This is a genomic window from Sphingobium sp. AS12 (assembly GCF_019097845.1).
Lineage (GTDB): Bacteria > Pseudomonadota > Alphaproteobacteria > Sphingomonadales > Sphingomonadaceae > Sphingobium.
Window position 1 is genome coordinate 1 of sequence record NZ_JAHRGM010000019.1, and the last position, 57,671, is coordinate 57,671.

Consider the following 57,671-nt stretch of genomic DNA (forward strand, 5'->3'; position numbering starts at 1 on the left):
AGCCTCAAAACATTCCGCCGGATCGCTACCCGGTACGAAAAAACTGACGAGAGCTACCGCGCTATGATCAATCTCGCGGCCTTGAAAATCGCTATGCGCTAATGTCCACAGGCCTTAGTCCCTCGATGGCATGGAGGCGACGCTTCGTTCCGGCGGCTATAACCGCCAGATCGGGAGCCATGGCGAGGATCGTATCGGCGTCGGCAGGTTCGCCCACATGGGCGACGATCCTGCTCGCAAGCACCTGACGCTCCAGATAGTCGCGATAGCGTAACAGCATCTCCTTGCCCGGGGGCGTACCGGACGCAATGATGCCGCCGCCCAGGCCGAGGCGCGTCTCGAACAGATGCGTTTCAAATCCCGCCTCGGCCAGCATCAGCGCGGTGGTCATCCCGCCAGGGCCGGCCCCGACCACTACCGCGCGCCGTCCGATGCCCAGATCGGCTGGAATGGGCGCGTCCAGTTCGCGGCCGGTACGTGGATTTTCCGCGCAGCAGACCCGGTGCAGATTTTCTTGGGCTATGCAGAAATTGCAGGTGGTGCAGGGCCGGATCAGGTCGGGCCGTCCGGTCTCCGCCTTCGTCGGCCAATAGGGATCGGTCAGCGAAGGCCGGCCGAGCGCCACCAGATCACAATCCTCGTCGGCAATCGCACGCTCCGCCAGTTCAGGCGTGCGGATCTGGCCTACACCGATCACTGGCACGCCGGTCGCCTCGCGGAGCCGCCGTGCGTAGGGCAGGCGCCAGCCTTCCGGCGCAGACATGGGTTCCATCACTTTGTCGAAGGCTTCGGGACCGCGGCCGGTGCTGGCGTGCAGGATGTCGATGCCTGCCGCCACCAAATGACGGCATATTTCTTCATTGTCGTCGATCGTTAGCCCGCCTTTGACGAATTCATCCGCCGAAATCCTGTAGCAGAAAGGCAGATCGCCGATTTCCGCCCGCACCGCGCGGATGACGGCAAGGGGGAAAGCCATGCGCCGCTTTGCGTCGCCGCCCCATTCATCGTCACGGTGGTTGGAGATAGGGGAGAGGAATTGCGAGAGCAGATAGCCGTGCGCGCCGTGCAGTTCGATACCATCATAGCCTGCCGAGGCGGCGCGGCGGGCGGAGGCGCCGAATGCTGCGATCAGCCGCTGAATCAACGCCTGGTCCATCGCCTCGACCACCAGCTTGCTGGGGTCGCGTCGCGAATAGACACGACTTGGCCCCCGCGTGATCCCGTCCTTCAGGAATGTGGCGGGAGCGAAGCGCCCCCCATGCTGCAACTGGATGAAGGCCTTCGTCCCGCTCTGATGCAGCGCCTCCACCAGCCGCACATGCCCCTCTATATTGCGGTCCGATTCGAGCGAGAGTTGATGCGCTTCGGTACGGCCGGTGTCGGGATCGACGCTGGTGAACTCGACGATGATCAGGCCGAAGCCGCCGCGCGCCCGCTCTTGGTAAAAGGCGATCTGATCCGCCGTCACCCGTCCATCAGTGCCGCCTAGCGATGACGACATCGGTGCCATCACCACCCGGTTCTTCAGTTCGAGTGGTCCCAGCCGGAACGGCGAGAAAAGATGGGGATAGGCATTCACCGGATAGGGCATCCTTCAGCAGCGACATGCTCGATACGACATGTAAAACATATTACTCTATTGGTGGTTTCTATAGTGTGCGCAAGGGCTTGGCGTGGCCGTCGCATCAAAGCGATTTTATGCGGCGCGGCGCTGGATCATGGCTGCCTCGCTGACCCGCTCCATATCCATTCACGGTCGACCAGGCTGCGCCGAATATTCCAGTCGGCGACACCGCAGTATTCAATCATTCAGCCGGTTCGACAGTGATATTGTTCGCAGATCCGTTTGCTTCCTGTTCCTCGCGGATCATCCGGCGCAATATGCGCCTAGCCCGTATACCAGCGGCGTCGGCTTTCAGGATCAGCGGCTTATGCCCCAGGAAATCGGTACTATCCCCCATGGCTGCCTGTTCCGCCTCTACCATCGGGCCATCCTGGGTCGAGAAGATGGTACCTACTCCCTTTTCCAGCGCGGCCGTCAGCTCCGCATCGTCCTTCCGCTTGTTGCGGCCCGTCACCCAGAAATAATGGGTTGAACGGTCCGTCTCCGGTGTCAGCAGATGCGCCGAAGGCGTATGGAGGCCTGTCGTTTCGATGTCGGCGCCAACTTCGGTGATGGCGGTGTTGGCATAAAGCACCGACGGGGCATCCCAGCGCACGTCGCCGCGTCCATCGCCGCGTTCGCTGTCTGATCCCCACATCATTTTCTGGAACGCGCCGGGGATCTGATTGGGCCTTCTGAGCCGCGACCAGACGGTGTTGCGGGTCACCTCTACCTGATTGTCCCATTCGGCCCAGTGGCTGGTCGAGGCTATCTGCGGGTGCAGATAATTGACGTGGCTCAAGTCCAGCAAATTGTCGGTCACAAGTTCATGATGGCCCTTTACGTGCAGATAGCCTGCCTCGCATTTGAAGGCCGGGTCTGTGATGAAGGAGAAGTCGGGGATCAGGGCGGTGTCCGCGTGGGCCGGATCGCCCATCCAGAGCCAGGCATAACCATGACATTCTGCCACTGGGTAGGATTTGACGCAGATTGGAGCGGGGTTTTCGCCTGTGCCTCCGGGACGCTCACTGCATTGGCCGTCCGGACCGAATTTCAGGCCATGATAGCCGCACCGCAGGTCGTCCACCTCCCGTCGACCCATCGACAAAGGCACGAACCTGTGCGGACAGCGATCCTCAAGCGCAACCAATGTACCGTTCTGCTTGCGGTAAAGCGCGATCAACTCGTTACAGATGCGGCGGCTGATGACGGCGTCGCCAAATTCCTCCGCCGGTCCCGCGACATACCACACGTTCTTCAGGAACATGATGCTCTCCATCTACTTTCGCGTGCTGGCTGGTTTATCCGGCGGACAGCTTGCGTATTGACGCCAGCATATGGTGTCGCGCGCGGAGTGAGAAGTGATGCAGGCGGCTTTGTCTTGCGGCCATCCGCCACCGTGGAGCAAAATCGGACGTTACCGGATGCGAAGGGCACATAGGATGTCCAAACCGCCGTGGATCAGGCGCGCTCGAACACCGCCGTCAAGCCTTGGCCACCGCCGATGCACATCGTCTCAATACCGTAACGCGCGCCGCGTCGATCCATTTCTCGTAGCAGTGTGGCCATGATCCTACCGCCAGTGGCGCCGACCGGATGGCCGAGCGAAATGCCAGAGCCGTTGACGTTAAGCCGCGCATAGTCGTCCGCACCGAACTTCCATTCGCGCAGACAGCCGATCACCTGCGCGGCGAAAGCCTCGTTCAGCTCGATGAGGTCGATATCCGCGAGAGACAGTCCCGCCCGCTCCAACGCTTTTGCGGTCGAGGGCACGGGGCCGATCCCCATGATGTTGGGCGCTACGCCGGCCACCGCCCAGCTCTTGAGGGTGGCAAAGGGGCTGAGGCCATATTTGTCGGCGGCAGCTCGGGTGCAAACGACCGCAGCCGACCCGCCGTCATTCTGGCCGCTCGCATTGCCAGCCGTAACCGTTGCGTCGGTATCGCCCTTGCCAAGCAAGGGCTTCAGTTTTGCGAGTGCCTCGATCGTCACGTCCGGGCGGGGATGCTCATCGCGGTCGATGATGATGTCGCCCTTCTTCCGATCTCGCACGGTGACCGGGATAATCTCGTCGGCAAAGCGGCCCGCCTCATGTGCGGCAACCGCTTTGCGGTGGGAGGCGATGGCGAATTCATCCTGTTCCTCACGCGGTATTGCGTAGGCCTTGCGGACATTCTCCGCCGTCTCGATCATACCGCCGGGAATGGGGAAATTCTTGCCGCCGGCGGTGATGCGGCCCCGGGCCAGTGAGTCATGCAGCATGAAGCCGCCTCCCCTGACCCCGAAACGCGGTTCATGGCTGAAGAAGGCAGCGTTGCTCATCGATTCTGCGCCGCCGACCACCACCAGATCGGCACCGCCGCTGCCCACCGTCATTGCGCCATAGATAACCGCTTGCAGTCCCGATCCGCATCGCCGATCGATCTGAATGCCTGGCGTCTCGATCGGCAGCCCTGCGTCCAGTGCCACCACGCGACCGAGTGCCGGAGCCTCCATCGTAGGATAGCATTGCGCGAAGATCACATCTTCGACCGCGTCGAGCGGCAGCTTGGTGCGCTTCAGCAGGCCGCTCAGGGCGGCGACGCCCATCTCAACCGCCGACTTGTCCTTGAAGATGCCGCCAAAGCCCCCGACCGGGGTCCGGACCGGTTCGCAGATCACCACGTCACGCATGTGCATTCTCCAAAGCTTTTTAGCGACCCGTCCAGGTTGGGGCACGTTTTTCCACGAAGGCGCGGGGGCCTTCCTTGCTGTCTTCGGTGGCCATCACGCGCTTCATTCCGTCGCGGGAGATGCGCCGCATCTCGACATCGCTATGGTCACCCGCCATGCGGGTACAAGCGATGCTCTCCTGGACGGAAACCGGCGCGTTGGCGACGATCGCGCGGGCGAGGTCGAGTGCCTCGTCCATGACGCGATCGGATGCCACCAGCCGGTTGACCATGCCATAGTCGGCAGCCTCCGCAGCGCTGATAGGATCGCCCGTCGCCACCATCTCGATGGCGATATTACGCGGCAACACGCGCGCGATGCGATGGACGCCCCCGGCATTGGCCATCAGACCACGCTTGACTTCGGGCAGGCCAAAACGGCTGTCGATGGACGCAACGATCATGTCGCAGGCCAGCGCCATTTCCATCCCGCCGCCCAGCGCCGGACCGTCCACGGCGGCGATCCATGGCTTGGCGCGGCTCGCGTCGATCAATCCGGCAAAACCCCCGTCGCCGGGCCGCAATTCATGCACACGCCCGGCCGATACGACCTTTAGGTCCGCGCCCGCGCTGAACATGCCAGGCGCAGCAGAGGTCAGCACCACTACGCGGATGGCGGGATCGGCCTCCGTTCGCTCGATCGCCGCGACCATCGCATTGGCCAGTTCGCCATTAACGGCGTTGCGCGCCTGTGGCCGGTTGAAACGCAACACAGCAATATGCCTGTCCACGATGTCGTAGAGCAGCACGTCTTCGCTGGAATTATCGGCCATGACTATTATCCCTCAAGGCTTCAGTTGCGCCCGGCCACAAGGCCTCGGCCGATGACATGCGCCTGGATTTCGGCCGCACCCTCGAAGATGTTGAGGATACGGGCATCGCACAGCACGCGACTCGCCTCATATTCAAGCGCATAGCCATTGCCGCCGTGAATCTGGACATTGAGGTCTGCATTCGACCATGCGACGCGCGCGCCCAGCAGTTTGGCCATGCCCGCCTCAATGTCGCAGCGATCACCCTTATCCTTATGCCGTGCGGCGGCGTAGGTCAGCTCGCGCGCCATGACCAGTTCGGCCACCATCAGCGCCAACTTGTCCGACACCCGCGGAAAATCGGCGAGGGGCTTGCCGAATTGCTTGCGCTCGGTGGCATAGCGCAGCGCAAGATCGAAAGCGTTCCAGCCTACGCCCACGGCGCGCGCTGCGGTCTGTATGCGGGCGCCCTCGAAGGTGCGCATCAACTGCTTGAAGCCTTCACCCTCCGCGCCGCCCAGCAGGCCATCTGCTGCCACCGGAAAATCGTCGAAGGACAGAACATATTCCTTCATGCCGCGATAGCCCAGAACCTCGATCTCGCCACCATCGATGCCCTCATCGGGAAATGCAGTTCCGGCAGTACCGCGCGATTTGGACGCGAGCAGCATCGACAGCCCGCCATAACCCGGCTTGTCCGGATTGGTCCGACACAAAACGGTCATCAGATCCGCGCGCCCGGCATGGGTGATCCATGTCTTTGATCCCGTGATCCGCCACTCGCCCTCGGCACCCTGCCGCGCGCGGGTGCGCACGGACGCGAGGTCGGAGCCGGTATCGGGCTCGGTGAACACCGCTGTGGGAAGTACGCTGCCATCGGCCAACGCCGGTAGCCACTTCGCTTTCTGATCAGGCGTCCCGTTCTCGCCGATCAGTTCGCCCGCGATCTCCGAACGGGTTCCGAGCGATCCTGCGCAGATCCAGGCGCGCGATAATTCCTCCGACACGAGGCTCATCGCAAGCTTGCCAAGCCCCAGCCCACCAAAGGCTTCATCGATGCAGACGCCGAAGACGCCAAGCTGCGCCATCTCCTTGACCACTTCGTCGGGGATCAGCACGTCGTCCAGATGCCATTGATGGGCGTTGGGTGCAATGCGTTCGGCCGCGAAGTTGCGAAACTGCTGGCGGATCATGTCCAGAGTCTCGTCGTCGAACGATTCGTCGGGCAGTTCGCCGTCGCGCAGCCGTGCTACTAGCGCCAACCGGGTCGCGGCAGTATTCCCGCCGTCCAGGAACAGCGTCACGGAGGGGTCTGCAGCAAAAATGGCAGCCGCCTCGTCCAGTCCCAGTTCGTGCGGGCGAACCAGTTCGTTTTGGCTCATCGGCACGCCGCCCAGCAACTGTGCGCAATATTCGCCGAACCCCACGCGGAGAACCAGTTCGTCAATCGACCGCAACCGACCCGCTGCCTGCGCGCGTCCGGCCCAATCGGCGGTTGCGGCCAGCGCCTCGACCGTAGTGGTGATCCAGGCGAAGCCGTGGACCAGGCGTTGGTTGACATCAGCAAGCTTGGAATCGACATGACCTTCCGGCGCGATGACGCCGGCCGTGCGTGCCAGCGCTGCGGCGAAATAGGCATGGGCGGCGGATGCCGCGCCCAGGGCGGAATGAACCCAGTCTGTCATCTTATCGTGTCACTTTCGCAGTCATGCCGGTGGTGCCGTCACAGCGAACGGCGCAGACCTCGTCTGCCTCACCGGTCTGGAGGAATATGCTCTGGCCCAGGAACAATGGCGCCTGGGCACGAAAGCTGAAGCTTTTGATCGGACCTGTACGCATCGCAAGTCCCGCCAGTTTCGCGGCGGTCAGTGGGCCATGGATCACGAGCGAGGGATAGCCCTCCACGCCGGTCGCATAGGCACGATCATAGTGGATGCGGTGGCCATTAAAGGTGGCCGCTGAAAATCGGAACAGGTTGACCTCGGCGGGATGCCAGCGTTCGCCTTCGGGTTCGTTCGCCGCCGCCTCCGGCATCGGTACCGGACCGCCCTCGCCGCGATAAACATAGCTCTGACGCTCAGACACGCGCACGACGCCTGCTTGCTCCAACAGCCGATCGACCTCCACGAATATCAGATCGCCCGATCGGCCGCTTTTGTGCGTTACCTGCGCCACGCTGCTCGTCAGGCTTGCGGGCGCACCGAGTTCCAAGGGTGCCTTAAAAGCGATCGACGCCGCCGCGAACATGCGGCGGGGCAGGGGAATGGCTGGCAAAAAGCCGCCGCGGCGCGGATGACCGTCCTCTCCTATGTCGCCGTCGGTCGATGCAGGGAGGAAGAACGCCCAGTGCGCCAGCGGCGGCAGAACCCGCTCGACGTCGGGATCGGCACCGATCGCGAGCGCATAACGGCGCAGGCTCTCCAGCTCCAAAATCTGCTGGATATTTTCAGCACGGCCGATGGCGCTCTGCCACTCGGTGATCCCCGCCTCGCTGATGGCGTTCATCCGACCAGCCCCTCGTCATGCAGGCGGCTGATCTCGCCATCGCCCATGCCCAGCAACTCCGCCAGCACTTCGTCCGTATCCTGGCCGATGGTGGGGGCGGGCGCAGGGGCCAGCCGATCCTCACCCAGGATACGCGCGGGCGCGCCCGGCGTCGGGTATGCGTCACCGCCTGCATGACCGATGTCAGCGAAGATCGAATTGTCGCCAAACAGGCGCGGTTCCGTATTCAGCGCCTCGCTCAGCGTTCTGTAGATCGACCAGGTGACGCCCACTTTGTCGAACATTGGAGCGAGGGTGTTCAGTGACCGTGTCCCGATCGCATCTGCGACCAGCGGATTGATCCGGTCGCGGTGGGTGAAACGCAGTCCTTCGTCCTTCGCGAGCGAAACTCCCAATTCCGCCTCCAGCACTGCCACTTCCTCAGCGATGCCGAGCGAGGACAGCATTCCAGTCCACTGGCGCGGCGTGATCGCCACGATCATCACGCGCACGCCGTCCGCTGTCACGAAATCGCGACCGAAGGCACCGAACAGGTCGTTTCCTGCACGAACCCGGTCCGCGCCCGACAGCAGCACTTCCGCGACATTGCCCAGATTGCCGAGCGTCCCCGCCGCGATGTCTGAGAGCGCAAGCCTCACCTCGCGACTCTTGCCCAACATCCGACGGTCGCGCTCCGCCGCCAGCAGGGCGAAGGCGCCATAGGCCCCCGCGAGCAAATCCCAGGCGGGCAGTATATGATTGACCGGTCGCGTATCATCGGTGGGGCCAGTCATCGCCGGCACGCCGACGCTGGCGTTGATCGTATAATCGACCGCCGGGTTGCCATCCGCCCAACCCATGACGCGCAGGCAGACCAGATCCTTGCGCAGCGCCTTCAACGCATCATAGGACAGGAAGCCGTTCACCGGGAAATTGGTAACGAACAGGCCATCGCCCGCGCTCGCCAGCCGCTGCGCCAATTCGCGCCCTTCGGGTCGGCTCAGGTCGATCGCGACCGACGTCTTGCCCTTGTTCAGCCCCTCCCAATAGAGGCTCTGGCCGCTGGGGCCAATGGGCCAGCGCTTACTGTCGGGTCCACCACCGATCTGGTCGAAACGGATGACCTTGGCACCCATCTGCGCCAGATATAAACCGCAGGATGGGCCGGCGATGAACGCCGCACCCTCGACAACGGTCATGCCCTTGAGCAGATCGTACATCAGCCCACCTCGTACAGCGACAGGCCGAGTTGCGCGCGACGGCGCAGCCACAGGCTGGGACGGTAGCGGTCGGACCCCGTGATCGCCTGAAGTTGCTGCATGATCAGGTGGGTCTTGGCGATACCCAGCCATTCTCCCCATTCGATCGGACCCTTGGGATAATTCTGCGCCAGCTTCATGGCGATATCGATGTCCCGGGGCGTGCCGACGCCGATCTGTGCAAGTTCGCAGCCCAGATTGGCGACCATGGCCAACATGCGCTGCAGCACGAAACCGGGCGAATCCCCGATCACCTCGACCCACAAGCCCTTGGAGCGCAGCCAGTCCGCGACGCTTTCCGCCGTCGACCGCCCGCCGACCGCCGCCATCACCGTCAGATGGTCGGCGGCAAAGGCGGTGAAGTCGATCGCAACCGTGGTGTTGGGATCGAGTCCCAGCCGTGCGCAAGCGGTTGCGCAATCCTCGCCGATCGGGGCGATCAGCGTGACGTCATTGCCCTGTTCCCATCCGGCCCGCTCAGCGAGCGCCTCGAATTCTGGTGCCGCCTCGCCAAGGGCGGGTTTGATCTCGGGCGGGCTTGCAGTTGCTTCTGGTGAAGCGGGAAACCCGATGGCTTCGGCTGCATAGCTGAAAAACCCCTGTCCGGTCTTGCGTCCGAACCGCCCCGCTGCCGCCATCAGTGCATGCAGCGTAGTGGTTTTGAGGCGCGGGTCGTGTTGATAACCCTCATAGATATAGGTGGACGCTGCGTAGTTTACATCAATGCCGGTCAGGTCCATCAACTCGAACGGCCCCATGCGAAAACCCGCAGCGTCGCGCATGATGCGATCGATCACTACAGGCTCGGCTACGCCCTCCTGCACGATCGCCAGCCCTTCTTGCGCGTAGGCGCGGCCCTGCAGGTTGACCAGAAAACCCGGTCCATCCTTCACCGTCACCGGCACCTTGTCGATCGCCTTCGACAGCGCAGTGGCGCGTTCGGCGATCGCTGCGCTCGTACCCGGAGCGGTGATGACCTCGACCAGTTTCATCAGCGGCACCGGGTTGAAGAAGTGCAGGCCGCACACACGCTCCTTGTGCGTGCAATGGGCTGCGATCGCCGCGACCGACAACGAAGACGTGTTGGTAGCCAGGATCGCGTCGGGAGCAACGATCGCTTCCAGATCTGCGAACAATTTCTGTTTTGGCTCCAGCCTTTCGATGATCGCTTCGACCACTGCCTGCGCGGGGGCGAAGGCGGCAAGGTCGCTCGCCAGCGTCAACCGCGCCATCATCGTTTCGGTTGACCCGTCGGGTAACATGCCCTTTTCGACCAGACGGGTGATCCGTCCCTTGATATCCTTGCCCGCCTTCGCTCGCGCATCGGGTGAAAGATCGAACAGAATGACGTCCAGCCCGGACGTAAGCCCAATCTGGGCGATGCCCGCGCCCATTGGTCCGGCACCGACGACGCCCAGGATGTTCACTTCGCTCATTCTGCTCTACTCGATTGTCTCTTGGTGATTGTCGGTGCGGTCTCGCTGGCCCAAATATGCTTGCCCCGTTCGTTGGCGGCGATCATCCGGTCCCAATGTGCTTCGTCATTGCCCTGGAACTTGAAGTGGAAATGTGTGGCGGTGCGGAACTCCAGCACTTCGACGCCCTCTGGTCCGACTTCATAGCTATAGACGAAGTCGGCAGGGATCAGCACGCCATCCCCCTGTCCTAGCTTTTGCGTACCCATCGTCAGCGATCCAGCGATCACATAATAGAGGCAGTCCGCGTCATGGCTGTGTCGGGGCAGAATATAGCCGCTCTTGAACCAGGCATAGGTCAGGCTGGTGCCTGTCGCCTCGTCCTCGAACAGGACGATGACCTTCGTACCAAGTTCCTCCGTATTTCCGACCTTGGCGAGCCTGCTCAAGCCTGCCATCACGCTTTCGTCGAAACCGATCATCGGCATCTTCTCGCGGGTCAGCGGTGCGCCGTCAGCGAACCTGTATATCTTCATGCGTTTGCGGGTTGCAGTGCTGCTTTCGGTCATCGATCCTCTCCTGGTGGCTAGCCGTCCTCAGACGGCCAGTCCTGCCTCGCGCAGCAGCGCCTTGGCGATGATGGTTTGCTGGATCTGGCTCGTGCCTTCGTAGATGCGCATGAGCCGGACGTCGCGGAAGAAGCGCTCTACCTTATATTCCGCCATATAGCCGGCACCGCCATGGACCTGGACAGCGCGATCGGCGACCCGGCCCAACGCCTCGCTCGCAAAATATTTGGTCGAAGCGACGTCGCGAGACACTTTTTCGCCCGCGTCAAAGCGTGCCGCGACGTCACGCGTCATGCACCAGGCGGCGAAGGCATCAGTCTGGCTGTCGGCGATCAGCCCCTGCACTAATTGGAACGCGCCGATTGCCTGCCCGAACTGTTGCCGCTCGACTGCATATTGCACGCTTTCCTGAACCAGCCGGCTGCACATGCCCGACGACAGGGCGGAAAGATGGATACGCCCGCGATCCAGTACCTTCATCGCAGTTTTGAACCCGCGACCGGGAACCAAGCCGATGATGTTGGCGGCCGGCACCTCGACATTGTCGAAGATGACGTCGCAGGTAACGGTGCCCTTCTGGCCCATCTTCTTGTCGTTCTTGCCAAAGCTGATGCCCGGCGTGCTGGCATCGACGATGAAGGCGGTGATACCCGCTGCGCCTTTGACATCGGACTCACTGCGGGCCATCACGGTAAACATGCCCGCACGCGGGGCATTGGTGATGTATCGCTTGGTGCCGTTAATGCGGTAGATGTTTCCATCTTTAGCCGCCGTCGTGCGGATCGACGCAGCATCCGATCCCGCATTGGGTTCGGTCAGCGCGAAGCTGGCGAACATGCCGCCAGCGAGCTTGGGCAGCCATTCCGACTTCTGCTCTTCGGTGCCATCCATGACAATGCCTTGGCTACCGATGCCGACCGTAGTGCCGATGACGGACCGGTAAGCGAAAGATGTGCGGCCCAGCTCGAAGATAATCTCGGCCTCTTCCGACATTGTCAGGCCCAGCCCATCATATTTCACGGGCACAGTCAGGCCGAACAGGCCCAGGTCGCGCATCTCCGCAATGATCTCTGTAGGAACGGCGTCCTCATGCTCGACGCGATCCTCATTGGGGATCAACCGCTCATCGACGAACCGCCGAACGGTATCGCGCAAAAGGGAAAATGTCTCCTGATCCAAAACCCGCCTCCCATGTCGGGCGACTATCCGCACCTGACAATTTTTGTAATAGAGGTTTCTCTATTGCCGTTTGGCCGATCGACATGCAAGTCCCATTTGAATGGGCTGACGTTATATCGACGGCATGACGCGACAGTTCAGTCGTCAGAGCGCTTTGATTTCGACCGCGAGGATACTGCTGGACCCTTCACGATCAAAAGAGGGGTCATAGCCGGTCGTCGCTGCGCTCATGCGCGCGAGAAAGGCAGGCAAATCATCAGTCTCCACTTCATAGGCGGCAAAATAGGGCCATGGAGCCTTGTCGCCCAATGCTTTGAACCGCCGCGTGCCCACAATGCCGTCCACCGCGCGCAATTCGGGCAGATGCACGTCATCATACCAACGATTATATTGGATTTCCTGTTCTTCGCCCGGTTTGGGTCCATTGAGTGCGAGGATCATATATTTGGCCATGTTCACTTTCCTCTGCTGATCGCCGCGATATGTCGAAAATATCAGCCTCCTGCGGGTGCCATGTCGGCGTCGGACAAGAACATGCCGACCCGCGGTTCGACCGACTTGTCGACGCGATAATGGGAAAAATCGGATACGCCGGTACTCGCCAGCAATGTGTCGTCGATGAAGAACTGACCCGTGCACTCGCGCGCCGGGCGGGTGACGATGGCGTAAGCCGCATCGGCCATGATCTCAGGCGTGCGACAATGGCGCAATTGTTCGGCATTGGCCGCAGCAAATTCGATGGCCGCGGTGGCGATGCCGTAGCGGGGCCATAGTGCGTTGAAGGCAATGCCTTGCCGCCGATATTCTTCGGCCATGCCTAATACCGTCATCGACATGCCATATTTGGACATGGTGTAGGCGACATGGCCGGCAAACCATCGCGGGTCCATATTGATCGGCGGCGACATGGTCAGCACATGCGGGTTATCTGCGTTGCGCAGATAAGGAATAGCGGCTTTGGACACGAAAAAAGTGCCGCGAACATTGATATCGTGCATCAGGTCGTAGCGTTTGGGTTCGGTCTCCTCGACCGGTGTTTTGAAAATCGCCGATGCATTGTTGACCAGGATGTCGATGCCGCCAAAATGATCAGTGGCCCGCGCCATCGCCGCCTCTACAGTGTCGAGTTCAAGCACGTTCATCACCAGTGGCAGTGCTTTACCGCCTGCGGCTTCGATCTCGCTGGCCGCGCTGTAAATCGTACCGGGCAGATGCTTGTGCGGTTCCGCCGTCTTCGCCGCCAGCACTACGTTTGCGCCATCGCGCGCTGCGCGCAACCCGATCGCAAGACCGATGCCTCGGCTTCCCCCGCTGATGAACAGCGTCTTCCCAGCAAGCGTCATTTAATTTTACTCCTGCCCAATGGCATGCAGCCGAAATGGCTGAATGGCAATATTGAAATATCTCTATTCTCCAATGAACATTGCTGGTCGTTTCTCGCGGAAGGCGGCAACGCCCTCCTGGTGATCGCGCGTAAAGCCTGCCGCGCTTTGATGATCGCGTTCCATAGTGAGCGTCGCATCGAAGCCGTCATCCAGCGCGGCGCGCACTTGCCGACGGATCATTCGCAACGTCAGCGGCGGCATCGCGGCCAGTCGCCGGGCGATCGCCAAGCTTTCGTCCATCAGCGCCTCATCGTCGACGATGCGGTTGATCAGTCCGGCGGCCAATGCATCGGGGGCCAGCAATTTGTCGCCTAGCAGCGCCATTTCCAATGCCTTGGCGCGCCCGACTGACTTCGCTACCAGCCAGGTCGAAGCCATATCCGGTACCAGGCCGATACGCGCGAACGCCAGCATGAAACTGGCCGATCGGGCCGCCACGGCTATGTCACCCGCCAGGGCAAGAGATGCACCGGCACCCGCCGCCACGCCGTTGATCGCGGTTACGACGGGCAACCGGCTTTCCGCCAATGCCTGCGCCAGCGGGTTATAGTATCGCTCGGCAACTTCGCCCAGATCTCGGCCCGCTCTTTCCCCGGTCAGTGCCGCGCCAGAGCAGAAGCCGCAGCCTGCGCCCGTAATCACCAGCGCCCGCGCTCCATCTCGCGCCGCGCCATCGATCAACCGGGGCAATGCGGTCAGCATGTCGTAGGAAAGGGCATTGAGCCGTTCGGGCGCGTTCAGTGTCAGGATCGCGAGATCCCCATCGCGCGACGTTAGTATGTTTTCGGTGTTCGCCATCATTCGCTCCCATTCTCGCGCATCTTCAGGCTGGAACCCAATCCTCCGCTGCGTCTATCAACATGGTTTTGGGCTCGAGATAGGCGCGCAGGCCGATCGCGCCGCCCTCGCGACCGATACCGGACTGCTTGAAGCCGCCGAAGGCGATGTTGAAGTCCACCTTGAAGCCGTTGTGCCCAACCGTCCCGGCCCGGATTTGCCGTCCCACGCGCCATGCGTCTTGCGGATCCTGGGTAAAGACCGCGCTGTTGAGGCCGAAGGGAGAATTGTTTGCGATGGCGATCGCATGATCCTCGTCGTCGGCAGGAATGATCACCGCTACGGGTCCGAAAATCTCCTCCTGCGCTATCGTGGCGTTCGGATTGACATCGCAGAACAGGGTCGGTTCGACGAACCAGCCAGCATTGCATTGGGCTGGCCGCTTGCCCCCAGCCGCCAGGGTCGCGCCTTCTGCCTGCCCACGCTGAATATAGCCTTCAACACGGTGACGTTGGCTTTCGGTAGCGAGCGGACCCAGCTGGCTGTCCTCGGCGAACGGATCGCCGACCTTGATCGCGGCGAACGCGGCGGCCATCGCGTCGGTGAATACGGCCTGACGCCGGCGCGGCACTACGATGCGGGTCAGTGCGGCACACACCTGCCCGTTCATGTACATCAGCGGCGCTGCCAGCTGTTGCGCCGCCTGCTCGACATCATAATCTTCCAACAGCACCGCCGCGCTCTTGCCACCCAGTTCCAAAGTGCAGCGGGCAATGCGCTCACCGCAGATGGCCGCGATTTGACGACCTGCCGCGCTGGAGCCAGTGAAGCTCACCTTGTCGACATCGGGATGGCGTACCAGCAGTTCGGACACTGCGCGATCGGCGGTCACGACGTTGATGACCCCCGCCGGCAGGCCGATCTCATCGCAGATTTCCGCCAGGATCAGAGCCTCGGTCGGCGCCTCCGGCGATGCCTTGACGATCATCGTGCAGCCCGCCAACAATGCCGGCGCGACCTTGAGTGCCATCAGTGAGAGCGGCGCATTCCATGGCACGATCGCGGCGACGACGCCGACCGGCTCATGCACCAGCAGTCCGGCTCCGCCAGTAATCGTCTTATGCTGCTCAACGAATGGATAGGTTTCGGCAAGCGCCGCATAATTGGTAAAAATCATCGTTCCTGCATAGGAACCCGGCGCCGCCAGACTCGCCAATATGCCCATCTGGTTGCTCTGCGCCGCCGCCAGAGCGGGCGCCCGTTCCGTGAGCTTCTGGGCGATCAAATTCAGCCAAGCGGCGCGCTCGACATGGCTCATGCGCGGCCATGGTCCCTTATCGAACGCCTGACGCGCAGCCGCTATGGCGCGATGGATGTCCGCCGGTCCGGCTTCCGCCACCCGTGCGAAGGCGCTGCCACTGTGGGCGGCGATGACGGTGAATATGGCGTCCGTTTCGGGTCTGACCCAAGTGCCATCGATATAGAGGCTGTCGGGATGCGTCAGCGACGGGTGGAAAGCTTGATCGATCATGAGAGTTTTCTTTTCGTGAAGGAGGGAGGAATCTAATCTTTGGCATCCGGCAGCATGCGGACGTTCTGCCGGTCGGCCCGCCAGATGGCGGGGCTGATGCCTGTGATCTTGCGGAAAGCTAGGGAGAAACTGCTCGGCCCCGAAAAGCCCAGCGCATGGGCGATCTGCTTGATCGGCTTGCCGACCTCCAGCATTGCGCGAGCCCGATCGATCAGGGCAGCGCGAATATGCGCCGAAACCGTCGTGCCAGTGGTCGCGTGGAACAGGCGCAGCAGATGCCGCTCGCTGACCGAACATATCTGCGCCAATTCGGCGACGGTCGGCGGGCCCAATTCTTCAGCCTGCAGCCGGTCGTTGATCCGTTGCAATTGTTGCGCGGACAGTTTGCCGGTCTCTTCCTCGTCGCCCGGCCGGTTACCCAGATATCGGGCGAGTTCGACGATGGCACGCGTCGTCAGCGATTCAACCAACGCGGCATGACCGATGGCGGGCAACCGCATCTCCTGGGCGAGATGAGCCAGCACCGCCAGTACAGGCGAGCGATCGAGGTTGCATCCGCGTTCCAGCTGTGCAGCGCCCCAGGACGGAACGAAGCCCAAAATTTGCTCGAACCGCCAGCGCTTTATCGTACAGCCGATCGAATAGGCGGTCCCGCCCGTGCCCCAACATTCCATCGCATGTCCGGCTGGATAATAGACGCTGCGCCCGAGCCGGATTTTCCTGGCGTCGGGAATGTCCGGAAAGCGGACATCGCCGCGATAGACGATAGGCGGCAGGCTCAGGTAAAGAAGATGACTGTCCTGATGTAGTCGCGTAATGACCGGGCCAGCCCATTCGCGACTTTTTAGCTCGATAGCATAGCCATCCCCGTCGAAGCGCGCACTCTCGAAACGGATCATGTCAGTTGCAACAGCGCCCGATCGGGGCGAAACGAAGCCGATTGAAGGGCAAGATAGTAGATCAAGTCGGGCATCCTCCCTTCTCATTTTCAGATACCTCTATAGCGTAGACATGGCTAAGGCGTCCAGATGCTCAACAGGATTTTTCGCGTGCCGCCGACTTTCTGGCACCGCGTCGGTCAGGCGTAATTCCAGTAACCATGTACCTGATAATAATTGGCAGGCACCGCAGTGGCGGAAAAGGAAACAAACTGTCCGAGGCGAGTAGGTAATTGAAGTCGAGAACGGGCAGGCCTCTCTTATGTTCATCGCCAAAGTTGCGACATGGCGCGCGAAGCGGATGGGACAGGATATGAACAGGCAGGCGGACGTTATCGTCATCGGCGCAGGATTTGGCGGCATCAACGCCCTTTGGAAGCTGCGCGGGATGGGTTTTGATACGTTGGTGCTGGAGCGCGGCGGGGAAGTGGGCGGCACCTGGTATTGGAACCGTTATCCTGGCTGTCGCTGTGACGTGCCCAGCATGGAATATAGCGTCCCTTGGGATCCTGAACTGGACCAGCAATGGGACTGGACTGAACGCTATTCCGGCCAGTCCGAAATCCTCGAATATGCCAAGCATCTGGCCGACCGGCACGATCTGCGCCGCGATATCATCTTCAATCGGACGGTAACGGGTATATGCCGCGATGAGGGCAGGGGCCTTTGGCAGGTGGAGACTGACGCTGGCGAGACCTATGAAGCGCGCTATGTCGTGACGGCGGCAGGCTGTCTTTCGACGCCCAACTTACCCGACATCACAGGCATCCGGGATTTCAGGGGCGAAATGTATCACACCGGAGAGTGGCCTCACGATCATGTCACGCTAGCGGGCAAGGAGGTCGCGGTATTGGGCACGGGATCGACCGGGGTTCAGGCATCGACCGCGATCGCCGGGGAGGCCGGGCATCTGTTCGTCCTGCAGCGTACAGCGCAATATAGCCTGCCTTCGCTCAACCGCCCATTGCGTGAAGAAGAAAAGGCGGAAATGAAGGCGCGCTATCCTGAGCATCGCGCCTGGCAGCGCAACAGCTTTGCCGGGCAGCAGATGGATCCGCCAGCGGGCATGAAGGCTTTCGACGACCCAAAGAAGCGCCGGCTGGAAGTCTATGAGAGAGCCTGGCGTGCCGGGCGGCAGGATCTTATCGCCTGCTATGCTGACATTGGCGTCGATGCCGATGTCAATGCCGAGGTTGCGGAATTTGCCCGCGCAAAAATCCGCTCGATCGTCAACGATCCGGCTATCGCCGAAAAGCTGTGTCCGACCGCCAATCCTATCGGTACCCGCCGCATCATTATGGACACCGGCTATTTCGAGATATTCAATCAGGACAATGTCAGCCTGGTCGATATCAGCGAAGATCCGATCGATCGGTTCGTTGAAAATGGCGTTCAGTTGCGAAGCGGGCGCTTGATCGAACTCGACATGCTGGTGATCGCGACCGGCTACGACGCCGTGACCGGGCCACTGCTGGCGATGAACATTACCGGGACTGGCAGGGTAAGGCTTGCCGATGTCTGGCGCGATGGACCGCGCAGCTATCTCGGCTTGATGGTCAAGGATTTCCCCAACCTCTTCACGATCACCGGGCCGACCAGTCCGACGGTACATGCCAACGTCATCTTCGCGATTGACCAGCATGTCGACTGGATCGCCGACTGCCTGGACTATTTGCAGCGCAACGACATCGCGTCAATCGAGCCGACCGATGAGGCGCAGGACGAATGGCTTGCCCATGTCGCGGAAGTCGGCAGCCGGGGTCTGCGCGCCAGTGACACCAACAACTGGTACCTGGGTCAGAATATCCCCGGCAAGCCGCGCGCCTTCATGACTTATGCCGGTGGCCTCAATAATTACCGTGCGCGGTGTGACGCTGTGGCGCAGGACGGCTATCGCGGGTTCATGCTGACCCGCGCAGAGCAGGATGCGGTGGTCGAATAGGGCTTGCGCAAAACATATACCTCATTTGCTTGACGAGGTGACTGGAAGGCTCCATTGATCTGGTGGAGGACGTCCACATCCTGGTATCGGGGCGGTGTCCGTCATCGTTCGGCGGACTATGCCCGGCCGATCGTCCTGAAAACTATGGGTGAGGAAAAAATGCGCGAAGCTGCCATTGTATCCGTCATCGGGTTGTTGGTGTGATAGGGGAAATCCGCGCCATGCCAGCTGTTGCGCTGGTTGCGGACCCACATCGGCTTGCCCGCGTTATTTTCCGGCGTGTTCGCCATGCTGGCGGGCAGCTTGATGTCCAGCTTGCTGTATTGCGTCTTGTACCGGTCTGGCGGCAGCGGGTCGCTATGGACCGCCTTGTGGCTGAGATACAGGAAGAAGGGCTTGGATTTGTCGCGTCCCTTCTCCAGCCAGTTCATCGCATAATCGGTCAGTTCGTCGGTGATGTAGCCGGTGCGTTTGACGGGCGCGCCATCGACATTGAGCATCTGTCGATCGCCCGCTGCAATCCGCTCAGGCGACAGCTGTTCGGTCGGGAAATAGGTGCCCTGACCCTTGAAGCTGACCCATTTGTCGAATCCGTCGCGTGGGGCGTCGGTGTCGAATCCCATATGCCATTTGCCGAAGAAGCCGGTCTGGTAACCCGCTTGCTGCAGATATTTGGGGAAGAAGGTCAGCCCTTCCTCCGAACTGTTATTATTGTCCACCACGCCATGGTTGCGCGCGGTTTGGCCGGTCAGGATGGTGGCGCGGCTGGGCGAGCAGAGCGAGGAGGTGACCACGGCGTTGGAGAAATAGACGCCATCCTTGGCCAGCCCGTCGATATTGGGCGTCTGGAGGCCAGGCGTCAGAAAACCCATCGCGTCATAGCGCAAATCGTCCACCAGCACGAAGATCATGTTGGTGGGCTTCTGTTGTGGCGCGCCCACCGGTTTGGCCAGCGCCCCCGGTCCCAACAGGGTGCAGGCGGCAATCATGGCGGCGTTCAGCGCGCGACGGGCGTTCTTCATGGGCGGTTTCCCTTCTTGTCCCTGATGATGCAGCGAAAGCCGATATGGCTGGTCGAACTGTCCACCGCCTGCGGATGGCGCGCGGCGGGGCGATAGCGCTGGCAATAATTGGCGGCGCACAGATGCGATCCGCCCTTCAGTACCTTGCGTGGAATGGGGATGTCGGGCGTGGCCGGGTCCAGGCTTTCGCGCTTGGTGCCGCCGCGCGGATTGGCGGGGACGCAGCAGCTCCCCTTGGCCTTGCGCTCGATCCGGGGCTGGGCGAACCAGTCGGTCGTCCATTCCCAGACATTGCCGATCATGTCGAACAGACCATAATCATTGGCCGGATAGGTCCGCACTGGCGAGGTGCGCTCATAGCCGTCCGCCAATGTGTTGGCGAAAGGGAAAGCGCCCTGCCAATAATTGGCCTGGCAAATACCGCCGGGTGCCAATTCGTCACCCCAGACATAGTCCGTCCCGTCCAACCCGCCCCGCGCGGCATATTCCCATTCCGCCTCGGTCGGCAACGTCTTCCCCGCCCATCGGGCATAGGCCTCCGCATCGGCATAGGCGACATGGACGACGGGATGATCCGCCAATATGTCCAGCTCACTGTCGGGTCCATGGGGATGCCGCCAGTCGGTGCCGAAACTGAAGCGCCACCACTGGCTGGCATCGTCCAGCGGTACGGGACCATTGGTTCGCTGGAACAGGAGCGACCCGGCCTGCGCCATCGTCGGATCCATGCCGGGATAGTCTTTGGGATCGGGCGCCAATTCCGCCAGCGTGACGTGGCCGGTGGCTTCGACGAATCGCGCGAAGTCGCGATTGGTCACGGGCGTTGCGTCCATCCAGAACCCATCCACCTGCACCCGGCGCACTGGCGCTTCTTCAGGATAGAAACGGTCCGATCCCATCTGGAAAGCGCCGCCGGGCAAGTGGATCATGCCCTCAGTCACGGCGATCGGCAGCCTTGAGCGATATGCCGGCGCCGCGCGGATAGGCGGGCGGCGGGCCGTCGTCGGGCAGGTCGGGGCTTTGCGCCTCGACATCGGCCATGGAGCGGGGGAGCGAGAAGGGCAGGCGGCCCTTCGCCACTGTCCGGCCAGTAACCACATCCAGCACCGCCGCGTCGCTCGCGCCGAAGGTGACGATCAGCGCGCGGGTCATTGGCTCGATAGCGGTCAGGATGGCGGGTCGGTCCATCTCCACCGCGACGATCGTGGGGACATGGGCGGAGGCACGGGCGATCGCCTGCACATCCTTGTCCTCGGCGCGGAAATCGAGCCGCCCTTCATGCTGGCGCGCGCCAAAGAAATGATGCGGGTGCAGCGTTTCAAAGGGGGTCGCGGTGCGGACGAGAGCGACATCCGCCTGCGCGGGATCCTCCACCACCGTGAAGCCCGCCGTTCGCGCTGCCTTTGCATCGACGCCATAGAGCCATATCCGCTTGCCCGGCGCGACCGGCAGGGTCGCCTTGTCGTTGCGTAACAAGACTTGGCTTGCGCGCTGGACGGCGTCCGCTTGCTGCTGTGCTTTCTGGTTCCCGACGATCCTTGCGGCAGCGGCTTCATCGACATAGGGATTATCGAACAAGCCCAGTTCAAACTTCAGGCGCAGCACGCGGCGCACGGACTCGTCGATCCGCTTTTCGCTGATCAGTCCCTTGGCCACCGCATCCAGAATGGGCGCGGGATCGTCCGCGCCGCCAAACTGGTCGATGCCCGCCTCTATCCCCTTGGCGAAGCGGGTCGTCTTGTCTGCTGCTTCCATGCCCCAGGGGATGCCGATCGACGCAGGAGTCTGGGGATTGGCGGCGTCGGGCGCCATGCAGGCTTGCGGGCAATCGCGGGTGATCGACCAGTCCGAGACGATCAGGCCGCGATACTGCTTCTCCCCACGCAACAGGCCGGTCAGCATCTGCTTGTTGAAACCTGCGGCGACCGGCTCGATCGACTGGCCTGTTATTTTCGGCCCATGGACGATGACATAGGTGGGCATGACCCCGGCGCTGCGAACAGCCAGGCTATCGTCAAAGGCGCGGACATGCTGGGCGAAGGATGCGTCGCTGAGCTTGGCGTTGCGGCCATAATAGTTGTGGCCGTCGAAACCCTCCGGCTCCGCGCCATAGCCGACCCAATGTTTGACCACCGTGGCGACGCCATCGGGCCGCACGCCGGAGCGGCCATGCTGAAAGCCTTCGACATAGGCGCCCGCAAGGCGTGATACCGCTGCGGGATCGGAACCGAAGGTCGCCGAAAAGCGCGGCCAGCGCGGTTCGGTGGCGAGGTCGGCCTGCGGCGACAGCGCCATATGGATGCCGACCGCGCGATACTCCTGCCGCGCAATGTCGCCGAAGCGGCGGACCGTATCGGCATCCCCCAATGCGGCGAAACCCAGCGTGTCGGGCCACAGAGAAAAGCCGCCACCAGTCGTGCTGGCACCCAAGGTCGCCTGAAAATGATGGCGCGGGTCGGTACTGATGGTCGCCGGAATACCAAGCCGACCGGCCTCCGCGCGCTTTTGCACCGCATTATTCTGTGCCGCGAGGTCGAGGGGCGCGACGACCAGCCGGGTGATGAAGCTGCTGATATGGCGATCATGCAGCAGTTTAGTGGTTGCGTCAGCATCATAGACAATGCCCACAAAGCCGATCGAGGAACCCGGCGTGGGCAGGGTGGCGTGCAGTAGCGTCCCGGCCTTTTCCGCCAGCGTCATCTGTCCCAGCAGATCCTCGACTCGCGCGTCGATCGGGGCGCGCACATCCTCATAACGATCAAGCCGGCCATTATGGTTGAGATCGCGCCAGCCCGTCGGCAATGCCGCCACACCGCGCACTGCCAGCATGCAAAGCGACGCCGCCAAGATCCAGCGCGCTCTTACCATGTCAATTGTTCCTTCCCGCAAAAGGCATCGACCGGGCTGACCCCGATAAAGGGCGCATCGCCCGTCAGCCTTTCCACCAATGCAGTCTGGACATCGGGCAGCGAGGCATAGGCATTGATATAGGTCGAGAAATTGGGTGCGTCATAAAGATAATAGGGTTGGCCGAACGACACCAGCAGCGTGGGGATTTCGCGGTTGAACTGGATCATGCCATTGCGCGGGCTGCCATGCAGCCTGGCGAAATCCAGGAAGATATGGCTGAGCGCCGGGGTCGCTTCCTGCCCGATCAGATAGAGGATGAGGTCGGCGTCGTCGGGCGTCGGAATCGCGTCGGAATCGAAGCTGCGGACGATGAAACCCCGGCGCTCGAGGCCCGCGCGCAGCGGCGTGAAGTCGCGTTCGGGCGCGCCAGAAAAAAAGCTGGAGCCTTCGTCGGCGATTATGACGACCCGTTTATGCCGATCGGGGGCAATGGGCAGCAGGGCATCGCGATCCTTGATCAGCGTGACGCTGCTCGCCGCAGCGCGCGCTGCCTGATCCAGATGATCGGACTGGCGTAGCGTTTCGCGCACCTGCTCCAACGGGGCGATCCGCTCGTCCAGTGTCATGCGGTGCAGGCCCAGCTTCGCCTTGAGCGACAGGAAGCGGGTGACGGCCTCATGCAGCCGCTGTTCGGAGAGGCGCCCCTCGCGCAGGCCTTGCAACATCAGCGCCATGTCCTCCGACGGATTGCGGCTGAACAGGAAAACATCGCAGCCATTTTCGATGACTGCGGGCACCGCTTCCGCCCGCGCCATCCAACTGGTGAGGCCGCCCATAATGGTGGCGTCGGACACGATCAGACCCTGGAAACCCAGTTCGCCGCGCAGCAGTTCCAGGTTCAGCAGGCGGGAAACAGAGGCTGGCTCGAATGCCCGCGCGCCAGCGTCAGGCAGTTCTTCACGGATATATGCGGGGAGGGCGATGTGAGCTGACATGATCGTCATCACGCCGTCATCGACCAATGTGCCGAAGATATTGCCAAAGGTCGCGCGCCACTCGGCCATGTCCATGTCGTTGACGCTGATGATCAGATGCTGGTCGCGATCGTCCAGCCCATCGCCCGGCCAATGCTTGACGCAGGCCGCGACACCCTGCGCCTGCAACGCGCGGACATAGGCGCGCGCCTGTGCCAGGATGCGCTCCGGGTCGGAGCCATAGGACCGGGTGCCGACCACGGCGTTGCGGAAGGCGCGGTTGATGTCGACCACGGGCGTGAACGACCAGTTATAACCCAATGCCCGGCTTTCGCGCCCGACGATGGCGGCCAGATCAGTGCTGAGGGCGAGATCGTCACACGCCGCGATGCCCATCTGGTTGGGGATGGCGGTTGTGAAGGGATAGCTGATCATACCCCCTTCGATGTCGCCCGACAGGATCAGCGGCACGTCCGACCGCTCGATCGCGTGGCGTGCAGCGCCCCAGGCGGCGTCGAGATTGCGGGTCGGGAAGCGATGGATGCCGCCCGGCGCATGGGCCAGCAGCCCGTCATTTTCCGCCGCACTGTCATGGCGCGCCGACAGGACGAACAGTTGTGCGATCTGTGCCTCGACACTCATCGCGTCGCGGGTCTGCTCAACCCAGTGCTGATCCTTCCGCGACAGGGCGAGGGGCGAGGCGCGCAACGGCGCGTCGAAAGGGGGCATGGCGATGGTCGCGCTCATTTCTGGTCGGTAGAGGCGTCGTCGTAACGCGCGCGTCTGACAAAAATCTCAAGCGGCTCGGCAAACGGCTTACTGTATTGGCGCGCTTCGCGCCACCGGAGCGCCTTCGTCTCCGCCAGTTTGGCCGGATAGCGGGCAGCCCCGTCGATTGCAGGGGCGAAACTCGTTCCGGCTGCATGGAGCAGCGTCGGGGCAAGATCGACCACGTCGACAAATTGCGTGCGGGGCTTGGCAGGCTGGACGGGTTTAGGGGCAGCGAAGGCGTTTGAAATGCCCATGCTCATCAGCATTGATGCGGCCAACGGCCAACGCGCCTTCATCCGACCTTCTCCCGGTTCAATATGGCAGGCGCGGCGACCGAAGCCGCCGCGCCCTTTGGTCAGAATTTCACGCCGAGCGTGGCACCGAAATAGCGGTCCGCATCCTTGTTGAAGGTGCCGACCAGATCATAATTACCCCCCAGGAAGGAGGTGTGGCCGATGCTGGTCAGATAATTTTCGTCGAACAGATTTTTGACGAACAGGGTCAGACTGTAGCGACCGTCAAGCTGCTTCACGCCGATGCTGGCATCGACAAGGGTATAAGCGGGCTGTTCCAGCAGCGGGTCCTGCTCGACCGAGAAGTTCATGGCGCTCTGGAAGTTGACGCCAATCTGGGCAAAGCCTGCAAAGTCGGTGCCGGGAATGTCCGCCTCGTAACGCGGCGCAACGGTGATCTTCCATTTGGGGCTGACGGGCAGGGTTGCGCCGCGAAGATTCTGGGTCGGGGTGACGCCCGCTGCCGTGCGATAGCAGATGTTGGTCGGCATCCCCGACATGATCGGCGCCGCCGCATTGAACTGCTGCGGGCAGTTGAGCCCATCAATGTCGATGGTGGCGTCAGAGTAGGTGACGGCGCCGGTCAGGCTGAAATTGTCGTCGGGACGCACGGTCGCTTCGACCTCGAAACCCTTGGTCTGCGACTTGCCCGCATTGGTGGACACGAACTGGACCACGCCTGCGGCGATATCGGACCGGTTGGCCTGCACCTGAAGGTTGGAATAGTCGGCCAGGAACAGCGCAGTGCTGACGCTCAGGACGCCGTCGGCGGTACGGCCCTTGAAGCCGATTTCATAGGCGTTGACATGTTCTGGCTCCAGCACGGTCTGGTTCGCCAGATCGGTGCCGATTTCCATGTCATAACCTAGCCCCTTATAACCGCGCGTATAGCTGGCATAGACTTGGGCATTGCGGCTGAATTCATATTGCAGGCCAGCCTTGCCGGTGACCGCCGTATCGCTGGCCGTAATCGATCCGCTCACCGGCGCATTGCCCGGCAGCACCGCGTCACCCGCTACGAGCGGCGAAATGCGGCTGCCGCTATTGGTGCCCTTTTCATATTGCAGGCGCAGCCCGCCGATCGCCTTCAGCCCGCCGACGATACGATAATCGACCTGGCCAAAAACGGCGACGCTGTCCTGCTTCAGGCGGACATTGCTGGCCGAGGACTGATAGATGGTGTTGGCAGGCGCGCAGGGCTGACCAAAGGTGCCTGCGGTGCAACGCACGCGTCGACGGTCGAATGGCCGCTTGATGTCGGAATGCATGTAGAACACGCCAGCGACATAGTTGAGGTCGCCGCCGCCATTATTGGCAATCCGCAACTCCTGGCTAAAGGCGCTCAGATCGACCTGGCCGTGGTTCTGGCTCCACATCGCATAGGGTGCAGCCGCGCCGACGAAGAGGGGAACCGTGCTGTTGATACGCTCGATCGGCTGGTTCACGTCCAGATTGTAGGATTGATAGGCAGAGATGGAGGTGACCGTCGCGGCACCCAGATCCCAGTCGGCCTGGAGCGAATAGGTCTGCTGGTCGCTGTTGGAATAGGTGACCGTTTCGTCATTGAGCGTGCGGTTGTTGCGCGTGGCGTTGATCGGGCCAACCAGCGTCTGCAAATTGGGGTTGGTGATCGCGATCCAGGTCGATGCGCAGCAATCGGCGGTCGTCTTGCGATATTCGCCGGTGAACAGCAGGTTCAGGTTTTCGGTCGCGTCCCATTCCAGCTTGCCACGCACGCCCCAGGATTTGGAGCCATTGTCCCAGCTGTCGGTGGCGATATTGCGGGCAATGCCGCGCACGTCGTTATAGAAGCCAGTGACGCGGGCGCGCATCGTGTCGCTGATCGGACCGGACACGGTGCCACGGGCGCGATATTCGCCATGTTCAGCGATGGTGACTTCGCCACGGCCTTCCAATTCGCGCGATGGGCGCGCGGTCGTGACGCTGATGACGCCTGCGGTCGCGTTCTTGCCGAACAATGTGCCCTGCGGGCCGCGTAGCACTTCGACCCGCTCAATGTCGGCAAGGTCCGTGAAACCCTGGGTCTGGCGGACGGCAACAACGCCATCGACGACGGTCGATACCGAGGATTCAACTCCCTGGCCGAACAGCGCGGTGCCGATGCCGCGAATACGGAAACTGCTGTTGGTGGGGGTCGCGCCCTGCTGGAACGTCAGCGACGGCACGGCCTGCACCAGCGAATTGCTGTCGTTGATCTGACGATTGGCGAGCGCGTCAGCGCTCACGGCGGTTACCGCCAGCGGCACATCCTGCAGACGCTCGGCGCGCTTCTGCGCCGTGACGACGATGTCGGTGCCATCCTGCGGTTCCTGGGGCGTGGCGTCCTGCGCCATCACGGCTGCAGGCGTGATCGCGACGCTCAGGCTGAAAAGCGACACCGCAGTGCGGCGCATCATCATGGCTTTGGAAAAACGCATATATCCTCCCCTATCCGGTGCCTGTGTCGGCGCGCGGTCTGGCAATAGTGATTTCCACCTGCGGTTGTCCGCTAGGTTGTAGCGCTAAATCTTCCGAACCGACGAACGAGTCAATATGAATATTTTAGCGCTACATTTTTCGCTCGAACTGCGGATATTTTGCAACAGCAAGACCGTCCACCATTTGCAACTGTCAGGGATATAGCGTTAAACAGCGCATAAGGGCGCGTCCGCGTCCGTTCAAGGAGTCTCCAGCCATGGCCCGTTCGGGGCGTCGTACCAGCCAGGCTATCACTATTCAGACCGTCGCTGAGCGCGCCGGCGTGTCCGCCATGACCGTGTCCAATGTTCTCAACAACAGCCCGCGCGTGCGTCAGGCGACGCGCGACGCGGTGATGACGGCGGTGCGAGACCTCAATTATGTCCCCAATATGGCGGCGCGTGCGCTGGCCAGCGCAAGCGCGATCCGGATCGGACTGCTCTATCGCAATATCGAAAATGCGTTTCTGAGTTCGATTCTGGTGGGCGCGCTGGATGCGACCAGTCGGCTGGGTGCCCAATTGCTGCTGCGACCACTGGAAAGCGGCGATCCCAAGGAAATCGCACAGCAGATGCAAGGGTTGGTGGAAACGGGCGCGCACGCAATTTTGATCGTACCGCCCTATTGCGAGGTCGCCAATCACCATGGCCTGACCCGCGACTTTCCCGTGCCGGTCGTGGCGATGTCGCCCGGTGACATATTGCCGGGGGACCATATCGTGCGGATCGACGATTTTGGCGCGGCGCGGGACATGACGGCCTATCTGATCGGACTGGGGCACCGTGATATCGGTTTCATCCGGGGGGGGGCGGGTCACATGATCCACCGGACCCGGTGCGAAGGCTATCAGTCGGCGCTGCGGGACGCGGGGTTGCCGATCCGTCAGGACCTGATCGTGACCGGTGACATGAGCTTTGAGTCAGGTCTGGTGGCGGGAGAAACGCTGCTGGACCTGCCGGACCGACCGACCGCCATCTTCGCCAGCAATGACGACATGGCTGCAGCGATCATATCGCTGGCGCACCGGCGCGGACTGGACGTGCCGCGTGACCTGTCGGTGGCAGGTTTTGACGACACGCCGATCGCGGTCAAAATCTGGCCATCGCTGACCACGGTCAAACATCCGGGCAAGAACATATCTGCCGAAGCAGCTATTCTGGCCGTCTCGCTCGCCAGAGGAGATAGGGAAAGCATAGCCGCGCCGACGGAAAAATATCTGGAGCACCGACTGGTCGTGCGCGAATCTACGGCAATGCTGGGGCAAGCCGATCAGAAACGATAGCCGACCGTGCCCATGACATTGCGGGGCGCGCCCATGAAACAGTCCCCGCGGGCAAGGCACGAGGCATAATATCTGTTGTTCAGCAAATTGGTGGCGTTGAGCGCGAAGCGCCAGTTCCGCCAGTTGATCTCCGCCAGACCATCGACCGTGGTACGCGCCGGGGTGACGATCGACCAGAGCGCGTTGGTCGATATGCTCTTGCCGCTATGGACCACGCCCGCGCCCAGACGCAGCTGGGCACCATCCGCGACGCCAAAGTTCTTGGTCGACCAGAGCGATGCGGTGTGACGCGGCATATAATCCAGGCTGCTGTTCACTTCTGAACGCAGTTTGCTGTAGCCATAATTAGCGAGCAGCTCAAAATTGCCGGGCAGACTATGGCTGGCCTCGATCTCAAAGCCCTTGGTGGTCAGTTCGCCCGACTGGGTCGTGGCACCATTGGCCAGATAGAGGACGCGGTTGCGTTCCTTGATGCGAAAGGCGGTGATGGTGACGAGGCTATTGGGGATGGGTTGCCACTTCACCCCCGCTTCAAACTGGGTGCCGGTCTGGGGCTTATACGGATCGCCGATGACCCCGCCGGGACCGGTGAGCGTGCCTGCGATCGGCATGAAGCTTTCGGTATAGCTGAAGAAGGGCGACAGGCCTGCGCCGATTTCCCCGATGATACCAGCGCGGAAGGTGGTGGCATTATCCTTTTGACCGGAGGAGCCGGTCACCCGATCGCGGCGGGCGCCCAGCACTACCGAAACACGGTCGAAGAAGCGGATCTGGTCCTGCAGATAGACGCCGAGCTGCTTTTGCGATTCATAGATGAAGGGACCGGTCGGATCATAGGTTTGCAGCGCATCCTGATCTATATCGTAGAGGTCGATCGTTTCGATCCCGAAGTCGGTGCGCTTGCCCACCTTGTTCCAGCTATAATCCAGGCCGACGAGCAGCTTATGCTCGATACTTGCTCCGGTGTTGAAGCTGAACTGCAGATTATTGTCGGTCGAAAAGACGTTCATCCGCGCGTCGCTTGCGTCGGCGTAGAGGCCGATGGTGCGGCCGTCGGCGGCAAAGGGGTTGGTCGGATTGCTGTAGCTGTCCGCGTAGTGGGTCTTATATTCCAAGTCGCTGTCGATATAGCGTGCCTTGACACTGAGCCGGACATGGTCAGAGAAATTATGCGTGATAGAGCCGCCGCCCTGAAGCGAACGGCCATTATAGCGGTCCCATCCCGGCTTGCCGACGAACGCATATTGGTCGAGCTTGCCCGCCGGATAGGCCGTGTTCGGCAGGAAGGTACCGACGATCGGCAGGAATTGGGAGGTCGATCCGGTGTCATCCTCCTGATAGAGGCCGGTCAGGACGATATCGGTGTCGGGGGTCGGCTGCCACCGGATCGATGGCGCAAACATCACGCGATCGTCAGGGACATGGTCGACATAGGTGTCGGCGTCGCGGACGCGGGCAACGGCGCGGATGGCGAGATTGTCAGCCAAGGCGATGTTGACGTCACCCAACGCTTCCTTCCGATCGAAGCTGCCATAGACCAGACTGGCTTCGCCCCGCGTATCGAACCCCGGCGTCTTGGACACCAGATTGACCAGGCCGCCTATCGACCCCTGGCCAAACAGCACAGAGGCCGGGCCGCGCACGATTTCGACACGGTCGAAATTATAGGGATCTGATGTGATGCTGGCATAATAGGAGAAGATGTCCCGCATCCCATCGCGGAACTGCAGCGCGTCAATGCCACGCACATTGAAACCATCGACGCGGGTATCGCGGCCATAGGGATTGGCCAGGACGCCTGCGGCATATTTGACCGTGTCGCTGATGTTGATTGCACCCTGCGCCAGATATTGGTCCGACGTGATGACCTTGATCGGCTGGGGCAACTGGATCAGCGGCGTTTCGGTTTTTGTGCCGGCATTGGCTGCGGTGACGATGATCTGGCTTTCGCTATCGGCAACATCAGGAGCCTGCTCCGCTGCTTGAACGGCCGTGCCGCAAAGGGCGATAAGAGCAGCGCCGCAAAGTGCGAAGGAGCGGGTGGCAGACATAGGTTCAATTTCCTGTTGCAATTGATTCTCAACAGGTGCGCGAATATCGTTATTAATAGTTATTCGCAACAGTCAATTGAGGTGGCGCTCTCCGCCGCATATTGGCTGGAGGGTGTCGGACAGGCGCTTCACCGGTCATCGATGGCTATGGACCCAAGCACGCTCGCGACCGTTATACTCGCTCCACATCGGGAGACAGAATATGAAGCGTGCATCCATCCTGGCAGCGGTCGCTGGTTTGAGTCTGGCGCTGGCCGCATGTGGCGGCAAGGGCGACGACAAGCTGGGCGAACAGGCGCAGGAAGCGGCGGAGAACAAAGCCGACAAGATGGACGCCATGGCCGACAATATGAGCGGTACCGCTGAGGATCTGATGCAGGCCAAGGCGGACGCGACGCGCGAAGCGGGCGATGCCCGCGAGGAGGCGATCGATGAGTCTGACATTAATGCCGCCGCACTAACGCCTGCCGAGCGGGCGAAAGTCATCAACGGCAATTGATGACGCGCCCAGTATCAAGGCGGCGGCATGGGGGTTCGCCTGGCCGATGCGGCGCGCAAGTGGCAGGAGCAGGAACGGGACAGTCAGTGCGTCCGCGCTATTATGGGTGGCGGAAAAATGAGGCGAATTCCGAACCCTAGCGCATCAGTCTGGCGGTGCGCAGTGCGTCCTCGATGATCTCCTGAACGCTGCTTTTGTTCGCGGCGGTCGGCGGGGATTGGATGGCTGACAGGGGTTCAAGTTTCGCCCCTTTCCGCATCGGCAGATTGGGCGTTTCCGTTTTCAATATGTCAGCGGGTTTGGGTTGCGGCGTGGCCTTTCGTCCGGCCAAAAGACCCCAGGATGCCGCGATCCGACGGGTCGAGGAAATGCCCGCTTCCAGCATATGGGGCATCGGCGTTCCGCACGCATCATCTCCGGTGGTGGCGAGGGGGGTACCATGGCCCATGTCCGCAATGCGGTAATCCTCCACCACGGTGCGACCCGTGGCGTCATTCCAGATGCGGTGACGATGAGCGGCGATATTTTGGGTCGCGCTGGGCTGACCGTCCAGGGCATGAACTGACAACCATTGGGCGAGGATCGCGTCGGCATTGCCGCTGTTGACGGTAGGGTCAGCCGCTCCGTGCCAGACCGAAACACGCGGCCAGGGACCGGCGTGATCAGATGCGTTCCGCACGCGATCGCCCAATTGATCGCCACTGGATTGACCGGGCGCGCGCATCGCCTCCAGCGCCTGCGGAACATTGGATGCAGCGCCAAAGGGCAGCCCGGCAATGATCGCGCCGCCAGCGAATAATTCAGGATAGCTTGCCAGCAATATCGACGTCATCGCGCCCCCGGCGGACAGGCCGGTCACGAACATGCGCGACCTGTCTATGCCGTGCGTGTCGATCATGGCCTCGATCATCTGGCGGATGGAAAGCGCCTCGCCACGATCGCGCTTATTATCGGCGGGTGAAAACCAGTTGAAGCAGAGGTTGGGATTGTTGGCGCGCTGCTGTTCGGGGAACAGAAGTATGAAGCCATGCTCATCGGCCAGTTGTGACCATCCGGCGCCACGATCATAGCCGTCCGCTGTCTGGGTGCAGCCATGCAGGATGACGACCAGCGCGGGCTTCCTGGCGATCTGCGGAGGAATGTGACATTTCGCCTTCAACGCGCCTGGATTGCTACCGAACGGCCCGACATCCTGCAGCCTGCACGGTTCGCTCCGGTCCATGGGCGCAGTCATGCTTGTTCGCATGGCCATCAATCGGGCGATATTGGTGGATAATTTTCTCATGAAATGACCTCCGGCCTTGAAGAGCGGCCAAGTCGGCCATGAAATTCGGCGGCGGATTATGCTGCACTGCACAATATGGCTATGGACCCCGATGCGACAAGGTGAGAGTTCAAAATTTATCGGTATACCGTTCGATGAGTCGGGGAGTGGTCGGGACCGGGTGGCACGCGCGGCCTTATCTTGATGCTTGTCCAGGAAAAAAAACGGCGGGGTTGCCCCGCCGCTTCTGCATCAATGCTGCATCGAATGTTTGATGTCGCGCATCTCGTCATGACCGGCCTTGACCGACATGTAGCTTGTTTCAATCAGATCGCGCACGGTCGGGCTGAGCTTTCTATCTTCCAGCGCATCCTCGAACTTGGCCTTGATATGATCTTCGCCGGCTTCGACTTCGTTGATGATCGCCTTGTCATCATTGCCCGTGACGACGGACTTGAGATTGAGGAACATACGGTGCGCCCCTGCGAGCAGCGTGCCGTCATCTTCCGGATTGCCGCCCAGCGCGGTAACCTGCTGCTGCAAACGGGTGGCAATGGCCCGCCTTTCACTGGCGCGGCTGGTGAAGAGGGCGGTGAAGCGGCTATTCTCGCTGTCCTTGGCGGCTTCGGTATAGCCGTCGGCGCTGTCGATGGTCGTAGCGATCAGGCCGTTGAGGGTCGAAATATCGTGGCTGTTATCGGACATAGGAATTTCCTCTTATAGGGGGAGGCAGTCTCCGCGGCGGTGGGCGACTGCGTGGTCCATCAACGACCGTCCTTCGTGAAAGTCGCATCGATTGCGCCCCGCTTAACCTCCATCAGTATGATTTTTCGTCGATCGATTGCACCTCATCGGTGTGGACGTCGAACCGGACGAGATTTGTCGGGCCAAATGCCGTGGTCAGCGCGACATCGGTGGCGTCACGTCCGCGCGCCATCAGGATGCGGCCGATCCGGGGCTGGTTGTGGCGCGCGTCGCGCGTGTACCATTGTCCGTCGATATAGACGTCGAACCAGGCGCTGAAGTCCATCGGCGCATCGACCGGGGGAACACCGATGTCGCCCAGATAGCCGGTGCAATAGCGGGCCGGAATATTCATGCAGCGGCAAAGGGTAACGGCCAGATGGGCAAAATCGCGACAGACACCGCGCTTTTCCTGGAAGGCGTTCCAGGCGGTCATGTCCGACCGAGCATGGTGATAGCCAAATTCGATATGGTTATGGGCGAAATCGACAATGGCGTCGACCCGCGCCTTTGCAGTCGTATAATGTGCGAAATTGCCCCAGGCGAACGCCATCAGTCGGTCCGTCTCGCAATAGCGACTGCCGAGCAGGAACGGCATTACGGTATCGGGCAATTCCTCGACCGGGGTATGCGGTCCATCAGGAGCGGGCAGGTCCACCAGACCGCTATCTTCGATCACGAAATCACATGAAAGGGTGACGCCGCCTGCGGGAATGGTGAGGCGGGTCGCAACATTCCCGAAGCCGTCCTCGAAATGATAGAGCGGCACGTCCGGATCGGCGAGCAGCCGCTGGGGCGTACGCAGGTCGAGATGCCGGGAGGGATGCAGGCTTAACATCGCCATCATCGCGGTCTTGTTCTGGGTTTCAAATCTGATTTCATATCCGCAGCGGATCAGCATGGAGGGGACTTTCCTGAAGCGCCGACAGGGCGGCCGTTGATGGCATTAGGTGGGCAGGGCGACGCAGGCCGCGGATCAGCGCAGATCGGGATACTGGCAAAATGTCTCTGGCAAGCGCATCAGGATGCCATGTTCACGCAGGAAACCCCAATGCCGATCGCGGTAGCAGATGACAGAATGGATCGTCAGCATGGGCATGGGGGAGGATCCTGATGGCGGGAGGCGCGGCAAATGAGCTATTGGGTCTGAACGATCCGGCACCGTTCGGGCTGTTCAACGCAGCAGGCGCTTCCCCGTTCCTGCTGATCGGCGATCATGCCGGGGCTGCGATACCGGGGGCGCTTGGCGACCTGGGCCTGGCGGCTGCTGACCGCCGCCGCCACATTGCCATCGACATTGGTGTCCATGGTCTTGGTCATGCGCTGGCCGAACGGCTCGACGCACCCTTTGTGCATCAGCATTATTCGCGCCTCGTCATCGATTGCAACCGCGATCCCATGCGCGACGACGCGATCCCGGTGGTTTCCGACGACAGCCGGATAATCGGTAATGAAGGACTGGACAGTTGTGCGCGCGCATCGCGGGTGGCGGCAATCCATGCGCCCTATCACAGGGCAATCGCGGACATGATCGACGCGCGACGGGCGGCCGGGCGCGACACGATCCTGCTATCCCTGCATAGCTTCACGCCCGTCATGGGCGGGATTGCCCGGCCGTGGGAGGTGGGCGTCCTCCACTGGCGCGGCCGGACCGATTTTGCCCGCGCCATGCTGGCGGCATTACGCGACAAGGCTGCGTTCACTGTGGGCGACAATGTTCCCTACGCCATGGACGCGACCGATTATACGGTCCCGTTGCATGCTTTCTCCCGCGACCTTGCCTATGCGGAGATTGAGGTGCGGCAGGATTTGATCGGCACTGCCGAAGGGCAATGGATATGGGCCGGCCATTTACGGCACGCCGCAGAAGCCGCGTTGCAGCGCATCAGTTGATGGCGAATCCGCATCATGATATGGCTTGTGCTAGCGCTGGCAACGATTTAGGCAGAGGGCCATGCCAGACCCAGATATCATGGCGCTGCAAGTCGATCGGGACGATGATGTAGCTGTTGCGTTGATGCCGCTTGCGCCGGGGCAGATGGTTGCCATCGGCGATCGCGAAGTGGCGATTGTCGATGCGATCGCGCCGGGCCACAAATTTGCGGTCCATGACATATCTGCCGGAAGCGCTGTCCGCCGTTATCGCGCGCCGATAGGCGTAGCGACGCAAATGATCGGCGTTGGTGCGCATGTGCATAGTCACAATGTGCAAACGGCGCTGCGTGGCGAACTGGCCTATGACTATGTGGCTAAATCTGCGGATGCTGTCGAAAGGCCGGGCGGTGGACAGCCTGGCTTTATGGGTTATGCGCGGCAGGACGGCAGCGTCGGCATCCGCAACGAAATCTGGATATTGCCCTCGGTCGGCTGCGTCGGGCGTCTTGGCGAAAGATTGGCGCGCTGGGGTGAGGCATTGGTGGGCGCGCATGTCGACGGCGTCCATGCGTTCAACCATCCCTTTGGCTGTTCGCAACTTGGCCATGATCTGGAAGGCACGACCGCGATCCTCGCTTCGCTGGCGCAAAACCCCAATGCAGGCGGGGTGCTGATTGTCGGGCTGGGCTGCGAGTCCAATCAGCTTGACCTGATATTGGCCCAGATTCCGCCGGAAAGGCGGGCGCGGGTGCGTACTGTGCGGGCGCAGAGTGAGCAGGACGAGTTTGCCGCTGGCAAGGCGGCGTTGGAGGCGCTCGCCGATCTGATGGCGCAGGATGTGCGCCAGCCGGTGTCGCTGTCAGGGCTGCGACTGGGGGTCAAATGTGGTGGTTCGGACGCCATGAGCGGGTTGACCGCCAATCCGCTGATTGGCCGCATTGCCGATGCGGTTACCCAGGCGGGCGGAATGGCGGTTCTGACCGAAATCCCCGAAATGTTCGGCGCAGAACAATTGCTGCTGGCGCGGGCGGAGAATAAGGCCGTTTTCGATCGGCTTACGCAGGTCGTTAACCGGTTCAAACGCTATTTTCTGGATCATGGTGAGCCGGTTTCGGAAAATCCCAGCCCTGGCAATATCGCGGGTGGCATCACCACGCTGGAGGAGAAATCGCTCGGCGCCGTGCAGAAGGGCGGGCTGGCGAGTGTCGTGGATGTCATCGATTATGGCCATATCGCGACCCGGCACGGGCTGACGATATTGGAGGCGCCGGGCAACGACGCGGTATCGACGACAGCATTGGCGGCAGCGGGGGTGACCCTGACGCTCTTTTCCACAGGCCGTGGTACGCCACTCGGCAGTCCGGTGCCGACGATGAAGATTGCTTCCAACTCCGCGCTGGCGGTGGCCAAGCCGGGCTGGATCGACTTTGACGCAGGCATGGTGCTGACGGACGGCATGGATGCAGCCGCTGAGGCATTGCTGGATCGCATCGTCGCGGTCGCCAGCGGTGAGCCAGCGTGCAACGAACGCAATGACGAACGCTCTATCGGTATCTGGAAACGCGGCGTCACCTTGTAACGGGCTGCAATGCGTCCCTATACAAACCGCCATTTGAGCGGCATGGCAGCAATTATGGAATCAGCTGATCAGACGTTGGAGGAGCTTGGCTGGCGGCCGTTTTTCAGCGCGCAAATCCCGCAGACTGACGACAGCGGGGCCGAGCCGTTTCGCGTGATGGCGGTGCATCGCGGTAAGATTGCGGTGGCCGGGGCGGGCGGTCCGCTTGATATTCAGCCCGGCTTTGGTGATGGCATGGCGGCGGAGGATCATCCCACCGTGGGCGACTGGGTGCTGGTCGATCCTGCGACGCTGCAGATCACCCAGATCCTCCAGCGCGCCAACCTGTTCAAGCGGCGTGCGCCGGGCGGTGACCAGAAAACGCAGCTGATCGCGGCCAATGTAGACACGCTGTTCATCGTCGCGTCCTGCAATCAGGATTTCAGCATCCCCCGGCTTGAGCGCTATTTGATCCTGGCGCGCGAGGTCGGCGTGCATCCCGTGATCATCCTGACCAAGACCGATCTGACCGATACGCCGGAAACTTTCGCCGCGGCGGCGCGTGATTTGCAACCGGGATTGCAGGTGGAAACCATCAATGGCAAGGATCCCGCCAGTGCGGCAAGCCTGTCAGACTGGTGTGGCAAGGGACAAACCGTCGCGCTGGTTGGATCGTCGGGCGTCGGCAAGTCCACGCTGGTCAACACTTTACGCGGCTCCGATAGCATAGCCACACAGGATATCCGCAAGGCCGACGGCACGGGGCGGCACACGACGACGGTGCGTGAGATGCATCGGCTGCACCAGGGCGGCTGGTTGCTCGACACGCCGGGGATGCGGGAATTGCAGCTGACCGATGTGGCGTCGGGTCTGGCTGTCGTATTTGCCGACATAGTCGAGGCAGCGGAGCGGTGTCGCTTTTCCGACTGCGCCCACAGGGGTGAACCGGGTTGCGCCGTCCAGGCGGCGATCGCCGACGGAACGCTGACGCTCGCCCGTCTTGATCGCTGGCGCGCGCTGGTTGCGGAAGAGATCTATAATAGCGCCAGTCCGGCCGAGCGCCGCGCGCTGGACCGGATCGCGGCGGCGGCAGCCAACAAGCGAAAATAGGATGTAAGCGGTACCTCGCACGGCGCCAACGACTTTCAATTATGATAATGACTTGCAATATGCGGTGGCCGCGATATGGGATTCACGCTGTTCCATTGAGGTCCCTGCCATGTCACCCACGTCGCGCCGCTGGATACGCATAGCCTTTGCCGGGCCGGGGGCGGTGATCGTTGCTCTCGTCATGATGGCGGGCATGGCGCTCTGGCTGCCGGGCGGCGCGGCGGGCATCGACAATCTGATATTGCCGCTGGTGCTGGTGCCATTGGTCTGGGCCGGGCTATTCTTTCACGCCTGCCTTGATCGGCGGTTGGGGCGGGTCGCTATCGTCGCCGGAGGGCTGTTCCTGATCCATGGTGGGCTGATCGCGCAGAAATTCGCCCAGGCACAGCCGGCTGCAACGGAGAGCCATCGATGATCCACCTGCCCAAGGACGAAACCAAGGCGATGGTCGCGGTGCATGGCTGGTCGGGCATATTGCTTGGCCTGCTGCTCTATGCGGTGGTGCTGACAGGCACGGCTGCGGTATTTGCCGAGGAAATCGGCATCTGGTCGGCAGGTCATGTTACCTCGCAATCCGCGTTCGAGCGGCCGATGGCGGACACGATCCGGGCGCTGGGCGACCGCACGCCGGCCCAATATCATGAAGCTGTCGACCTGTTCGAGGTTGGCGATCATGATCTGGGTGCCTTTTTTCACCGGCACGAGATGGACAAGGGCGAACTGATCAGCCGGGGCATCTTTTACGTGGTCGGCAAGGATGGCCGTGTCATTCACACCCAGACGGGAACGAATGAGGATGTGTTCGGCCCACGCAACGATAGTGCGCTGAGCAGCTTTCTGGTCGATACCCATGTGCGGTTGCATGTGCCCAATCCCTGGGGGTTGCTGCTGACCGGGATCGTCGGCCTGTCGATGCTGGTCGCGGCGGTATCGGGCCTGCTGATCCATCGCCATCTGTTCAAGGATATCTTCACCCTGCGGCGCAAGGCGAACCCCGTACTGGTCAATCGCGACCGGCACAGCGTCGCTGGCACATGGAGCTTGCCCTTCGCCTTCATCCTGGCGTTCACCGGCAGCTTCTTCTCCTTCTTCGGCACGATCGGCGTGCCGATCGTCGCGATGGCGGCCTTTGGCGGGGATGTCGTCGCCCTGACCGAAGCGGTCTATGGCACGCCCGGCAAGCCCGATCCGCGTCCCGCCGCGATCGGCAATTTCGACCATATTACGAGCGATGCGATCGCGCGCGCGGGGGCGATCCCGACCTTCGTCGCGGTCGAGAGTTTCGGCCGCGCCGATGCCAAGGTGACGACCTATCATCCGCCCAAGAGTGGCGGCCTTGCACCCATTTCGCTGCTTTATGATGGCGCAACGGCGCAGTTCAATCAGGTCAAACCGCTGATCGGTCCCGCGCCGTCCGCCGGGGGCACGCTGGCCGCGATCATGTCGCCACTCCATCTCGGCAATTTCGCGGGCCTGGTGTCGAAAGCGATATGGTTCGGCCTGGGTTTTGCCATGTGCTATGTTACCTATACCGGCATCCGCCTCTGGCTTGTGCGACGGGAAGAGGGCGCGCGGTCGCTCGGCTGGCTGGATCGCTCGCTGGTTATCGTCGGGCTGGGCTTGCCGGTTGCGCTGCTGGCTTCGACCGTTGCCTTCCTTGTCACCATGCCGATGGGCAGCGCCACCTACTGGACGCCCGCGAGTTTTCTGATCGCGTCCGCCGTCATCATCCTGGCCGGGTTTCTGTGGCGGTCGAGCGCCGCCTTCGCGCGGGTGTTGCAAGCGGCGATGGCGGCCATCATGCTGATCCTGCTGCCGCTCCGCCTGCTGACCGGCGGACCCGGCTGGGCAAGCGCGATGGCGGCGGGACAACCGGTCATCGTGGCGCTGGATCTGGCTTTCCTGCTGACTGGCGGCTGGTTGCTATGGTCGATTGTTCGGACCAGCCAGAGCCGTCCAAGTGCTGAGCATGGCCTTTTGCAGGCGGCGGAATGACGGGCATGTTGCTGGCCTCAATCGCCTTTTCCGCCGGCCTGCTGGCACTCCTATGCCTGGGCGATCCCAAGCGGCGGCGGAGTATCAAGCTGCCCGGCGATGCGCAGGGGACGATGATGCGCCGCCTCCTCACCGCTGCCAGCCTGTTGCCGGGGATCGTCTTTGCGTTGCGCGGCGATGCGGCGACCTGCCTGCTGTGGCTGGGCGGCTATGCCGTGGTCGGCTGGCTCGTCACCCTCGCTTGTTCGGCATGGGCCAAAAGCGTTGAGGGCAGCCGCCGATAAAGCATGGCTATTGCGCGATGATCCTGACCGCGAAGGCAGCCGCCGCTGCGCGCGTCTCGACGCCCAGCTTCTCGAAAATCTGCTCCAGATGCTTGTTCACGGTGCGGGGGCTGATGACCAGTATCTCGCTGATGACGCGGTTGGGCTTGCCATAGCTGATCCACAGCAGCACTTCGGCTTCGCGCTGGGTCAGCGTGAAATGGCTTTGCAGCCGGGCAATGTCGGCTTGCGGGTCCAGATGATTGAGGCGGATGAGGGTTTCGCCTGCGCGGGGGCGGCCGACGATGATCAGTTCCACAGTGTCGCCGCCGGGACTGTCGGTCTTGATCGTGGTGCCTGCGGGCAGATCTTCGGGCAGCAGGCGGGCGACCGGCGCGCGCAGCATTATGGGGAGCGCAGTGTCGGTGCGCGACCAGCCGGGTTCGAGCGCTTCCATGAGTTTGTCGGCGCCGGGGGTGCGCCATGATAGCGCGCCGCTCGCGCCGACTGCGATGAGATTGCGGCCCGTGGCGTCGAGGGCGTAGTGGCCGCCCTGCGTCTGGCGCGCATTGGCCATATGGACGCGGACGCGGGCGAGCAGTTCCTCCACCACGATAGGCTTGCGGACATAATCGACGCCGCCCGCTTCCAGCGCATGGACGACATGCTCGCTTTCGGTGAGGCCGGTCATGAAGATGATCGGAACCGGCGCGCCACGAGGCATCTGCTTGATCGCGCGGGTGGTTTCAAAGCCGTCGAGACCAGGCATGACCGCGTCCATCAGGATGAGGTCGGGCGTCACATGGGCGAGCAGTTCGAGCGCTGCTTCCCCGCTCGTGGCGATAAGAACGGAGATGTTCGCTGCCTCCAGCGTGTCGGTGAGGAAACGCAGGGATTCGGGCGTGTCATCGACGACGAGGACGGTGTCGGCATGGGGAGTGGTCATTTGACGGCCCTTATGATTTTTATCAGCCCTTTGAGGTCGAAACGGTCGAGATGGGCGAGCATGCGTGCGGCCAGCGGCTTGGCGCTCGGCACGGCGGCTTCCAGCTCGCGGATGCTCGATTCGATGCCGCGGACATGGCCGATAATGGCCTTCTGTTCGATGTCCGCCAAGATTGGCAGAGCATCATCCGGCAGGATAGGCAGGTCCAGCTCGTCCGGCGCGGGTGCCGGCGGCAGCGGGGCGTCGCCGGTCCAGCGGATATTGAGCTGATCGGCGATTGCATCGAGCAGCGCGTCGAGATCGACTGGCTTCATCAGGAACATGTCATGCGCCGCCTGCCCGTCGCCACCGCGATGATATTCATGGGCATTGGCCGACACCATGATGATCCGCACCGTTCCGCCCAGCTTTGCACGCAACGCGCGGCTGATGTTCCAGCCGGATTCGCCGGGCATGGAGATGTCGAGCAGGATGATGTCCGGTGCATCGCGGGCGGCGATCTCCAGCCCCGCGCGGCCGCTCAATGCCTCCATGACGGTGAAATCGAGCGGTTCGAGCAGCCCGCGCAGCACCGCGACCTGCGCGGGATCATCGTCGATCAGCAGCACTTTGCGCCGGTCGCCGACATAGCCGGAAATCCGATCCACCGGCGGCGCATCCTCCACCGGGTTGGCGACATGGCCCAGCATCAGGCGGACGGTGAACTGCGTGCCTCTTCCGCTCTCGCTGACGACGGACAGATCGCCACCCAATATCTGGACCAGCGCCTGCGTGATCGACAGGCCAAGGCCGATCCCCTTCTGCCGTTGCGCGTCCGGGTTGCTGCCGCGGTCGAACGGATCGAACACGCGCTTCAGGTCATCTGGCGCGATGCCGATGCCGGTGTCGATAATGTCGAAGGTCGCCATCTGGCTGCGATAGGTGACGCGGAAGGTGACTGAACCGGAGCGGGTGAACTTGATCGCGTTGGACAGCAGGTTGATCAGGATCTGGCGCAGGCGCTTCTGGTCGGTGCGGACGAAATCGGGAAGTTGGTCGGGGCGCTCGAACAGGAAGTCGATGCCCTTGGACTGCGCCTGCGGGCGAAACATGTTGGCGATCTGATCGACAAAGGGGGCAAGGCGCACGGTTTCACTGCTGATGCGCAGCACGCCGCTTTCGACCTGGCTGATGTCCAGCAGGCCTTCGACCAGATTGGTCAGATGTTCAGCGCTCCGGCGGATGATCTTGGCAGCTTCGACCGGCGCTATGTCGTGGCCGCGCTCCATCAACTGGGCATAGCCGTAGATGGAGTTCAAGGGCGACCGGATTTCATGGCTGACGCTGACGAGGTAGCGGCTTTTGGCGGCATTGGCGGATTCGGCGGCTTCCTTGGCCTTTTGCAGCTGTGTGCCGGTGACGTCATGGGCTATCACCTCTTCCATCAGCTTCTGCACATGATGTTCGCTTTCCTGCATCGCGCTGCGGCGGCTTTGGTGGGCCAGCACGACCATCCAGGCGATCACTCCGCCGATGAGCGAGAAGAGCAGGAAGAGGCCGAGCATCAGGCCGGACATCTCCGTTGCAATATCCGGCATCTGGCGACCGATCTGCCAGTTGATCCCACCCAGCAAGGCGGCATTGGCGATGGTGATGGCGGCCATGACGGCGATGAAATGACCGACCGGCGTATGGACATAGCGCGCGACCCGCTGCGGCAGCAGGCGTTCGAGCCAGCGCGCGGCCTGCTGCGTGGCGCGGCTGTCGGTCTTGCAGCGGTCGTGACAACGCGCCTCCAGCGTGCAGCACAGCGAGCAGATCGGCGCGGCATACATGGGGCAATGCGCCATATCGACTGGCTGGAAGCTGTTTTCGCAGATGATGCAGGTGTTGGCGTCCTCCCCCTCCGCCCCGTCGGAGCGGCGGGCGATATAATAGCGCCCATGGGTGACGAGCGCGATCAACGGCGCGGCGATGAAGGCGACGGCCATGCCGATAACCGGCGCGAATGCCTGCGCGACCGCGCCCAGCAGGCCCAGATGCGCGCTGCCAGACATGAGGATGGACAGCAGCATCGCGCCAATGCCGACCGGGTTGATATCGTAAAGATGCGCGCGTTTGAATTCGATTCCCTTTGGGGAGAGGCCGAGCGGCTTGGAGATCATGAGGTCGGCGGCCAGCGCGCCGATCCAGCCCGCAGCGACCGTGGCGTAGAGGATCAATATCGCCTCGATCGCGTCGAAAATGCCGACTTCCATCAGCAGCAACGCGAGCAGGACGTTGAAGATCAGCCACACGACGCGGCCGGGATGGCTGTGGGTCAGGCGGGCGAAGAAATTGGACCAAGCGATCGACCCGGCATAGGCGTTGGTGACGTTGATCTTGAGCTGGCAGATGATGACGAACAGGCCGGTTAGCAGCAAAGACAGCCCGGCATGGCCCGACATGGCGGTGAAGATCGCGCGGAACATCGCGGTAGGGCTGGAGGCGTCGCTGTGTGCGGCAAGGCTGGTGACAAGGAAATGGGCGAGCCACGAGCCAAGCAGCAACTTCATGCCCCCGATCAGCGTCCATCCCGGCCCCCCCGCGAGCATCGCGACCCACCATTTGCCCCTGCCGATCCTTTTAGCGGAGGGCAGGAAGCGGAGATAATCCGCCTGCTCGCCGATTTGCGGCAGGAGCGAGAGCAAGGTGGAAAGCGCAAAGCCGAAATAGAGCAGGCTGACGCTGCCGTCGGGCGCGCCGAACTGACCGGTGAAGCGGGACCACTGCGCCAGCGCCGCCGGGCCGGACCAGATGATATAGGCGATCGGCGCGATTTGCAGCGCGATCCAGATGCCCTGCGTCGCATTCTGGAAGCGGGTGATGGCGCTCATGCCGTAAAGGGCAATGGGGATGACGACGAGTGCGCTCACCAGATAGGCGACGCTCATCGCCATGCCGGTCATGGCGGTCAGCGCCACGGCCATGATCGTCGCTTCGACCGAGAATAGCAGGAAGGTGAAGCTGGCGTAGATGAGCGAGGTAAGGGTGGAGCCGAGATAGCCGAACCCCGCGCCGCGCGTCAGCAGGTCGATATCCAGACCATGTTTGGCGGCGTGATAGGCAATCGGCAGGCCGATGACGAACATCAGCGCGACGGCGGCGGCAATGGCTGCAACGCTGTTGGCAAAGCCATAGGTCAGCGTGATCGACGCGCCGATCGCTTCGCAGGCGAGGAAGGCGGTTGCGCCGATCGCGGTGTTGGCGACCTGCCCCGCCGACCAGCGCCGGGCGCTGTCTGCGGTGTAGCGCAGGGCATAATCCTCCAATGTCTGGCTGGCGACCCACTTATTGTAGAGCCGTTTTTCGCGCAGGACATAGGCGGCGCGGTCCATCAGATCGCGGCAGGGAAGGGGCGCAGGCCGCCGGTCGCAACGATGAAGTCGATGACGGCGGCCAGTCCGATATTGTCCTTGAGGTTGGTGAAGAGGAAGGGGCGGTCGCCGCGCATCTTCTTCGCGTCCCGGTCCATCACGCCCAGATCCGCGCCGACCAGCGGGGCAAGGTCGATCTTGTTGATGAGCAGCAGGTCGGACCGGGTGATGCCGGGACCGCCCTTGCGCGGGATCTTGTCGCCCGCCGACACGTCGATGACATAGATGGTGATGTCGGCCAGTTCGGGGCTGAAGGTCGCGGCCAGATTATCGCCGCCGCTTTCGATGAAGATGAGTTCCAGGCCGGGGAATTTGCGGTGCATCGTATCGACGGCGGCCAGGTTGATGCTGGCATCCTCGCGGATCGCGGTGTGCGGGCAGCCGCCGGTTTCCACGCCCATGATCCGTTCCGGCACCAGCGCGCCGGAGCGGGTGAGAAACTCCGCATCCTCGCGGGTGTAGATGTCATTGGTGATGGCGGCGATATTATAATGATCGCGCATCGCCTTGCACAGCCGATCGGTCAGCGCGGTCTTGCCGGAGCCGACCGGGCCGCCAATGCCGACGCGCAGGGGACCGTTGTGAGACATCATGAGCGAAAGAGCCTTGTATAGAGTGTTTCGTGGGAGAGGCTGGCGAGTTCGAGGTCGGGGGCGGCAGTGCCCAGATCGTCGAGTGGGGAGTTGAGCGCTTTGTTTGCAATGGCTGGAATGGCGTGCGATAGCGCGGCCAGCGCCAACTGGCCATCGGTTTGGCCCAATGGCACGAGGCGGACCCCTGCCGACACGAGATTGGCGGCGGTGGCGTGCAGCCAGCCGTGCAGCGCGGGTGCCAGCGGGATGTCGTGGACGGCGCAGGCCAGTGCCATGACTGTGGCGTGAACGATCGGGTGATCGCCATTGCGCGCGGCGAAAGCATCGAGCGCGGGATGGGGCCATGCCCTGCGCGTGACCGAGAGGAAGGAGCCACCCTGCTGGCGGCTTTCCAGCGCTGTTTCACTGCTGCCCCGGAATGCGGTGGCGAGTTCGGAGATTGCGTCGAAGGCGACCTCGTCCTGCGCGGCGCGATGGGCATGAACGAACAGCACCGCATCGACCCAGCCACCGCCGCGCGCCAGCACCGCCTCCACATAGGCGGTGACATGGGCGGCAGTGGTGATGCGGCCATCCTCGACCGCGGTTTCCAGGCCGTGGCTGTAGGTAAAACTGCCCACCGGATAGGAAGGCGAGGTCCAGGCCAGCAGGCGGTGGAGCGCGGCGTCAGCCAGCATGGTCGTGATGGTGGGCATGCGCGTGATCATGGTCATGATGGTGGCCATGACCATTGCCGCCGCCGGAATAGGCACCTCCTTCGGGCGTGAAGGGAGCGTGGATCTTCACCACGGTCGCGCCCAACCCCTCCAGCATCGCGTTGATGACATGATCGTCGCGCAGGCGGATGGAATGGGGATGGAGTTCGGCGGGCAAATGCCGGTTGCCGATATGCCAGGCCAGCCGCATCATGATCGACGGATCGGCAGCAGTGACTTCCACCAGCGCTTCGGGCGCGGCGAGGATTTCGACCAGCCGCCCGTCCGACAATTGCACTGCATCGCCATGGTTCAGCACCGTCGCGCGGGCCAGATCGAGCAGGAACAGCGTGCCATGGTCAGCAGTATAGACCCAGCGGCGACGGTGGCGCGCGTCATGGTCCAGCATGATATGGTCGGCGGCGGGGCCGGACCAGTGGCCGTGGGGGAGAACGGTATGGGCGGTCAGCATGGGGCATTCCTAAAAATTCCTCCCCTGCAAGGGGAGGGGGACCGCTTGCCAAGCAAGTGGTGGAGGGGTGTCGCGCTATCGATAGGGTAACACCCCTCCGTCTGGCCTTTGGCCAGCCACCTCCCCCTAAAGGGGAGGATCGAGAAAGTGAGCTGACCCATCAGAACAAAAAATAGCGCTGCGCGAACGGCAGCACGCTCGCCGGTTCGCAGGTCAACAATTCGCCATCGGCCCGCACTTCATAGGTTTCGGGGTCGACCTGAATATCGGGCATCGCGTCGTTCAATAGCATCGACGCCTTGCCGATCCCGCCGCGCGTATTGCGCACCGCCTCCAGCGGCCGGGCCAGTCGCAGCCGTTCGCCGATCCCTTCCGCGATCCCCGCCGCCGATACGAAATGCACCGCCGACAATGCGCCCGCCCGACCGAGCGCGCCGAACATCGGGCGGTAATGCACCGGCTGGGGTGTAGGAATGCTGGCATTGGCGTCGCCCATCGGCGCGGTGGCGATGCTGCCGCCCTTGATGACCAGATCGGGCTTCACCGCGAAGAAGGCGGGCGACCACAGCACCAGATCGGCGAGCTTCCCGACCGCGATCGAGCCGACGATATGGCTGATTCCATGGGCGATGGCCGGGTTGATCGTATATTTGGCGATATAGCGTTTGACGCGGAAATTGTCGCTGTCCGCGTCGTCCGTGCCAAGGCTCCCGCGTTGCTGCTTCATCTTGTCGGCGCTCTGCCAGCAGCGGATGATCGTCTCACCCACGCGGCCCATCGCCTGGCTGTCCGACGACATCATCGAGAAAGCGCCCAGATCGTGTAGAATATCCTCCGCCGCGATCGTCTCCTTGCGGATGCGGCTGTCGGCAAAGGCGACATCTTCGGCAATGCGCGGGTCGAGATGGTGGCACACCATCAACATGTCGAGATGTTCCTCGATCGTGTTGACGGTATAGGGCCGGGTCGGGTTGGTGGAGGAGGGCAGGACATTGGGCAGCCCCGCCAGCTTGATGATGTCGGGCGCATGGCCGCCGCCCGCACCCTCGGTATGGAAGGCGTGGATCGTGCGCCCCTTGAACGCGCCGATCGTGCTTTCGACAAAGCCCGCTTCGTTGAGCGTATCGGTATGGATCGCGACCTGAATGTCATACTCGTCCGCGACCGACAGGCAGCAGTCGATGGCGGCGGGCGTTGTGCCCCAATCCTCGTGCAGCTTTAGGCCACAGGCGCCCGCGCGGATCATCTCGACCAGCGCGGCAGGCTGGCTGGCATTGCCCTTGCCCATCAGGCCGAAATTCATCGGCATGGTTTCGAGCGCCTGCAACATCCGCCCAATGTGCCAGCTGCCCGGCGTACAGGTGGTCGCCAGCGTGCCATGCGCCGGGCCGGTGCCGCCGCCCAACATGGTGGTGATGCCGGCGTTGAGCGCTTCCTCCACCTGTTGCGGGCAGATAAAATGGATATGCGCGTCGATGCCGCCAGCGGTCAGGATGCGCCCTTCGCCCGCGATGATCTCCGTGCCGGGACCGATGGGAATATTGACGCCGGGCTGGACGTCGGGGTTGCCCGCCTTGCCGATCGCTGCGATGCGCCCGTCGCGGATCGACACGTCCGCCTTGACGATGCCCCAATGGTCCAGGATCAGCGCGTTGGTGATGACCGTGTCTGGCGCGCCGCCGGCGCGGCTTATCTGGCTTTGTCCCATGCCGTCGCGGATTACCTTGCCCCCGCCGAACTTCACCTCCTCGCCATAGACGGTCAGGTCATCCTCGACCCGGATAAGGAGGGAAGAGTCGCCCAGTCGCACGCGGTCACCCGTTGTGGGGCCAAACATTCCGGCATAGGCGCGGCGGGGAATGGTTACGGGCATTAAACAACCCTCCGTTCGTTTCGAGCGGCTGTTGTGTAGCACTCCATCACAATGCCCCCATCACATCGCCACGAAAGCCGATGACGATCCGGTCGCCTGCATAGGGGATCAACTGCACGTCCCGGCTCTGCCCCGGCTCGAACCGAACCGCAGTGCCGGACGGAATGTCCAGCCGGTATCCGCGCGCCACGTCGCGGTCGAACAACAGCGCTGGGTTCGTCTCGGCGAAATGATAATGGCTTCCCACCTGGATCGGCCGGTCGCCACTATTGGCGACGGTCAGGGTGATGGCTTCGCGTCCTTCGTTCAGCACAATGTCGCCGGGGGCGGGGATGATTTCGCCGGGGATCATGGGACTATCTCTGACACGGTCATTTTGATCGCCAAGCCTCTCACCGGATCGGCCGATGTACGGTGACGAGCTTGGTGCCGTCGGGGAAAGTCGCTTCGACCTGAATGTCGTGGATCATCTCGGCGATGCCCTCCATCACCTGATCGCGGGTCAGGACATGGCCTCCGCTCGCCATCAGCGCAGCGACCGACTGGCCGTCTCGCGCGCCCTCCACCACATGATCGGTGATCAGCGCTATCGCTTCGGGATGGTTGAGTTTGACCCCGCGCGCCAGCCGATTACGCGCGACCATGGCGGCCATCGCCACCAGCAGCTTGTCCTTTTCGCGTCCCGTCAGGTTCATGGGATCAACAGTAGCAGATAGTGGGCATGGAGGGCGACAGTCCGAATATCGCGGCGCGCAAAACGCCTGCCGCGCGCATCACATCCTTGCGCAGCGCCTGCGCGTCATTGCGCGTCAGACGCAGGATCAGTAGCCCGTCAAAGCTGGTCGCGCCGCCGGTCGGCGTTTCAACCAGCGTGCGGGCCAGGTCGAGATAATCGCCAGCATCCTGTCCCGCATAGACCAGAGTGGCGATCGCGGCTGCATCGCCAAAGCCGAACGGCGCGCGCCCCTGTGCCGCAAAGTCGCCTTCGACATGCAACGCATCGGCCCAGATCAGCCGCCCATCGCGCCGGATACGCCAGCTGTCATGGATCAGCCCGCTCTGATAGCTTTCCCCCATGGCACTGCGGCCCAGCACCAGCATCTCCATCGCCAGCATCCGTGCGTCGGGGGCCATGTCGGCCTCCAGCGTGCGGCGCATCCTGCTGCGATCGAACAATATCGCTTCCTGCGCCAGCCATTCGCAGGTCGCGCCCGCGCCGATGCTGATACGGGTTTCGATGCGCGACGGCTCATCCTCATCCAGCGCGCGGTAGAGCTTTTCGGCGGCCTGCGGCACGATGGTCGCGCCCACGCCCGGATCGACGATGATGTCGAGCGCCAGCCTATCCCCCCCGGTCAGCCCACCACAGGTGGTGACGGTGACGGCCAGCGGAAAATCGCCCTCCTGCCCTTGCGGAAACAGTAGCCGGGCTGGCGCAACCTGCATCATGTCGCGGATGCCGCGGGCGCCGAATGCGACCATCGCGCGGCCATCGACGCGCTGGTGCCGGGACTTGGGCGGCACGGTGATGGCGCGTTGCAGGGTCATGGACACCATCTGATCAGGCGCGGCAGGTCACGACATGGGGCATATGACGTATGGAACGAACGGGCGGGGGATACCCATCAACGGTCGCGCTTATTCCATTACATGCTCCCGCGAATGCGGGAGTCTGTTGGCCATTCCGCGAGGCGCGGGTCAATCATTATTGGCGAACGCCTATATCCCTACTTGATCGCGCTCGGTGACAAATCGAGCGCGCCAAGGTCGCCGCGCTCGCGTGCCTGACGGCCATAGAATAGTTCAAACAATGGTCCCGCCATCATCGTCGTGACGATCGCCATCAGCACCAACATCGAGAACAGAGTCGGTCCGATAATGCCTTTTTGCAGCCCGATATTGATGATGATGAGTTCCATCAGTCCACGCGAATTCATCAGCGCGCCAATACCGAGCGCCGTGCGATTATCCTCGCCCGAAAGCCGGGCGGCAAGATAGCAGGCGCCGCCTTTGGCCATGATGGAGGCGATCAGGATGAGCAGGGCGATGCCCAGCAATGGAAGCGAATTGACCATGTTCATCTGGGTATTCAGCCCAGAATAAGTGAAAAACATGGGTAATAGCAGGACGACTGCGAGTGGTTCGACCTTGCGACGGATTTCGTCCGCGAACAGTCCACGCGGCATCACCGCGCCCAGGATGAAGCCTCCGAAAATGGCATGGATTCCAACCGCATCCATCAAAAATGCGGAAGTGCAGAATGCTGCGAGCGTGATGGCGAGTATGCCGGTGCTCATGGTCCCTTGGCGCGTGACCTGCGCGGCCAGCGGTGCGAACAGACGTGGCCCGAACGACAGGACGACCAGCCCCCAGGCAAGCCCGCCGCCGATCGCGATGATCGCTACCGATGGACCACCGCCAAAGGTCGCCAGAACGAGCGCCAATACGCACCACGAACAGGCATCGTCAAACGCCCCAGCCGTAAGCGACAGCGTCCCCAGCGCGCTGTCCGCCAGCCCCCGCTCGTTGATAATTCGCGCCAGCATCGGGAATGCGGTGAGCGCGATGCACGCGCCCATGAAAAGTGTCGCATTGAGGCGCGATATGCCGGGCGCGAACAATCCGGGCATTTCGAGCAGGAACGGCATGATGAGTGCGGCCACGACAAAAGGCGCAACGATGCCCGCCAGCGAGACACCCGCCGCGCTTTTGGCTTTGGCCTTGAAATGATCTATCCGCAGCGTCGTGCCGACCAGGAACATATACAGCCCGACACCCAGTTGCGCTCCAGCGTAAAGTATATTCCGCGTTTCCGGTGGAAAAATCGCGCGTTGCAGATCGGGCAGGAGCAGACCAAACAGCGATGGTCCAAGCAAGGCGCCCGCGATCATTTCGCCAACCACCTGCGGTTGACCAAGAAATTTACGGCCGAGCCATCCGACCAGGCGGCAGGCGACAAGTATGACCGCCAGTTGCAGGAAGAAGTGGATCGAAAAATCGCCCGGCGCATAACTGTGCGCCGTGGCGGTCTGTGCTGGACCATGCGGACCGAGCAATCCGCCAATGCCTGACCAAAAACTATCCATCCCCATATTCACCCCAAATTTTGATGCAATTCCCGATCATGAAGCGCCTACGCACATGCCCGACTCTTCTGGCCGATGCCGTTGGAATGGCCTTTGCCAGCCCGCGCGGCGTATCATATGGGCTTGGTCCCCGACCCGATGCCAGAACCATCGATCCGCAAAACCGGGACGATGGCCGGGCTGGTGGTCATGTCAAGCTCCAGACAGGCCTGACCGTGGCTGTGTGCAATCTCGCCATGCCCAAGAAGTGTGGCGCGCGCGATCCGTCCGGCCCAACGGGCCTTGCCCAGCGCGGCGATGCGCGCCTTCGCACGCGGCGGTTTCAAGAAGAAGATGTAGAGCGCGCCATCCTTCACCGTGAAGCGAACATCGCGGGTGTCGAACCCTTTGAATGCGCCTTCGTTCTGCATGCCGCTAGCCAATTGCGTTGGCCCTTCGCCATAGATGTGAAATGGGCGCGAACCGAAAATCGCAACCTCATTGACCGCCATCCAAGCGCCCAGATCGTCAAGGATATTCTCTGCTTCCGCGTCAATCGTGCCGTCACCGCGCTGCGGGATCGATAACAGCAGATTGCCATTCTTCGACACGACGTCGGCGAGGCGCTGGAGCACGGCTTCGGCCGACACATAGCTTTTGTCGGTGAACCGCGCGCGATTGTAAAACCAGTCGCCGATGCACGTGTCGGTCTGCCACGGCTCTTCCCATAAATGGTCTGAAAAGCCGCGCTCGACATCCTGTACCATGGCGCCGCGCGCATAGGGTTTGAGTTGCTTGGCGGTGAGCACGACATCGACCTTGCCATGCCATTGGATCGACCGGTTGTAATAATCCGCCGCCGCCGCCAGCCCGATGGGGCCAAAGGGCAGCTCATGATTGTCCATATAGCAGAAATCAGGGCGGTATTTCTCGATCAGGTCGATCTGGCGCAGCAACCATTGCCGGGCATAGTGTGCGTCGCCAGGCGGCGCGGTTTCGATCCATTGGCCGTTATGCGCCGCGTGCCATTGATCCATCGCCGACATGCTCTCGATGCCATCGGGCGCGACCATGTGGCGGCCGGTATAGAGCGTTTGTGGGTCAAGACCCTGCCACCACTTGCCCGCGCCGTCGGCCCTGCTGAGCCGGTACGCATCATAGCGTTCGCCCTTGCGCGGTCCTTCGGCATCATAGGCGTAAGCAGGCTGATACCAGTGCCAGGCATGGCTGGCATGGTTGGACACGCCAAAGCGCGGCCCGGCCGCCCGCGCGGCCTTTGCCCAGATACCCACGATATCGCGCTTTGGGCCGACCCGCATACTGTTCCAGGCATGGTGCCGACTGTCATAGCAATCCAGATTGTCATGGTGGCAGGCGAGAGAGACGAAATATTTTGCCCCCGCCTTCACGAACCGCTGCATCAGTGCTTGCGGATCCCAGCGCTCCGCGGTCCAGCGGTTCAGCACATCCATCATGCCGGTGTCGGCCGGGTGACCATAGGCATCCAGATGCTGGCGATACATCGGGTGACCCTGCATATACAGGAACCGCCCGTACCAGTCGCCCTGTTCTGGCACGGCCTGTGCGCCCCAGTGCGACCAGATGCCGAACTTGGCATCGCGGAACCAGTCGGGAGTCTTGTAATGTTCGACCAGCGATGGCCAGGTCGGCTGCACTGGTCCCGACATGATCCCGCCATTGCGCGCAAGGGCTGGCAGGACTGGCATCGCCGCCAGCCCCGCCAGGATACCGCGCCGATGCCAGTTGTCCTGCATCAGCGGCGCTTGCCGATGGTCACCGCTGCGCCGGTATAGGTTACTTCCGCATCAAAGGCATTGTCGTCGGTAACCGGCTTGCCCGGCACAACCCATTTGATGCGGATTGTGCGCGTTGCAGGCATGTCCTTCCAGCCCGCGCCCTGGCGTGCGCCGATGGTCAGCGTGCCTTTGCTATCGTCATAGGTCATCGGGATGCGGCTCGATGCCCCCATTTTATAGGCAACGCTGCGACCGTCATCTTCGTAGAGCGAGAATTGGCCATTTGCCCCGGCATAGACTGCAATGGTCAGCGGTGCATCGCGGTGCTGATCGACCCATTGTGTAACCGGACCCATCGGCACCACAGCGCCAGCGCGGACGAACAGGGGCATCCGTTCATAGGGCGCATCGACCTTGACCGAAGCCCCCCCGCGATAGGCATTGCCTGTCGAGAAGTCATACCATTGCGTATTGCCGGGGAAATAGACGCTGCGGCTGCGCGCCTTGTAATCGGTGACCGGCGCGACAAGGAAGGCGTCGCCGAACAGATATTGATCGTTGATCTTGCGGACCTCTGCATCGGCGGGGAAATCCATCACCATTCCGCGCATGATGCTGCCATCCTTCATATAGGTGTCGGCACCGATCGTGTAGATGTAAGGCATCAGGCGGTATCGCAGCTTGTCATACCAGACCATCGATTCGCGCATCGGCGAGCCTTCCGGGCTGATTTCGTAAATTTCGCGGTAGGGCGCCTCGCCATGGCTGCGGAAAAGCGGAGAGAATGCGCCGAACTGGAACCAGCGCAGGTTCAGTTCGCGCCATTCCTCCAGATCCGCAGCAGTCGGCGTCTTGGTGGAAAATCGATCTTCCAGCGCAAAGCCGCCAATATCATGGGTCCAGTTGGGGATGCCCGACAGCGATGCATTGACACCCGCCGAGATCTGCGCCCGCAGATCGTACCAGCGGCTGGCCACATCACCCGACCAGATCGCGGCACCATAGCGTTGCAACCCGCCAAAGCCCGACCGGGTCAGCAGAAAGGGGCGGACGTCGGGCTTATAGGCAGTCCAGCCATCATAGAAGGCACGCGCATTCATCAACGGATAGCTGTTGAAGAATTCCGCCGCCGGACCCATCGCGGTCGGTCCCATGGTGTCGACCCGTTCAGCGATCGACAGATTGGAATGCATGTCCGGTTCACTGGCATCGGCCCACCAGGCATCAACCCCGAACCTGGCCAGCCGCTGTTCAATCTGTTTCCAGAAAATGCTGCGGCCTTCGGGGGCGTAGGGGTCATAGAAGGTGCTTTGATAGCCGATGCCGACCCAGTCCTTGTTCCCCTGTTTGATGTTGCCCTGATAGACTAACCCTTTGGCGGCCAGTTCCTTGTAAGTGTCGGTGGTCGGATAGAATTTCGGCCAGACCGAGATCATGAAATTGGCGTGATTGTCATGAACCTGATCAATCAACCCCTTGGGATCGGGGAAGCGGGTCGGGTCGAAGCGGTGGCTGCCCCAGTCATCATCGCGCCAATAGCGCCAGTCGAGCACGATATTGTCTAGCGGAATGGCCAGTTCGCGATATTTGGCAACGACATCGGTGATTTCCTTCGACGTGTCGTAACGCTGACGCGATTGCCAGAAGCCATAGGCCCATTTGGGCATCATCTCCGCCTTGCCGGTCAGTTGGCGGTACCCCGCGATGACGTTGTCCATGGTGCTGCCGGGGACGAACCAATAATCCTTCGCTTGCGCCACATCACTGGTCATCCAGACCGAATGCCGGTCGGGCGCGGGTAGGGGATCATTGTGCAGCAACGCTATATAGCCCGCATTGGGTTCCCATTCGACACGGATCGCGGCAGGCTTGCCCTTGACCAGCGGTACTTCAAAATTGGCAAACCAGGGGTTCCAGTTCTGCCGCCAGCGATCCAGCATCAGTTTGCCGTCGACATAGACCTTGTAATAGCTTGAACCGTAGAGCTGGAACTTATGGACGCCGGTGGCGTCCGGCATCACGTCGCCGCTCCAGATCACCGTCTGTTTCTGCACGGCATTGCCTGCCGTATTTTGGCCGCCTGTCGCAGCGACGGTTTTGGCCTTGGCGGCTTCGGGCCATTTCGACTGATCGTTCAAAAACTGATAATCAATCGTCGCTTCCTGTTGTGTCACAACGGGTTTGCCATCCAGAAAATACTCAGCTTTCCAGCCGGGCTTGCCATCGCTGGTGACGGACATATCTTCGCCCACCAATGCGTAGGGTTTGGGATTGCCGAAACGGCTGATCCCGTCATTGTCCCACAACAGGCCATAGCCCTTCGTCGAGACGACAAACGGAACGGCGATGTCCATATTGTGCTGGGCAAGTTCGACATCCTCGCCATTATAGTCCATCTGGCTGTTCTGGTGCTGGCCAAGACCATAGACACCTTCGTCAGTGCCGCGATTGAACTGCTGTGATATGCTGACGTAGGGCTTGCCATCCACCGTAGTCGGGCGGAATTGCGGCGCACCGCTTTCGCCTAGCAGGACATGCCCGTCCGGGTCGAGAAATGTCACCTGTCCTGTGGAAAGATCGACATCAGCGGTTGCCTTTTGCGCCTTTACGAAGACATGATCCTTGGCTTCCACTACAGTGAATGCGCCCGTTGCCGGTGGATTGGGCACCATGAGACTGGGCGCACGGGCAGCGATTTTCTGTCCCTTTGGCAGCGCCACGACATGGACAATACCCGTCCCATGCACAGACAATTCGACGCTGGCCGATGGGCCGGTGGCGGGTGTGACGAGCACGCCGGTCGCGGTCTGGCGATAGCTTTGTGCCTGCGCCACGCCGATCGCACTACTCAGCATCAACGCCGTGAGGATTAACTTCTTCATCGTCCTTCTCCCTGAATCGTCCTTGGCAGCACCGCTCAGCGGTAGCGCCCCATAGTGATCTTCAATATTTGCGGCTTATCGAGCAGGTTGATGCCGTAATCAGTCTGATCGCCGTTCCACACGCGCGTCATCACCCATTTACCGTCCCGAAACGCGCCTTCCTCGACACGCAGCACCATGCTGTTGGGGGTTCCGTCAGCGCTTGCGACAGTCAGCCGTACATGATCGCCGACGACCAGAAATTCGTCCGCCGACAGTTGCGCCACCGCAACGCCGCCGATCAAATCCTTGCTCCATGGGGCGGGTTCCGACTTGAGCCACGTCCAGGCCTTCATCCCGAATTGCCATTCGCCCCAGGAGGCCGAAATCGTCCAACCGCCCATATTGGTCGAGACCGGCGCGCCATCATCGGGCCTGGCTGCGCCCCATGTCGGCCGCTCAAATGCGATGCGCGCCCAATCGCGCATGATTGACCCGACCGCCTGATAGGGCAAGGCGAGCGGATCTAGCGTGGCGGCGTCCAGATCTTTTGCACCCAGCGGATAGTTGAAATAGCCGCTCGCATCGAGGCCGAACGGCGCATATCCAATCGCGCCGCGCCCCAGAGCCGCGTAGAAATAGCGATGAAATTCCCGCGCATTGCCGATTTCCGGTACCATGAGCGCATTGTCGGCACGCGCATATTTATCGAGATATTGCACAACATTGGCACTTGCCCGGTCGTAAATATCAGGGGCGGCAAAATCGATATGCGGTGCCGCCGCCTTCCATATGTCGAGCACATCCTGTTGCGGGCCGCCGCTCGCCACGCCATCCGGGTCAGGCACGTTTGAAGGCCCGGCAAGCGCGGCGTTGACATACATGGGCAAGGGTTTGACAGCCTTGCCTGCCGCCGCGATCGCATCGACATAGGCGGCGACGTACCAGCTATTGAAGGCACGATCCGCCTGCGCGCCAAATGCCTGGCTCCAGGTGCCGGATTTGCCCGTCGCTTTGGCCAGTGCCGCAGGGATCGGCTTTGCAAACAGTGCATCGCCGGTCGGCCCATAATCGCGCGGGTTACGGTAGCTGCCAGTCTCGTTCTGGGGCTGCACCAGGATTACGGTATTTTGTGCATCATGATCACGCAGATATTCCATGACCTTGACGAACGCCCGCATGTCGGCGGCGAGCGTTGCGGTGCCGTGCGCACTGAGCACGCCATGATCTTTGCCGTCCCGCGTCTTCATGCGGGGGAAGCGGCGACTGTCCAGCTTTACCCAATCGGGGGTATAGGCGTAGGACGTATTCTTCCACGTGCCGAACCACAAAAGCACGACGCGCTTGTCATGGGCACGCGCCTGATCCAGCAAGGTTTGCAGAAAAGACAGGTCGAACTGACCTTCAACCGGTTCAACCTGTTGCCAGGCGATTGGCACTTCGACCGTATTGGCATGAACCCGATCCAGCACATCCCAGGCGGATTTCAGCGCCTCTGGATAGTTGCTCGAATTATTGACCTGCCCCCCTAATATCGTGAAGGGTGTACCGTCGACTATCAGCGCATGACGACCATTTTTGCTGACCAGTTTGGGAATCGGCGTGACCTGCTGGGCGATTGCCGGAACGGGTAGCGTGATGAGCAACAGCGTCGCCAGAAATTTCATTTCGTCTCTCCCGCAGGATCGCCATAGAATAGTCCGCGGCCGTCAGTGCCCAGATAGACGCGGCCCGCATGGCGCGGATCGCCCGAAATGACGCGATAACGCCCACCCCAGCGATGTGCGTCATCGTCGATCCGCGTCCAGCTCTTATGGTCGGTCGAGCGCCACACGCCGCGTTGCTCACCCAGCGTCCCAACCGCAAAAATCGTCGCGTCTTTCCCTGCCATCGGCAGGCCCAACCCGAAAAGTTCGACCTTCAACATGCCGCTCGCCATGACGAAGCTCTGTCCACCATCGATGCTGTGATACAGTTGTTCACCCACCTGAAACCACAGGTCACCGGTGCCAAAAGGTGATGCGACAAGACGATATTGTTGTTCGCGGCCATGGACTTTGCCGAGCGATAGTCGCGCAGGTAGGCCAAGGCCCGCGACCGGTACGAAGGTTCGTGCCGCATCGTTCGACACGAGCAGCCGATCATGATCAAAATCGACCGAATAAAAGCGCCGCGCATCAACCTTGTCCGCTACCGGGCGGGCATTCAGCCCCAGTCCCTGCACCAGATCCCATGACTTACCCCGGTCGCGCGTGACCAGCGGCATAGGCGTGGCAACGACGAACGTGCCGCCATCGGCCGACACGATCACCGCCGCTTCGCCCGCAAGGTCATAGCGTTTGCCCTGTTCGCCGTCAGCCAGGCGTATCGGCGGAACCCGAAGCGGTTTCCAGCTTTTGCCGCCATCCTGGGACCAGCCAAGGGTCGCATCGCGCGGGCG

At 61.8% G+C, this 57,671-nt stretch carries 48 protein-coding genes and 2 pseudogenes (1 of these 50 running past the window's edge); 10 read left to right on the forward strand and 40 right to left on the reverse strand.

The genetic code is table 11. From position 1 onward, the window contains the following. Positions 1–102, forward strand: a pseudogene (locus KRZ98_RS07330) (IS5/IS1182 family transposase); the annotation flags it as partial. Here KRZ98_RS07330 and KRZ98_RS07335 read toward each other — a convergent pair. From KRZ98_RS07335 to KRZ98_RS07405, 15 genes are all read right to left on the reverse strand, one after another. Next, the gene (locus tag KRZ98_RS07335; protein ID WP_368389798.1) at positions 92–1,579 is read right to left on the reverse strand and encodes an NAD(P)-binding protein; all 1,488 of its coding nucleotides are present in this window, start codon (positions 1,577–1,579) and stop codon (positions 92–94) included. The pseudogene KRZ98_RS07330 and the gene KRZ98_RS07335 sit on opposite strands and share 11 nt — an antisense overlap. A gap of 226 nt (positions 1,580–1,805) precedes the next feature. Next, the gene (locus KRZ98_RS07340) at positions 1,806–2,870 is read right to left on the reverse strand and encodes an aromatic ring-hydroxylating dioxygenase subunit alpha (protein WP_217673002.1); all 1,065 of its coding nucleotides are present in this window, start codon (positions 2,868–2,870) and stop codon (positions 1,806–1,808) included. A gap of 194 nt (positions 2,871–3,064) precedes the next feature. Then, positions 3,065–4,276: an acetyl-CoA C-acetyltransferase gene (locus KRZ98_RS07345; protein WP_217673003.1), complete on the reverse strand. Its 1,212-nt coding sequence runs from the start codon at positions 4,274–4,276 to the stop codon at positions 3,065–3,067. A 19-nt stretch (positions 4,277–4,295) separates the two neighbouring features. Next, positions 4,296–5,087, reverse strand: a complete 792-nt coding sequence (locus KRZ98_RS07350) for an enoyl-CoA hydratase-related protein (protein ID WP_217673004.1) — start codon at positions 5,085–5,087, stop codon at positions 4,296–4,298. A gap of 20 nt (positions 5,088–5,107) precedes the next feature. Further along, positions 5,108–6,751 carry an acyl-CoA dehydrogenase family protein gene (locus tag KRZ98_RS07355; protein ID WP_217673005.1) on the reverse strand — a complete coding sequence of 548 codons (1,644 nt, stop codon included), beginning with the start codon at positions 6,749–6,751 and terminating at the stop codon, positions 5,108–5,110. Position 6,752: 1 nt separating this feature from the next. Next, the gene (locus tag KRZ98_RS07360) at positions 6,753–7,571 is read right to left on the reverse strand and encodes a hypothetical protein (RefSeq protein WP_217673006.1); all 819 of its coding nucleotides are present in this window, start codon (positions 7,569–7,571) and stop codon (positions 6,753–6,755) included. Then, on the reverse strand, positions 7,568–8,770 hold the full coding sequence (locus KRZ98_RS07365) for a CoA transferase (protein WP_217673007.1): 1,203 nt from the start codon (positions 8,768–8,770) through the stop codon (positions 7,568–7,570). Before KRZ98_RS07365 ends, KRZ98_RS07360 begins: the two co-directional genes overlap by 4 nt. Then, the gene (locus KRZ98_RS07370; RefSeq protein WP_217673008.1) at positions 8,770–10,245 is read right to left on the reverse strand and encodes a 3-hydroxyacyl-CoA dehydrogenase; all 1,476 of its coding nucleotides are present in this window, start codon (positions 10,243–10,245) and stop codon (positions 8,770–8,772) included. The genes KRZ98_RS07365 and KRZ98_RS07370 overlap by 1 nt, the downstream gene beginning before the upstream one ends. After that, on the reverse strand, positions 10,242–10,793 hold the full coding sequence (locus tag KRZ98_RS07375; RefSeq protein ID WP_217673009.1) for a cupin domain-containing protein: 552 nt from the start codon (positions 10,791–10,793) through the stop codon (positions 10,242–10,244). The genes KRZ98_RS07370 and KRZ98_RS07375 overlap by 4 nt, the downstream gene beginning before the upstream one ends. Positions 10,794–10,820: 27 nt before the next feature. Then, positions 10,821–11,972: an acyl-CoA dehydrogenase family protein gene (locus tag KRZ98_RS07380; protein WP_217673010.1), complete on the reverse strand. Its 1,152-nt coding sequence runs from the start codon at positions 11,970–11,972 to the stop codon at positions 10,821–10,823. A gap of 144 nt (positions 11,973–12,116) precedes the next feature. Next, a complete protein-coding gene (locus tag KRZ98_RS07385) occupies positions 12,117–12,425 on the reverse strand; it encodes a hypothetical protein (RefSeq protein ID WP_217673011.1) in 309 nt (102 codons plus the stop codon). A gap of 41 nt (positions 12,426–12,466) precedes the next feature. After that, complete coding sequence (locus tag KRZ98_RS07390; RefSeq protein ID WP_217673012.1) at positions 12,467–13,315, reverse strand: NAD(P)-dependent oxidoreductase; 849 nt, start codon at positions 13,313–13,315, stop codon at positions 12,467–12,469. Positions 13,316–13,378: 63 nt separating this feature from the next. After that, positions 13,379–14,158, reverse strand: a complete 780-nt coding sequence (locus tag KRZ98_RS07395) for an enoyl-CoA hydratase-related protein (protein ID WP_254798183.1) — start codon at positions 14,156–14,158, stop codon at positions 13,379–13,381. A 22-nt stretch (positions 14,159–14,180) separates the two neighbouring features. After that, the gene (locus tag KRZ98_RS07400) at positions 14,181–15,665 is read right to left on the reverse strand and encodes an aldehyde dehydrogenase (protein WP_217673013.1); all 1,485 of its coding nucleotides are present in this window, start codon (positions 15,663–15,665) and stop codon (positions 14,181–14,183) included. 32 nt (positions 15,666–15,697) lie between these two features. Further along, positions 15,698–16,564, reverse strand: coding sequence for a helix-turn-helix transcriptional regulator (locus KRZ98_RS07405; protein ID WP_217673014.1), 867 nt, complete (start codon positions 16,562–16,564; stop codon positions 15,698–15,700). A 352-nt stretch (positions 16,565–16,916) separates the two neighbouring features. Between KRZ98_RS07405 and KRZ98_RS07410 the strand changes: the two genes are divergently transcribed. Beyond that, on the forward strand, positions 16,917–18,545 hold the full coding sequence (locus tag KRZ98_RS07410; RefSeq protein ID WP_217673015.1) for an NAD(P)/FAD-dependent oxidoreductase: 1,629 nt from the start codon (positions 16,917–16,919) through the stop codon (positions 18,543–18,545). A gap of 173 nt (positions 18,546–18,718) precedes the next feature. On the opposite strand, the pseudogene KRZ98_RS07415 reads toward KRZ98_RS07410, so the two are convergent. The 6 genes and pseudogenes from KRZ98_RS07415 to KRZ98_RS07440 form a co-directional block, all read right to left on the reverse strand. Next, positions 18,719–19,567 (reverse strand): annotated as a pseudogene (locus KRZ98_RS07415) (sulfatase-like hydrolase/transferase); the annotation flags it as partial. Further along, entirely contained in the window at positions 19,564–20,496 is a 933-nt protein-coding gene (locus tag KRZ98_RS07420; RefSeq protein ID WP_217673016.1) for a formylglycine-generating enzyme family protein, read from the reverse strand. The pseudogene KRZ98_RS07415 and the gene KRZ98_RS07420, both read right to left, overlap by 4 nt. Before the next feature lie 4 nt (positions 20,497–20,500). Then, complete coding sequence (locus KRZ98_RS07425; RefSeq protein ID WP_254798184.1) at positions 20,501–22,396, reverse strand: glycoside hydrolase family 3 protein; 1,896 nt, start codon at positions 22,394–22,396, stop codon at positions 20,501–20,503. 32 nt (positions 22,397–22,428) lie between these two features. Then, the gene (locus KRZ98_RS07430) at positions 22,429–24,138 is read right to left on the reverse strand and encodes a glycoside hydrolase family 3 protein (protein WP_217673018.1); all 1,710 of its coding nucleotides are present in this window, start codon (positions 24,136–24,138) and stop codon (positions 22,429–22,431) included. Beyond that, on the reverse strand, positions 24,135–24,422 hold the full coding sequence (locus KRZ98_RS07435; protein WP_217673019.1) for a hypothetical protein: 288 nt from the start codon (positions 24,420–24,422) through the stop codon (positions 24,135–24,137). Before KRZ98_RS07435 ends, KRZ98_RS07430 begins: the two co-directional genes overlap by 4 nt. 95 nt (positions 24,423–24,517) lie before the next feature. Further along, positions 24,518–26,893, reverse strand: a complete 2,376-nt coding sequence (locus tag KRZ98_RS07440; RefSeq protein WP_217673020.1) for a TonB-dependent receptor — start codon at positions 26,891–26,893, stop codon at positions 24,518–24,520. Positions 26,894–27,150: 257 nt separating this feature from the next. Between KRZ98_RS07440 and KRZ98_RS07445 the strand changes: the two genes are divergently transcribed. Then, positions 27,151–28,215: a LacI family DNA-binding transcriptional regulator gene (locus KRZ98_RS07445; RefSeq protein ID WP_217673021.1), complete on the forward strand. Its 1,065-nt coding sequence runs from the start codon at positions 27,151–27,153 to the stop codon at positions 28,213–28,215. Here KRZ98_RS07445 and KRZ98_RS07450 read toward each other — a convergent pair. Then, positions 28,203–30,266, reverse strand: coding sequence for a TonB-dependent siderophore receptor (locus KRZ98_RS07450; protein ID WP_217673022.1), 2,064 nt, complete (start codon positions 30,264–30,266; stop codon positions 28,203–28,205). The two genes, KRZ98_RS07445 and KRZ98_RS07450, sit on opposite strands and share 13 nt — an antisense overlap. A gap of 202 nt (positions 30,267–30,468) precedes the next feature. On the opposite strand from KRZ98_RS07450, the gene KRZ98_RS07455 reads away from it, so the two are divergent. Further along, positions 30,469–30,765, forward strand: a complete 297-nt coding sequence (locus KRZ98_RS07455; protein WP_217673023.1) for a hypothetical protein — start codon at positions 30,469–30,471, stop codon at positions 30,763–30,765. A gap of 136 nt (positions 30,766–30,901) precedes the next feature. Here the strand turns inward: KRZ98_RS07455 and KRZ98_RS07460 are convergent, their stop codons facing one another. The 4 genes from KRZ98_RS07460 to KRZ98_RS24385 all read right to left on the reverse strand — a co-directional run bounded on the left by KRZ98_RS07460 (position 30,902) and on the right by KRZ98_RS24385 (position 33,872). Continuing rightward, complete coding sequence (locus KRZ98_RS07460) at positions 30,902–32,050, reverse strand: PHB depolymerase family esterase (RefSeq protein ID WP_217673024.1); 1,149 nt, start codon at positions 32,048–32,050, stop codon at positions 30,902–30,904. A 231-nt stretch (positions 32,051–32,281) separates the two neighbouring features. Beyond that, entirely contained in the window at positions 32,282–32,734 is a 453-nt protein-coding gene (locus KRZ98_RS07465) for a PA2169 family four-helix-bundle protein (protein ID WP_217673025.1), read from the reverse strand. Positions 32,735–32,846: 112 nt separating this feature from the next. Next, positions 32,847–33,674, reverse strand: coding sequence for a transglutaminase family protein (locus tag KRZ98_RS07470; protein ID WP_217673026.1), 828 nt, complete (start codon positions 33,672–33,674; stop codon positions 32,847–32,849). 75 nt (positions 33,675–33,749) lie between these two features. Continuing rightward, positions 33,750–33,872, reverse strand: coding sequence for a hypothetical protein (locus tag KRZ98_RS24385; RefSeq protein WP_302849086.1), 123 nt, complete (start codon positions 33,870–33,872; stop codon positions 33,750–33,752). A 14-nt stretch (positions 33,873–33,886) separates the two neighbouring features. On the opposite strand from KRZ98_RS24385, the gene KRZ98_RS07475 reads away from it, so the two are divergent. The 6 genes from KRZ98_RS07475 to KRZ98_RS07500 all read left to right on the forward strand — a co-directional run bounded on the left by KRZ98_RS07475 (position 33,887) and on the right by KRZ98_RS07500 (position 39,595). Further along, a complete protein-coding gene (locus KRZ98_RS07475) occupies positions 33,887–34,666 on the forward strand; it encodes an N-formylglutamate amidohydrolase (protein WP_217673027.1) in 780 nt (259 codons plus the stop codon). A gap of 61 nt (positions 34,667–34,727) precedes the next feature. Further along, a complete protein-coding gene (locus tag KRZ98_RS07480) occupies positions 34,728–36,227 on the forward strand; it encodes a UxaA family hydrolase (RefSeq protein ID WP_217673028.1) in 1,500 nt (499 codons plus the stop codon). Between the two features lie 54 nt (positions 36,228–36,281). Next, positions 36,282–37,316 (forward strand): ribosome small subunit-dependent GTPase A, encoded by a 1,035-nt coding sequence (rsgA, locus tag KRZ98_RS07485; RefSeq protein ID WP_217673029.1) that lies wholly within the window; start codon positions 36,282–36,284, stop codon positions 37,314–37,316. 109 nt (positions 37,317–37,425) lie between these two features. Further along, positions 37,426–37,731, forward strand: a complete 306-nt coding sequence (locus tag KRZ98_RS07490) for a hypothetical protein (RefSeq protein ID WP_006962881.1) — start codon at positions 37,426–37,428, stop codon at positions 37,729–37,731. Beyond that, complete coding sequence (locus tag KRZ98_RS07495; RefSeq protein ID WP_217673030.1) at positions 37,728–39,311, forward strand: PepSY domain-containing protein; 1,584 nt, start codon at positions 37,728–37,730, stop codon at positions 39,309–39,311. Before KRZ98_RS07490 ends, KRZ98_RS07495 begins: the two co-directional genes overlap by 4 nt. After that, the gene (locus KRZ98_RS07500) at positions 39,308–39,595 is read left to right on the forward strand and encodes a hypothetical protein (protein ID WP_006962885.1); all 288 of its coding nucleotides are present in this window, start codon (positions 39,308–39,310) and stop codon (positions 39,593–39,595) included. The genes KRZ98_RS07495 and KRZ98_RS07500 overlap by 4 nt, the downstream gene beginning before the upstream one ends. Positions 39,596–39,602: 7 nt before the next feature. Here the strand turns inward: KRZ98_RS07500 and KRZ98_RS07505 are convergent, their stop codons facing one another. The 14 genes from KRZ98_RS07505 to KRZ98_RS07570 all read right to left on the reverse strand — a co-directional run. Then, positions 39,603–40,520, reverse strand: a complete 918-nt coding sequence (locus KRZ98_RS07505) for a DNA-binding response regulator (RefSeq protein WP_006962887.1) — start codon at positions 40,518–40,520, stop codon at positions 39,603–39,605. Then, entirely contained in the window at positions 40,517–43,876 is a 3,360-nt protein-coding gene (locus KRZ98_RS07510; protein WP_217673031.1) for an ATP-binding protein, read from the reverse strand. The genes KRZ98_RS07505 and KRZ98_RS07510 overlap by 4 nt, the downstream gene beginning before the upstream one ends. Further along, complete coding sequence (gene ureG / locus KRZ98_RS07515; RefSeq protein ID WP_006962891.1) at positions 43,876–44,508, reverse strand: urease accessory protein UreG; 633 nt, start codon at positions 44,506–44,508, stop codon at positions 43,876–43,878. The genes KRZ98_RS07510 and ureG overlap by 1 nt, the downstream gene beginning before the upstream one ends. Then, the gene (locus KRZ98_RS07520; RefSeq protein WP_254798185.1) at positions 44,505–45,221 is read right to left on the reverse strand and encodes an urease accessory protein UreF; all 717 of its coding nucleotides are present in this window, start codon (positions 45,219–45,221) and stop codon (positions 44,505–44,507) included. The genes ureG and KRZ98_RS07520 overlap by 4 nt, the downstream gene beginning before the upstream one ends. Further along, entirely contained in the window at positions 45,175–45,675 is a 501-nt protein-coding gene (gene ureE, locus KRZ98_RS07525; protein ID WP_217673032.1) for an urease accessory protein UreE, read from the reverse strand. The genes KRZ98_RS07520 and ureE overlap by 47 nt, the downstream gene beginning before the upstream one ends. A 160-nt stretch (positions 45,676–45,835) precedes the next feature. Further along, positions 45,836–47,548 carry an urease subunit alpha gene (ureC, locus tag KRZ98_RS07530; protein ID WP_217673033.1) on the reverse strand — a complete coding sequence of 571 codons (1,713 nt, stop codon included), beginning with the start codon at positions 47,546–47,548 and terminating at the stop codon, positions 45,836–45,838. A 46-nt stretch (positions 47,549–47,594) separates the two neighbouring features. Further along, positions 47,595–47,900 carry an urease subunit beta gene (locus KRZ98_RS07535; protein WP_006949607.1) on the reverse strand — a complete coding sequence of 102 codons (306 nt, stop codon included), beginning with the start codon at positions 47,898–47,900 and terminating at the stop codon, positions 47,595–47,597. Positions 47,901–47,940: 40 nt separating this feature from the next. Beyond that, entirely contained in the window at positions 47,941–48,243 is a 303-nt protein-coding gene (locus tag KRZ98_RS07540; RefSeq protein WP_043154324.1) for an urease subunit gamma, read from the reverse strand. A gap of 4 nt (positions 48,244–48,247) precedes the next feature. Then, the gene (locus KRZ98_RS07545; RefSeq protein ID WP_254798186.1) at positions 48,248–49,096 is read right to left on the reverse strand and encodes an urease accessory protein UreD; all 849 of its coding nucleotides are present in this window, start codon (positions 49,094–49,096) and stop codon (positions 48,248–48,250) included. A gap of 179 nt (positions 49,097–49,275) precedes the next feature. Further along, the gene (locus KRZ98_RS07550) at positions 49,276–50,640 is read right to left on the reverse strand and encodes a cation:proton antiporter (protein ID WP_156022442.1); all 1,365 of its coding nucleotides are present in this window, start codon (positions 50,638–50,640) and stop codon (positions 49,276–49,278) included. A 107-nt stretch (positions 50,641–50,747) separates the two neighbouring features. Next, positions 50,748–52,388 (reverse strand): alpha-L-fucosidase, encoded by a 1,641-nt coding sequence (locus KRZ98_RS07555; protein WP_217673035.1) that lies wholly within the window; start codon positions 52,386–52,388, stop codon positions 50,748–50,750. Further along, positions 52,388–55,252 carry a TIM-barrel domain-containing protein gene (locus KRZ98_RS07560; RefSeq protein WP_217673036.1) on the reverse strand — a complete coding sequence of 955 codons (2,865 nt, stop codon included), beginning with the start codon at positions 55,250–55,252 and terminating at the stop codon, positions 52,388–52,390. Before KRZ98_RS07560 ends, KRZ98_RS07555 begins: the two co-directional genes overlap by 1 nt. 35 nt (positions 55,253–55,287) lie before the next feature. Beyond that, positions 55,288–56,898: a DUF5597 domain-containing protein gene (locus tag KRZ98_RS07565; protein WP_006949597.1), complete on the reverse strand. Its 1,611-nt coding sequence runs from the start codon at positions 56,896–56,898 to the stop codon at positions 55,288–55,290. Then, a protein-coding gene (locus KRZ98_RS07570) for a hypothetical protein (RefSeq protein ID WP_368389799.1) crosses the window boundary here: on the reverse strand, positions 56,895–57,671 show its 3' portion. The gene runs 1,401 nt beyond the window's last position; the window shows 777 of its 2,178 coding nt (coding positions 1,402–2,178); the start codon falls outside the window, past its right edge; the stop codon is at positions 56,895–56,897. The genes KRZ98_RS07565 and KRZ98_RS07570 overlap by 4 nt, the downstream gene beginning before the upstream one ends.

Bases quoted from the DNA above. Each gene is read 5' to 3' on its own strand.
- KRZ98_RS07340 (WP_217673002.1), bottom strand. From the start codon at position 2,870: ATGTTCCTGAAGAACGTGTGGTATGTCGCGGGACCGGCGGAGGAATTT.
- KRZ98_RS07345 (WP_217673003.1), bottom strand. From the start codon at position 4,276: ATGCGTGACGTGGTGATCTGCGAACCGGTCCGGACCCCGGTCGGGGGC.
- KRZ98_RS07350 (WP_217673004.1), bottom strand. From the start codon at position 5,087: ATGGCCGATAATTCCAGCGAAGACGTGCTGCTCTACGACATCGTGGAC.
- KRZ98_RS07355 (WP_217673005.1), bottom strand. From the start codon at position 6,751: ATGACAGACTGGGTTCATTCCGCCCTGGGCGCGGCATCCGCCGCCCAT.
- KRZ98_RS07360 (WP_217673006.1), bottom strand. From the start codon at position 7,571: ATGAACGCCATCAGCGAGGCGGGGATCACCGAGTGGCAGAGCGCCATC.
- KRZ98_RS07365 (WP_217673007.1), bottom strand. From the start codon at position 8,770: ATGTACGATCTGCTCAAGGGCATGACCGTTGTCGAGGGTGCGGCGTTC.
- KRZ98_RS07370 (WP_217673008.1), bottom strand. From the start codon at position 10,245: ATGAGCGAAGTGAACATCCTGGGCGTCGTCGGTGCCGGACCAATGGGC.
- KRZ98_RS07375 (WP_217673009.1), bottom strand. From the start codon at position 10,793: ATGACCGAAAGCAGCACTGCAACCCGCAAACGCATGAAGATATACAGG.
- KRZ98_RS07385 (WP_217673011.1), bottom strand. From the start codon at position 12,425: ATGGCCAAATATATGATCCTCGCACTCAATGGACCCAAACCGGGCGAA.
- KRZ98_RS07390 (WP_217673012.1), bottom strand. From the start codon at position 13,315: ATGACGCTTGCTGGGAAGACGCTGTTCATCAGCGGGGGAAGCCGAGGC.
- KRZ98_RS07395 (WP_254798183.1), bottom strand. From the start codon at position 14,158: ATGATGGCGAACACCGAAAACATACTAACGTCGCGCGATGGGGATCTC.
- KRZ98_RS07400 (WP_217673013.1), bottom strand. From the start codon at position 15,665: ATGATCGATCAAGCTTTCCACCCGTCGCTGACGCATCCCGACAGCCTC.
- KRZ98_RS07405 (WP_217673014.1), bottom strand. From the start codon at position 16,564: ATGATCCGTTTCGAGAGTGCGCGCTTCGACGGGGATGGCTATGCTATC.
- KRZ98_RS07410 (WP_217673015.1), top strand. From the start codon at position 16,917: ATGAACAGGCAGGCGGACGTTATCGTCATCGGCGCAGGATTTGGCGGC.
- KRZ98_RS07420 (WP_217673016.1), bottom strand. From the start codon at position 20,496: ATGATCCACTTGCCCGGCGGCGCTTTCCAGATGGGATCGGACCGTTTC.
- KRZ98_RS07425 (WP_254798184.1), bottom strand. From the start codon at position 22,396: ATGCTGGCAGTGCGCGGTGTGGCGGCATTGCCGACGGGCTGGCGCGAT.
- KRZ98_RS07430 (WP_217673018.1), bottom strand. From the start codon at position 24,138: ATGAGCGCGACCATCGCCATGCCCCCTTTCGACGCGCCGTTGCGCGCC.
- KRZ98_RS07435 (WP_217673019.1), bottom strand. From the start codon at position 24,422: ATGAGCATGGGCATTTCAAACGCCTTCGCTGCCCCTAAACCCGTCCAG.
- KRZ98_RS07440 (WP_217673020.1), bottom strand. From the start codon at position 26,893: ATGCGTTTTTCCAAAGCCATGATGATGCGCCGCACTGCGGTGTCGCTT.
- KRZ98_RS07445 (WP_217673021.1), top strand. From the start codon at position 27,151: ATGGCCCGTTCGGGGCGTCGTACCAGCCAGGCTATCACTATTCAGACC.
- KRZ98_RS07450 (WP_217673022.1), bottom strand. From the start codon at position 30,266: ATGTCTGCCACCCGCTCCTTCGCACTTTGCGGCGCTGCTCTTATCGCC.
- KRZ98_RS07455 (WP_217673023.1), top strand. From the start codon at position 30,469: ATGAAGCGTGCATCCATCCTGGCAGCGGTCGCTGGTTTGAGTCTGGCG.
- KRZ98_RS07460 (WP_217673024.1), bottom strand. From the start codon at position 32,050: ATGAGAAAATTATCCACCAATATCGCCCGATTGATGGCCATGCGAACA.
- KRZ98_RS07465 (WP_217673025.1), bottom strand. From the start codon at position 32,734: ATGTCCGATAACAGCCACGATATTTCGACCCTCAACGGCCTGATCGCT.
- KRZ98_RS07470 (WP_217673026.1), bottom strand. From the start codon at position 33,674: ATGCTGATCCGCTGCGGATATGAAATCAGATTTGAAACCCAGAACAAG.
- KRZ98_RS24385 (WP_302849086.1), bottom strand. From the start codon at position 33,872: ATGCCCATGCTGACGATCCATTCTGTCATCTGCTACCGCGATCGGCAT.
- KRZ98_RS07475 (WP_217673027.1), top strand. From the start codon at position 33,887: ATGGCGGGAGGCGCGGCAAATGAGCTATTGGGTCTGAACGATCCGGCA.
- KRZ98_RS07480 (WP_217673028.1), top strand. From the start codon at position 34,728: ATGCCAGACCCAGATATCATGGCGCTGCAAGTCGATCGGGACGATGAT.
- rsgA (WP_217673029.1), top strand. From the start codon at position 36,282: ATGGAATCAGCTGATCAGACGTTGGAGGAGCTTGGCTGGCGGCCGTTT.
- KRZ98_RS07490 (WP_006962881.1), top strand. From the start codon at position 37,426: ATGTCACCCACGTCGCGCCGCTGGATACGCATAGCCTTTGCCGGGCCG.
- KRZ98_RS07495 (WP_217673030.1), top strand. From the start codon at position 37,728: ATGATCCACCTGCCCAAGGACGAAACCAAGGCGATGGTCGCGGTGCAT.
- KRZ98_RS07500 (WP_006962885.1), top strand. From the start codon at position 39,308: ATGACGGGCATGTTGCTGGCCTCAATCGCCTTTTCCGCCGGCCTGCTG.
- KRZ98_RS07505 (WP_006962887.1), bottom strand. From the start codon at position 40,520: ATGACCACTCCCCATGCCGACACCGTCCTCGTCGTCGATGACACGCCC.
- KRZ98_RS07510 (WP_217673031.1), bottom strand. From the start codon at position 43,876: ATGGACCGCGCCGCCTATGTCCTGCGCGAAAAACGGCTCTACAATAAG.
- ureG (WP_006962891.1), bottom strand. From the start codon at position 44,508: ATGATGTCTCACAACGGTCCCCTGCGCGTCGGCATTGGCGGCCCGGTC.
- KRZ98_RS07520 (WP_254798185.1), bottom strand. From the start codon at position 45,221: ATGACCATGATCACGCGCATGCCCACCATCACGACCATGCTGGCTGAC.
- ureE (WP_217673032.1), bottom strand. From the start codon at position 45,675: ATGCTGACCGCCCATACCGTTCTCCCCCACGGCCACTGGTCCGGCCCC.
- ureC (WP_217673033.1), bottom strand. From the start codon at position 47,548: ATGCCCGTAACCATTCCCCGCCGCGCCTATGCCGGAATGTTTGGCCCC.
- KRZ98_RS07535 (WP_006949607.1), bottom strand. From the start codon at position 47,900: ATGATCCCCGGCGAAATCATCCCCGCCCCCGGCGACATTGTGCTGAAC.
- KRZ98_RS07540 (WP_043154324.1), bottom strand. From the start codon at position 48,243: ATGAACCTGACGGGACGCGAAAAGGACAAGCTGCTGGTGGCGATGGCC.
- KRZ98_RS07545 (WP_254798186.1), bottom strand. From the start codon at position 49,096: ATGACCCTGCAACGCGCCATCACCGTGCCGCCCAAGTCCCGGCACCAG.
- KRZ98_RS07550 (WP_156022442.1), bottom strand. From the start codon at position 50,640: ATGGGGATGGATAGTTTTTGGTCAGGCATTGGCGGATTGCTCGGTCCG.
- KRZ98_RS07555 (WP_217673035.1), bottom strand. From the start codon at position 52,388: ATGCAGGACAACTGGCATCGGCGCGGTATCCTGGCGGGGCTGGCGGCG.
- KRZ98_RS07560 (WP_217673036.1), bottom strand. From the start codon at position 55,252: ATGAAGAAGTTAATCCTCACGGCGTTGATGCTGAGTAGTGCGATCGGC.
- KRZ98_RS07565 (WP_006949597.1), bottom strand. From the start codon at position 56,898: ATGAAATTTCTGGCGACGCTGTTGCTCATCACGCTACCCGTTCCGGCA.